The sequence below is a fragment of the Bacillus sp. FSL K6-1005 genome, assembly GCF_038000225.1.
Classification (GTDB): Bacteria; Bacillota; Bacilli; order Bacillales; family Bacillaceae; genus Bacillus; species Bacillus mojavensis.
Window position 1 is genome coordinate 2594530 of sequence record NZ_JBBOBP010000001.1, and the last position, 57671, is coordinate 2652200.

52 protein-coding genes and 2 pseudogenes (2 of these 54 only partly in view) are annotated in these 57671 nt (G+C 46.6%); 18 read left to right on the forward strand and 36 right to left on the reverse strand.

What is annotated here, in order from left to right:
- From NST16_RS13735 to NST16_RS13800, 14 genes and pseudogenes are all read right to left on the reverse strand, one after another.
- Positions 1 to 1353, reverse strand: the 5' portion of a protein-coding gene (locus NST16_RS13735) for a sigma-54-dependent Fis family transcriptional regulator (protein WP_268449463.1). It extends 465 nt beyond the left edge of the window; the window shows 1353 of its 1818 coding nt (coding positions 1-1353); the start codon lies at positions 1351 to 1353; its stop codon lies beyond the left edge, outside the window.
- A 102-nt stretch (positions 1354 to 1455) separates the two neighbouring features.
- On the reverse strand, positions 1456 to 2832 hold the full coding sequence (lpdA, locus tag NST16_RS13740) for a dihydrolipoyl dehydrogenase (RefSeq protein WP_268449461.1): 1377 nt from the start codon (positions 2830 to 2832) through the stop codon (positions 1456 to 1458).
- 20 nt (positions 2833 to 2852) lie between these two features.
- Positions 2853 to 4049: a dihydrolipoamide acetyltransferase family protein gene (locus tag NST16_RS13745; RefSeq protein ID WP_340887182.1), complete on the reverse strand. Its 1197-nt coding sequence runs from the start codon at positions 4047 to 4049 to the stop codon at positions 2853 to 2855.
- A gap of 13 nt (positions 4050 to 4062) precedes the next feature.
- Positions 4063 to 5091, reverse strand: coding sequence for an acetoin:2,6-dichlorophenolindophenol oxidoreductase subunit beta (acoB, locus tag NST16_RS13750; protein ID WP_340887183.1), 1029 nt, complete (start codon positions 5089 to 5091; stop codon positions 4063 to 4065).
- Between the two features lies 1 nt (position 5092).
- Complete coding sequence (acoA, locus tag NST16_RS13755; RefSeq protein ID WP_340887184.1) at positions 5093 to 6094, reverse strand: acetoin:2,6-dichlorophenolindophenol oxidoreductase subunit alpha; 1002 nt, start codon at positions 6092 to 6094, stop codon at positions 5093 to 5095.
- A gap of 290 nt (positions 6095 to 6384) precedes the next feature.
- A pseudogene (locus NST16_RS13760) lies at positions 6385 to 6756 on the reverse strand (YfjL-like protein); the annotation flags it as partial.
- A 29-nt stretch (positions 6757 to 6785) separates the two neighbouring features.
- A complete protein-coding gene (locus NST16_RS13765) occupies positions 6786 to 7238 on the reverse strand; it encodes a DUF6884 domain-containing protein (protein WP_010333412.1) in 453 nt (150 codons plus the stop codon).
- Positions 7235 to 7990: a hypothetical protein gene (locus NST16_RS13770; RefSeq protein ID WP_339192181.1), complete on the reverse strand. Its 756-nt coding sequence runs from the start codon at positions 7988 to 7990 to the stop codon at positions 7235 to 7237. The genes NST16_RS13765 and NST16_RS13770 overlap by 4 nt, the downstream gene beginning before the upstream one ends.
- A 109-nt stretch (positions 7991 to 8099) precedes the next feature.
- Positions 8100 to 9356, reverse strand: coding sequence for an amidohydrolase (locus NST16_RS13775; RefSeq protein WP_340887186.1), 1257 nt, complete (start codon positions 9354 to 9356; stop codon positions 8100 to 8102).
- 23 nt (positions 9357 to 9379) lie between these two features.
- Entirely contained in the window at positions 9380 to 10915 is a 1536-nt protein-coding gene (locus NST16_RS13780) for an AbgT family transporter (RefSeq protein ID WP_340887187.1), read from the reverse strand.
- A 21-nt stretch (positions 10916 to 10936) separates the two neighbouring features.
- Complete coding sequence (locus NST16_RS13785; RefSeq protein ID WP_340887188.1) at positions 10937 to 12121, reverse strand: M20 metallopeptidase family protein; 1185 nt, start codon at positions 12119 to 12121, stop codon at positions 10937 to 10939.
- Between the two features lie 256 nt (positions 12122 to 12377).
- Positions 12378 to 13364 carry a tRNA dihydrouridine synthase gene (locus tag NST16_RS13790; RefSeq protein WP_286058870.1) on the reverse strand — a complete coding sequence of 329 codons (987 nt, stop codon included), beginning with the start codon at positions 13362 to 13364 and terminating at the stop codon, positions 12378 to 12380.
- Positions 13365 to 13701: 337 nt separating this feature from the next.
- A complete protein-coding gene (gene rlmD, locus NST16_RS13795; protein WP_340887189.1) occupies positions 13702 to 15102 on the reverse strand; it encodes a 23S rRNA (uracil(1939)-C(5))-methyltransferase RlmD in 1401 nt (466 codons plus the stop codon).
- Between the two features lie 113 nt (positions 15103 to 15215).
- A complete protein-coding gene (locus NST16_RS13800; RefSeq protein WP_268472456.1) occupies positions 15216 to 16079 on the reverse strand; it encodes a DNA-3-methyladenine glycosylase family protein in 864 nt (287 codons plus the stop codon).
- 117 nt (positions 16080 to 16196) lie between these two features.
- Here NST16_RS13800 and corA point away from each other — a divergent pair, with 117 nt between their 5' ends.
- Both corA and NST16_RS13810 read left to right on the forward strand, forming a co-directional pair.
- A complete protein-coding gene (gene corA, locus NST16_RS13805) occupies positions 16197 to 17156 on the forward strand; it encodes a magnesium/cobalt transporter CorA (RefSeq protein ID WP_229148934.1) in 960 nt (319 codons plus the stop codon).
- Positions 17157 to 17255: 99 nt separating this feature from the next.
- Positions 17256 to 18119, forward strand: a complete 864-nt coding sequence (locus NST16_RS13810) for an NAD(P)-dependent oxidoreductase (protein ID WP_229148927.1) — start codon at positions 17256 to 17258, stop codon at positions 18117 to 18119.
- A 35-nt stretch (positions 18120 to 18154) separates the two neighbouring features.
- Here the strand turns inward: NST16_RS13810 and pdaA are convergent, their stop codons facing one another.
- Together pdaA and NST16_RS13820 are read right to left on the reverse strand one after the other, a co-directional pair.
- On the reverse strand, positions 18155 to 18946 hold the full coding sequence (gene pdaA, locus NST16_RS13815) for a delta-lactam-biosynthetic de-N-acetylase (protein ID WP_059291644.1): 792 nt from the start codon (positions 18944 to 18946) through the stop codon (positions 18155 to 18157).
- A 99-nt stretch (positions 18947 to 19045) separates the two neighbouring features.
- On the reverse strand, positions 19046 to 19231 hold the full coding sequence (locus tag NST16_RS13820; protein ID WP_010333401.1) for an SE1561 family protein: 186 nt from the start codon (positions 19229 to 19231) through the stop codon (positions 19046 to 19048).
- Between the two features lie 145 nt (positions 19232 to 19376).
- Between NST16_RS13820 and yfkAB the strand changes: the two genes are divergently transcribed.
- Both yfkAB and mscC read left to right on the forward strand, forming a co-directional pair.
- The gene (gene yfkAB, locus NST16_RS13825; RefSeq protein ID WP_168747210.1) at positions 19377 to 20498 is read left to right on the forward strand and encodes a radical SAM/CxCxxxxC motif protein YfkAB; all 1122 of its coding nucleotides are present in this window, start codon (positions 19377 to 19379) and stop codon (positions 20496 to 20498) included.
- Positions 20499 to 21341, forward strand: a complete 843-nt coding sequence (gene mscC / locus NST16_RS13830; RefSeq protein ID WP_268505975.1) for a mechanosensitive ion channel protein MscC — start codon at positions 20499 to 20501, stop codon at positions 21339 to 21341.
- Positions 21342 to 21376: 35 nt separating this feature from the next.
- On the opposite strand, the gene NST16_RS13835 is transcribed toward mscC, so the two are convergent.
- Both NST16_RS13835 and cax read right to left on the reverse strand, forming a co-directional pair.
- Entirely contained in the window at positions 21377 to 22171 is a 795-nt protein-coding gene (locus NST16_RS13835) for a YfkD famly protein (RefSeq protein WP_081720826.1), read from the reverse strand.
- Positions 22172 to 22241: 70 nt separating this feature from the next.
- Positions 22242 to 23297: a calcium/proton exchanger gene (cax, locus tag NST16_RS13840; protein WP_268450885.1), complete on the reverse strand. Its 1056-nt coding sequence runs from the start codon at positions 23295 to 23297 to the stop codon at positions 22242 to 22244.
- 167 nt (positions 23298 to 23464) lie between these two features.
- On the opposite strand from cax, the gene NST16_RS13845 reads away from it, so the two are divergent.
- Positions 23465 to 24640 carry an MFS transporter gene (locus NST16_RS13845; RefSeq protein WP_268450883.1) on the forward strand — a complete coding sequence of 392 codons (1176 nt, stop codon included), beginning with the start codon at positions 23465 to 23467 and terminating at the stop codon, positions 24638 to 24640.
- A gap of 198 nt (positions 24641 to 24838) precedes the next feature.
- Here the strand turns inward: NST16_RS13845 and NST16_RS13850 are convergent, their stop codons facing one another.
- The 3 genes from NST16_RS13850 to NST16_RS13860 are packed head-to-tail and all read right to left on the reverse strand — an operon-like array spanning position 24839 to position 26502.
- A complete protein-coding gene (locus tag NST16_RS13850; RefSeq protein WP_010333394.1) occupies positions 24839 to 25666 on the reverse strand; it encodes a YihY family inner membrane protein in 828 nt (275 codons plus the stop codon).
- Positions 25667 to 25689: 23 nt separating this feature from the next.
- Entirely contained in the window at positions 25690 to 26013 is a 324-nt protein-coding gene (locus tag NST16_RS13855; protein ID WP_010333393.1) for a hypothetical protein, read from the reverse strand.
- Positions 26014 to 26031: 18 nt separating this feature from the next.
- Positions 26032 to 26502 carry a low molecular weight protein-tyrosine-phosphatase gene (locus NST16_RS13860; RefSeq protein ID WP_010333392.1) on the reverse strand — a complete coding sequence of 157 codons (471 nt, stop codon included), beginning with the start codon at positions 26500 to 26502 and terminating at the stop codon, positions 26032 to 26034.
- A 201-nt stretch (positions 26503 to 26703) separates the two neighbouring features.
- Here NST16_RS13860 and NST16_RS13865 point away from each other — a divergent pair, with 201 nt between their 5' ends.
- Complete coding sequence (locus tag NST16_RS13865) at positions 26704 to 26919, forward strand: DUF1128 domain-containing protein (protein WP_010333391.1); 216 nt, start codon at positions 26704 to 26706, stop codon at positions 26917 to 26919.
- A 201-nt stretch (positions 26920 to 27120) separates the two neighbouring features.
- Positions 27121 to 28317, forward strand: a complete 1197-nt coding sequence (locus NST16_RS13870) for an MFS transporter (RefSeq protein ID WP_340887190.1) — start codon at positions 27121 to 27123, stop codon at positions 28315 to 28317.
- 34 nt (positions 28318 to 28351) lie between these two features.
- On the opposite strand, the gene NST16_RS13875 is transcribed toward NST16_RS13870, so the two are convergent.
- Positions 28352 to 28870 (reverse strand): type 1 glutamine amidotransferase domain-containing protein, encoded by a 519-nt coding sequence (locus tag NST16_RS13875; protein ID WP_340887191.1) that lies wholly within the window; start codon positions 28868 to 28870, stop codon positions 28352 to 28354.
- A gap of 242 nt (positions 28871 to 29112) precedes the next feature.
- Between NST16_RS13875 and NST16_RS13880 the strand changes: the two genes are divergently transcribed.
- Positions 29113 to 33495 (forward strand): multifunctional 2',3'-cyclic-nucleotide 2'-phosphodiesterase/3'-nucleotidase/5'-nucleotidase, encoded by a 4383-nt coding sequence (locus tag NST16_RS13880; RefSeq protein ID WP_340887192.1) that lies wholly within the window; start codon positions 29113 to 29115, stop codon positions 33493 to 33495.
- Positions 33496 to 33528: 33 nt separating this feature from the next.
- Here NST16_RS13880 and NST16_RS13885 read toward each other — a convergent pair whose 3' ends face one another.
- The 6 genes from NST16_RS13885 to NST16_RS13910 form a co-directional block, all read right to left on the reverse strand.
- On the reverse strand, positions 33529 to 34194 hold the full coding sequence (locus NST16_RS13885) for an NAD(P)H-dependent oxidoreductase (protein ID WP_168747203.1): 666 nt from the start codon (positions 34192 to 34194) through the stop codon (positions 33529 to 33531).
- A gap of 136 nt (positions 34195 to 34330) precedes the next feature.
- The gene (gene treR, locus NST16_RS13890; protein ID WP_168747202.1) at positions 34331 to 35047 is read right to left on the reverse strand and encodes a trehalose operon repressor; all 717 of its coding nucleotides are present in this window, start codon (positions 35045 to 35047) and stop codon (positions 34331 to 34333) included.
- Between the two features lie 20 nt (positions 35048 to 35067).
- Positions 35068 to 36756: an alpha,alpha-phosphotrehalase gene (treC, locus tag NST16_RS13895; RefSeq protein ID WP_340887193.1), complete on the reverse strand. Its 1689-nt coding sequence runs from the start codon at positions 36754 to 36756 to the stop codon at positions 35068 to 35070.
- Between the two features lie 73 nt (positions 36757 to 36829).
- Positions 36830 to 38242 (reverse strand): PTS system trehalose-specific EIIBC component, encoded by a 1413-nt coding sequence (gene treP / locus NST16_RS13900; RefSeq protein WP_340887194.1) that lies wholly within the window; start codon positions 38240 to 38242, stop codon positions 36830 to 36832.
- A gap of 649 nt (positions 38243 to 38891) precedes the next feature.
- Positions 38892 to 40307, reverse strand: coding sequence for an alanine/glycine:cation symporter family protein (locus tag NST16_RS13905; RefSeq protein WP_168747199.1), 1416 nt, complete (start codon positions 40305 to 40307; stop codon positions 38892 to 38894).
- Between the two features lie 137 nt (positions 40308 to 40444).
- Positions 40445 to 40837, reverse strand: coding sequence for a DnaJ family domain-containing protein (locus NST16_RS13910; protein WP_029441300.1), 393 nt, complete (start codon positions 40835 to 40837; stop codon positions 40445 to 40447).
- Positions 40838 to 41093: 256 nt separating this feature from the next.
- Between NST16_RS13910 and ltaS the strand changes: the two genes are divergently transcribed.
- Positions 41094 to 43043, forward strand: coding sequence for a lipoteichoic acid synthase (gene ltaS / locus NST16_RS13915; protein ID WP_340887195.1), 1950 nt, complete (start codon positions 41094 to 41096; stop codon positions 43041 to 43043).
- Positions 43044 to 43077: 34 nt separating this feature from the next.
- Here the strand turns inward: ltaS and nagE are convergent, their stop codons facing one another.
- Positions 43078 to 44436 (reverse strand): N-acetylglucosamine-specific PTS transporter subunit IIBC, encoded by a 1359-nt coding sequence (nagE, locus tag NST16_RS13920; RefSeq protein ID WP_229148918.1) that lies wholly within the window; start codon positions 44434 to 44436, stop codon positions 43078 to 43080.
- 170 nt (positions 44437 to 44606) lie between these two features.
- Between nagE and map the strand changes: the two genes are divergently transcribed.
- The 4 genes from map to NST16_RS13940 all read left to right on the forward strand — a co-directional run bounded on the left by map (position 44607) and on the right by NST16_RS13940 (position 46301).
- Positions 44607 to 45356 (forward strand): type I methionyl aminopeptidase, encoded by a 750-nt coding sequence (map, locus tag NST16_RS13925; protein WP_268450860.1) that lies wholly within the window; start codon positions 44607 to 44609, stop codon positions 45354 to 45356.
- Positions 45357 to 45428: 72 nt separating this feature from the next.
- A complete protein-coding gene (locus tag NST16_RS13930; RefSeq protein ID WP_010333378.1) occupies positions 45429 to 45743 on the forward strand; it encodes a DUF3243 domain-containing protein in 315 nt (104 codons plus the stop codon).
- A gap of 105 nt (positions 45744 to 45848) precedes the next feature.
- A complete protein-coding gene (locus NST16_RS13935; RefSeq protein ID WP_185848173.1) occupies positions 45849 to 46004 on the forward strand; it encodes a hypothetical protein in 156 nt (51 codons plus the stop codon).
- 159 nt (positions 46005 to 46163) lie between these two features.
- Entirely contained in the window at positions 46164 to 46301 is a 138-nt protein-coding gene (locus tag NST16_RS13940) for a YflJ family protein (protein WP_010333376.1), read from the forward strand.
- Between the two features lie 37 nt (positions 46302 to 46338).
- Here NST16_RS13940 and NST16_RS13945 read toward each other — a convergent pair whose 3' ends face one another.
- Positions 46339 to 47004 carry an MOSC domain-containing protein gene (locus tag NST16_RS13945; RefSeq protein WP_340887196.1) on the reverse strand — a complete coding sequence of 222 codons (666 nt, stop codon included), beginning with the start codon at positions 47002 to 47004 and terminating at the stop codon, positions 46339 to 46341.
- Positions 47005 to 47070: 66 nt separating this feature from the next.
- Here NST16_RS13945 and NST16_RS13950 point away from each other — a divergent pair, with 66 nt between their 5' ends.
- Complete coding sequence (locus NST16_RS13950; RefSeq protein ID WP_010333374.1) at positions 47071 to 47346, forward strand: acylphosphatase; 276 nt, start codon at positions 47071 to 47073, stop codon at positions 47344 to 47346.
- Here NST16_RS13950 and nosA read toward each other — a convergent pair.
- The 6 genes and pseudogenes from nosA to NST16_RS13980 form a co-directional block, all read right to left on the reverse strand.
- Positions 47337 to 48428, reverse strand: coding sequence for a nitric oxide synthase (gene nosA, locus NST16_RS13955; RefSeq protein ID WP_340887197.1), 1092 nt, complete (start codon positions 48426 to 48428; stop codon positions 47337 to 47339). The genes NST16_RS13950 and nosA overlap by 10 nt on opposite strands.
- 120 nt (positions 48429 to 48548) lie before the next feature.
- Positions 48549 to 49343 carry an MBL fold metallo-hydrolase gene (locus tag NST16_RS13960; protein WP_340887198.1) on the reverse strand — a complete coding sequence of 265 codons (795 nt, stop codon included), beginning with the start codon at positions 49341 to 49343 and terminating at the stop codon, positions 48549 to 48551.
- 55 nt (positions 49344 to 49398) lie between these two features.
- Entirely contained in the window at positions 49399 to 50700 is a 1302-nt protein-coding gene (gene citM / locus NST16_RS13965; RefSeq protein WP_340887199.1) for a citrate transporter CitM, read from the reverse strand.
- Between the two features lie 197 nt (positions 50701 to 50897).
- Positions 50898 to 51857 (reverse strand): tripartite tricarboxylate transporter substrate binding protein, encoded by a 960-nt coding sequence (locus NST16_RS13970; RefSeq protein WP_339180211.1) that lies wholly within the window; start codon positions 51855 to 51857, stop codon positions 50898 to 50900.
- A 2-nt stretch (positions 51858 to 51859) separates the two neighbouring features.
- The gene (locus NST16_RS13975; protein WP_340887200.1) at positions 51860 to 52540 is read right to left on the reverse strand and encodes a response regulator; all 681 of its coding nucleotides are present in this window, start codon (positions 52538 to 52540) and stop codon (positions 51860 to 51862) included.
- Positions 52512 to 54144: pseudogene (locus NST16_RS13980) on the reverse strand (ATP-binding protein). The gene NST16_RS13975 and the pseudogene NST16_RS13980 overlap by 29 nt, the downstream one beginning before the upstream one ends.
- Before the next feature lie 233 nt (positions 54145 to 54377).
- Here NST16_RS13980 and NST16_RS13985 point away from each other — a divergent pair.
- The 4 genes in view from NST16_RS13985 to NST16_RS14000 are tightly spaced (each overlapping or abutting the next) and all read left to right on the forward strand, a layout consistent with a single transcriptional unit that may run on beyond the window.
- Positions 54378 to 55754, forward strand: coding sequence for a glycosyltransferase (locus tag NST16_RS13985; RefSeq protein WP_340887201.1), 1377 nt, complete (start codon positions 54378 to 54380; stop codon positions 55752 to 55754).
- Positions 55751 to 56857 (forward strand): tetratricopeptide repeat-containing glycosyltransferase family 2 protein, encoded by a 1107-nt coding sequence (locus NST16_RS13990; RefSeq protein ID WP_340887202.1) that lies wholly within the window; start codon positions 55751 to 55753, stop codon positions 56855 to 56857. Before NST16_RS13985 ends, NST16_RS13990 begins: the two co-directional genes overlap by 4 nt.
- Positions 56844 to 57551, forward strand: coding sequence for a class I SAM-dependent methyltransferase (locus tag NST16_RS13995; protein WP_340887203.1), 708 nt, complete (start codon positions 56844 to 56846; stop codon positions 57549 to 57551). The genes NST16_RS13990 and NST16_RS13995 overlap by 14 nt, the downstream gene beginning before the upstream one ends.
- A protein-coding gene (locus NST16_RS14000) for a glycosyltransferase family protein (RefSeq protein ID WP_340887204.1) crosses the window boundary here: on the forward strand, positions 57548 to 57671 show its 5' portion. Its footprint extends 548 nt past the window's final position; only the first 124 of its 672 coding nucleotides appear in the window; its start codon is at positions 57548 to 57550; its stop codon lies off the right edge, out of view. Before NST16_RS13995 ends, NST16_RS14000 begins: the two co-directional genes overlap by 4 nt.

Here is a 57671-nt window from a genome sequence, read left to right on the forward strand (position 1 = left end):
CTCTCTGATTTTTCCGCTTTCTGCGAGTTCACGCAAATCACAATGTGTGGCAGCAATCACTCTGATATCAACTGGAATTTCCTTTGTCCCGCCAATCGGCGTAATCTTGCGTTCCTGAAGCACCCGTAAAAGCGCTACCTGCATCGAGTGGGAAATTTCTCCGATTTCATCTAGAAATAAGGTGCCATGATTCGCTTTTTGGAAGGCGCCTTTGTAGCCATTTCGTTTCGCTCCCGTAAAAGCGCCTTCTGCATAGCCGAACAGCTCGCTTTCGATTAAATCCGACGGGATCGCTCCGCAATTCACGGCTACAAACGGCCCGTGCTTACGGTCGCTGTTTTCATGAAGCGCGCGGGCGGCGACTTCCTTCCCCGTGCCGGTTTCGCCCGACAGACAAACTGTCGCATCTGCCGCGGCCGCTCGTTCGAGGCTTATGAGCATGGCTTGCGATTGCCTGCTTTGTCCGAGGACTCCATTAAATCGAAAGGCCGTTTTTTTCTTTTGTTCCGATAAATAAAAACAAGTGCCGCTGTCCCCCATGGTGACCGCTTTTTCGATCGTAAAGCCCTTTTCCTTCAACTCATAAAGATGCCGGCCTTGCCAATCCGGTATTGACGTTTGTATCGGTAGGCTTGCGCCGATGATGTGCTGTTTGGCATTGCAAAGCACGATCGGCACACGGGACGATGCCCTATCGGCAAAGCGGCTGAGCAGTTCAAGCTCTTTCTCCCTGCTTTTGGCTGCCAATTCTCGTTCCGCGGCATAGGCAATCGCCGTGGCAATGCCTAGCATATTTAGGGGTGTGTGCGCTGCTGGGCAAGAGATATCAATCACCCCCGCAAGACTGCCGTCCTCATAATGAATCGGTGCTGCTGAGCAATTCCAGTGATGGGAGGCGACAGAATAATGCTCTGAACCTTGAATGACAACCGGCTCGCTAATGTGTAGCGCCGTTCCGATTGCATTTGTGCCAACCGCCGTTTCCGTCCAGCACGCGCCTTCGATAAAGTTAATGCGTTTGGCTTCATGGAGCGCGCGGCGATGCCCGTCAAGCGCCAGCACCACGCCGTCCGCATCAATTAATAGCGCCATCATTTCCATTTCTTTTATTGCAGGCAGCAATTTTTCCAGGTAAGGCATTGCGGTCGACAGAAAGAATGAATGTTTGTTTGACTGCTGATCCAGCTCCGTTTGCTGCAAAACCTTCGGGCCTTTTTCCAAATAGGGGTTAACCTCAGCCTTTCTGCAGCGATGCCAGGACTCGGCTATCCTTTTTCTTATTCGGGCTTCGTCCAGCACGCCGTCCTTCACAAAACGTTTCCAGGTTTGCAAATCGTTCGGGATCGAATTCATTCCTTGATCGTTCCTCCCTTACACGCCGTTTTCATCTATTGTAGGGGAAAAGTAAAGCGCTTTCAACAATAAAAAAGCTGGCGCATTCACCAGCTTTTCTTGTTATGCATGCACCGCAAGCCCAATTGTGCTTAACAATGCTTCGTGCAGCGTTTCCGAGAGTGTCGGATGAGCCGCGATAAAATGCTCTGCCATATCCGCCGTCATTTCACCGTTCATGATGGCAGCCGCCTGGCCGATGAGCTCGGTCACATCCGGTCCGATCATTGAGACTCCGACGATTTCACTGAACTCTGGCTCAACCACAATTTTGACCTTTCCTTCTGCTTGGTGTTTGATGAGCGCCTTCCCGTTTGCGGAAAAAGGAAATTCACCAATCTGTACATCTCCGTAAACGTGTCTCGCCTGTTTTTCTGTCAATCCGATACAAGCAATTTCCGGGGATGTATAAATACATCGGGGCACATTTTTTTCGTTCATTTTGACGTTCCGTCCTGAAGCGTGTGAAGCTGCGATGATCCCTTCATGGAAAGCGGCATGAGCCAGTTGAATGCCACCGATCGCGTCCCCGCATGCGTAGATATGAGGCACATTGGTCTGCATCTGCTCATTTACAGAAATACCTTTATGGGAAAAATCAATTCCCGCCTGCTCAAGCTGTAATCCATCCAGACGAGGTTTTCTTCCAATCGCCACCAGCACATAATCGGCCTTCGTCTTAAACTCACGCTGTCCGCTTTTCCATATCGCCGTTTTGGCTGCTGGATCAACACGCTCTAACCGGGAGGAGGTATGAACTTCAACTCCGTCTTCCTCAAGCTTTTCCTGAAAGTGACGGGCGATATCCTCATCCTCTGCCGGAATCAGCTGGCCGGCTGTTTCAATGATCGTCACCTTCGTTCCAAGTCTGGCGAACAATCCGGCATACTCGCAGCCGATCACACCCCCGCCGACAATCACAAGCGAAGCGGGAATGTCTGAAAGGGCGAGTGCGTCTTTGCTGTCAATCATCCATTCGCCGTCAAACGAGGCAAAGGGCAGCTCGATCGGCTCTGATCCGGTTGCAATCAATATTTGTTCCGCCTCTCTGATTTCTTTTCCGTTCTCCCCTTTGATCAAGAGCTTCTTGTCAGAAAGAAAGGAAGCCTCTCCCTTTACGACCTGTATTTGATTTTTCTTCATTAAGTACTGTACGCCTTGGACAAGCTGGCTGACAACCTGCTGTTTCCTGCTCTGCATCTTGTTCCAATCAACCGAGATTGCACCAGGCGGAAGTTCAATTCCAAAGCGCCCGGCATGTTTGATTTTATCAAGTACGTTTGCGCTTTCTAACAAAGACTTCGTCGGAATGCAGCCTTCATTCAGACAGGTTCCTCCAAGCGAGCCTTTGTCAATGAGCAGCACGTTTCTGCCCTGCTGTGCCGCGGAGACTGCAGCGGCATAGCCTGCCGGTCCCCCTCCGATAATGGCTAGTGTCATGTCGTTTTCACCTGCTTTTCCTATAAAATTAATGCTGCCGGTTCTTCCAAATATGTTTTAATCGCCTTCAGAAAGGCAGCGGCCGGAGCGCCGTCACAGACTCTGTGATCAAATGTCAGGCTGAGCGGCAGGACCATGCTTCTGACAATTTCCTCCCCTAGATACACCGGCGTTTCATAGCTTGCTCCGATGCCGAGAATGCCTGTTTCCGGCGGATTTAATATCGGCGTGAAATGCTCCACTCCAAAAGCGCCAAGGTTTGTAATAGAGAAGGTTGAGCCTTGCAGTTCTTCGCTTCCCGCCCGTCCCTCGCGTGCTTTTTTGGCATTTTCCGAGATGGATTGAGCCAGTTCAATCAGCGATTTCTTTTCAGCATGGCGGATCACAGGCACAACCAACCCTTTTTCAAGAGCAACAGCCATTCCAAGATGAACATGAGGATGTGTGATAATGCGCTCATTTTTGTAGAAGCTGTTCAGCATAGGATGTGATTGGAGAGCGAGCACCGCAGCTCTTGAGACAAAATGAGTCATCGTTAATTTCGTACCGTGCCGTTCCTCTGCTGTCGGCGAAAGCTGTTTTTGAAGCGCTGCCAGCTTAGTGATATCAGCCTTCATTGTAATCGTCAGCTGGGCGCTGTTTGCCAAGCTTTCCTGCATTCTGGACGCGATCACTTTTCTCATGCCTGTAACCGGCGTTTCCTGCGCCTTTTGGTCGGAAACTGGCTCAGCCTGTTCTCTTTTTTGTTCAGAAAGCGCCTTTGTGACATCATCCTTCACGATTCGTCCGCCCGGTCCCGTGCCCTTCAGATTTTTCAGGTCTAACCCTGCTTTTTCCGCTATTTTTCTGGCGACTGGAGAGATTTTCAGTCTATCTTTTTTAGTGTTTGCGGGTTTGTTTTCATGTTTAGGAGGCTGGGGATCTGCTTGCCTGCTTGCTTCAGCGGCTGGCTCTTCCGTTTCTTCCTGCACCGATTCATCGGCATCCCCGATGTAGCAGATGGCCGTACCGGGCGGAACCTCTTCCCCTTCTTTCACCTTGATATCAATGAGCGTGCCCTTTTCTGGCGCTTCAATTTCCATTTCAATTTTCTCCGACTGAATGCTGGCGATGCTTTCTCCTTTTTCAACCGGATCTCCCACTTTTTTGTTCCAAATTGATACTTCTCCTTGTTTCATGGCCATTCCCAACTTTGGCATCACTACTTTGACCGCCATATGTGTCCCCCCTTTAATTCACTGCCGGCTCGCCAAGCAATTCAAGCGTGACGCTGACGATTTTATCTGGTGTCGGCAAATATTGATCTTCAAGCACTGGCGAAAACGGCACAGGTGTGTGCGGCGCTGTAATCCGCTTAATCGGCGCATCTAGCAGATCAAAGCCTTTGTCAGCCACAATCGCGGCAATATCTGTCGCTATGCTGCATCGCGGGTTGGCTTCGTCCACGATGATCAGCCGGTTTGTTTTTTCTAACGATGTGAAAATCGCGTCCTCATCCAGAGGAGACAGACTGCGGGGATCGAGTACCTCGGCTTCGATGCCTTTTTCTGATAATTGTGCTGCCGCTTCGAGTGCGGTATTGACCTGCTTGCCGATCGCAAACAGCGTGATGTCGCTGCCCTCGCGTTTGATGTCCGCTTTTCCAAGCGGGATTGTATAATACTCCTCCGGCACTTCGTCTTTCATGTTGTAGGACGTTTTGTCTTCAAAAAAGAATACCGGATCGTTGTCTTCGATTGCCGCAAGCAGCAGGCCTTTGGCGTCATACGGATTCGATGGAACAACCGTCTTCAGCCCCGGAATGCTTGTGAAAAGGCCGTACAGCGCCTGGGAGTGCTGTGCCGCAGCCCGGAAACCCGCTCCGTATGTGGTGCGGACGGTAATTGGCACTTGCGCTTTTCCGCCGAACATATAGCGGAATTTTGCCCCTTGGTTGATGACCTGGTCAAAGCACGTGCCGATGAAGTCGTTAAACATCAGCTCCGCAATCGGTCTCAGCCCTGTGGATGCCGCAGCCATAGCGGCGCCCATATAGCCCGCTTCAGAAATAGGCGTATCCAGCACCCTGCTCCGTCCAAATTCCTGAACGAGCCCTTTGGTGACGCCTAATACGCCGCCCCATGCTTCATCGTCCTGCAAATGATCGACTGCCGCTCCTCCGGCTACATCCTCACCGATCAACAGCACATTTTCGTCCCTTCTCATCGCAAGTTTCATCGCCTCATTGATCGCGTCTGACATGCTTATGACTCTTGCCATCTTACATTCCTCCTTTTTCATATGAGACATATACATCTGTCAGCAGCTCTGATTCTTTCGGATATGGGCTGTCTTGGCTGAAGGAGACTGCTTTTTCAATTGCTTCATTCACGCTTTGTTCAATGTCTGCCAGTTTTTTTTCATCCGTCTCTTTTAACAGATAGTTTTTAAAGCCTTGAATGGCGTCCTTTTCTTCAAGGTGCTCAGCTCTTTCATCCTTTGTTTTATAGGTTTGGGCATCTCCTTCGAAATGGCCGTAGTTTCGGTAGGTCATGCATTCAATTAAAGACGGACCTCCGCCGTTTCTTGCTCGTTCAATTGCTTCCTCCGCTGCCTGGTAAACTGCTAAAATATCTTTTCCGTCCACGGTTACTCCCGACATGTTATAGGCAGTTGCCCGATCAGCGATTGAATCACAGGCTGACGCGTACTCAAATGGCGTGGCTTCGCCGTAGCCATTGTTTTCAGCAATAAACACAACTGGAAGGTTCCATACAGCCGCTAAGTTGAGGCCTTCATGGAAGGTTCCTTGGTTATTTGCTCCGTCTCCAAAAAAGCAAACGCTTACATTTTTAGTCTGTTTATATTTAGCCGTGAGCGCTGACCCGCATGCGAGCGTAAACCCGCCCCCGACGATTCCATTTGCCCCCAACATGCCTTTATCGAGATCAGCAATGTGCATCGATCCGCCTTTGCCTTTACAAAGCCCGGTCGCTTTCCCGAAAATTTCAGCCATCATGCCGTTCAGATCACAGCCCTTGGCGATACAATGGCCATGCCCTCTGTGTGTGCTTGTAATGCTGTCGCCATCATCTAAGTGAGCGCACACGCCTACAGCTACTGCTTCTTCACCAGCATACAAATGGACGAATCCGGGAAGCACTCCCTCTGCGAACAGTTCATGCACTTTGTCCTCAAAGCCCCTGATTTCCAGCATCTTTTGGTACATCCACAGCGCTTTTTCCTCAGTTAATGACAAGCCTTCTCGTTTTAACAGTTCCATTGTGTGTGCCTCCTTCTATTTAGGGTTCACAATAATAAATGCAAGAAGTGTGCCAATCTTTGGAGCCCGTAAAATCAGTCTTCTCGTCTTCACCCTGGAGACAGTTTGAGACGGGTGTCTCGTTTTGTCTCATACTGATTCATTTGTATCATTTTACAGATGCAAAAAAGACCGGATATCACCCGGCCTTTGACAATGTTCGACGTATTTATTTCCTTGGAAATTTTTTAACTTCCCAGTTCCTCTGCATCGTTTGACTGAATCACTGCTTTTGAAAGAAAATCAATTGAATATTGCGGAACCGCTTTTTTCAGATCTGCTTCGATTGCCTTCGATGCTACTTCATTTACATGCTTTGCTACTGATTCGGTATATGCTTCTTCAATTCCATCGCACGTTACTTTAGGATGGAGAAATCCCTTCGTACACATTGGGTAGCGATGAGATTGGATGTTTGCTTGGAATACATATTCAGAGGTTTTAGCGTTATATACCCCATTCGTGATCTTCATTTCTTTTTTGGGATAGGTTTGTTTCGCATAGGATATAAGCTTCTGCTCTGCGGCATTTTTCGTAAATGGATCACCGAACCATACATGGTAGATATATAACCCGTATCCGAATACCGCAATAACAAGCAAGCCAAACACAAGTTTTTTCATGTTCACACACTTTTCTTGATATGTATGTGCTACAGTTCATGCTTTTCTTCAACAGCCCGATTCAATGCTTGAAGCATGTAGCCAATGCCTTTGTACGATGACAGTGGCCAGCTGATATGCTGGTGCTCACCGATAACGGCGATTAGAACGCTTCGATATTTTTTCCCGCCAAGCATGACTAGCTCTTCGATGTCGGAAAAGCCTTTTTCGCAAAATTGGTGGCGCAGCTCCTCCGCTGTCATGATTTCCGGATGACCGGTGCCAAAAGTCACATCGTAATTTCCTGATACGATATCATTAGGGCGAAGAAAGCCGTGCTTCGCCGACAAAATCACCCACTCATCGAAAAATGATTTCGCATACCGCTCGCACGCCTGATGAAACGGGCTGAGATAAGCGTCCTCTGCTCTTACCGGCCCGGCATCAGGCTGGACATCCCAGATTTTTTTCTTGCCGCAGGGGATGATGCATAGTCGTTTCATATTGATTTTCGAACTCCTTTTGTCTTCTGGACTATCACAATGATTAAAATCCCGATCACGATCGCACAACCAACAGCGAACGTAATCAACGGATACAAAAGAGGAATTATGACATTAGGGATCACTTCATACATATCAGAATGATACCCCATTGAATTTCCTCCAACATATGAAAAATTGAGCAGTTTCACACTCAATGGATCCTTGCTTCGATCAGAATAGCTTAGACGCTTCTCCTTTACAGTTCCATCCTGATTGATCTTGATTATTTTCCATTTGCTTTTTTCAAGACTTATTTGATCGTCAGTTATTCTCTGAACAATGTAAACCAGATTTTGATCAGTCTTTCGATCCTTTACCGTTAATATTTCAAGCCATGAAAAGTATCTCCCTCCTCTTTCTCGATTAGAAAGCCATACTTCAGAAGGTGAGGAGAGGTATCGGCCATCTAATTGATACTGTATGTTAACAATCTCTCCGGCAGGAACGTCTTCATCTTTATCCCAGCTTGTCAGGGGCGCATGTTTTCCTGTTTTGCCTTCAATAATCCTAATATGATGATTAAAAATGTTGATATGTTGAGTATCTATTGCAGATTCATAACCATGCTTGTCTTGATATGCATAATGAATGTCATAACGATTTGTTACGTTGTGATCTATTATATTCTCTCTCAATAGTACAAAGACAGGATAGGCTGACATCACGATCAGCAGCAGGCCTATACCTGTAAAAAAATGCATTCTCTTCATTTGAATCTCCTCTTTTTTTCATACCTATCAATGTACCATAAATCTAACAAATCGGCTCCTTTATTTGGAAATCGTTTTGAATGACATAAAAAAAGAGGGGACTCCCCCTCTACTTCAACAGCTTCAATGCCGCTTGCTTCAGCAGCTGAACGCTTCGCGGAAGAATATCTTCCTGAATATCGAACTTTTCATGATGATGCGGGGCGGCGATGTCGGTGCCAATGATCATATATGTCCCTTTTCCTCCCCGCTCCTGAACTCTTTTGATCATATAGCTTGCGTCTTCACTTCCTCTTGAGCCGGTCTGGATGCCTTGCAGTGAGGAAAATCCGTCAACCTCTCCAGCAGCTTCTAGCACGGTCGAAACCATTTCCTCGTCACATTTGATCGGAATCGCTCCGCCGATGATTTCGACCTCATGTTCAAGCTCATGCATGGCTGCGCTGTGGGCGATGATCTTTCTCACCCGCTCTTCCAGATCGCGGTTGACCTCTTCTGAATCTGACCGCGTTTCAATGATCATTTTCGCGTGCTGCGGGATGATATTGGCCGCTGTTCCGCCTTCAAGCACGCCGACATTGATCCGGGTATCGCCCGAGCTGAAACGCGGAATGGCATGTATATTTAAAAGCGCCGTCGCCGCCCCTAGCAAAGCATTTCTGCCATGCTCCGGAGCCGCTCCTGCATGTGAGGAGACGCCCCGGAAATGAGCAGCCATTTTCGTAGTGGCCAGAAATCCTTCTGCACCGCCGTATACTTCCCCAAGCGGCACATTAGTCCCCAGATGATGGCAGAGGAGATAATCAACATCGTCCAGCATGCCTTTCTCGGTAACGGCATACGCTCCGCGGACACCCTCCTCAGCAGGCTGGAAAATCAGCTTCAGAGTACCTGCAAAGGTTCGATGCGCCAGCGCTTCAGCAACACCCAGCCCAATCGCGGTATGTCCGTCATGGGCGCATGCATGCATAGTTCCTTCAAATTCAGAACGGAAGCCCTTGGCATGAGGAACATGGTCAGCATCAGCGCTTTCTGTAATTGGCAGTGCATCCATATCAAAACGAAGTGCAACGACGGGCCCCGGCGCATTTCCTTCAAGCGTTCCAATAACTGCGGTATATCCGCCTTTCATTGGCGCAATGGTACCAGGATCGGCTCCATTTTCTATTGCACGGTCAAACGCGCGCTCCAGCTCTTTTTCTGATGGGACGCCTCTGCGGGCTTCACCATCCATTGCGTCCTTGCCATATGTCACGTGATATCCGAGAGCTTGAAGGGTTTCCACAACCTTTCCGGCCGTGCGAAATTCTGTGAAGCCCAGTTCGGGATGCCGGTGTAAATCTCGTCTTATTTGTATAATATCCATATGTCTCCCACCCTTTGTCGTTTTTACTTTGCATAAACGCCCGGTCCGATCGGCCAGCCGAATATGTACCAAATGAACATCATGAGAAGCCACGCCAAGAAGAACAGAACCGTATACGGAATCATGGTTGAAATCACAGTTCCAAAGCCCGCATCGGATTTGTAGCGTTTATAATAAGCCATCAGCATTGGCAAATACGGATTCATCGGCGTAATGGTGTTGGTGGCGGAGTCCGCAATCCGATAGGCAATTTGAATAAACGCGGGATGAAAATCCAGCAGCATCAGCATCGGGATAAACACAGGGGCCAGCAGCGCCCATAAAGCAGAGCCGCTCGTAATAAACAGACTGACGATACAAGTCAGCAACGAAAATCCGATTATTACAGGAAAACCTGTTAAATGGATGGATTCCAGAAAGTCCGCTCCTTTTACTGCCATAAAAATTCCCATATTGCTCCACGTGAAAAAGGCGATAAACTGCGAAATAACAAATACGAGTACAATAAAGCCTGACATGCCTTTAATGGAATCTCCCATCAGCCTCGGGACGTCTGTCTGATTCTTAATGCGTCCGGCCACGATGCCATAAACAACCGATACAGTAATAAAGAACAGCAGAATGATGGGGATGATGCCTTTCAGAAAAGGCGAGGAAAGAATCGATCCGTTTTCAGGATCACGCAGAAGCGCTCCCTCTGGAACAACTAATAACGCAACGACTCCAGCATATAAAAGAGCCGCTCCCCCCGCCGCCTTCAGTGCTTTGATCTCTTTTCCCGTTAACGCCGCCATTTCAGGCTTGTATTCTCCGCGGTAGCTGCCAAGCCGGGGTTCAACGATTTTATCAGTAATCCATGCACCGATAAAGGCTAAAACAAATACGGAGGCCGCCATGAAAAACCAGTTGTCGACTGCCGATACCTGAGCATGTTTATCGACCGTTTGTGCGACCTGTGTGGTAATGCCGGATAGAAGCGCGTCTGTTCCTGCGATCATCAGATTGGCCGTAAATCCTGACCCTACTCCTGCCGCAGCGGCCGCAAAGCCGGCAAGAGGATGACGCCCGGCTGCCATGAAAATCAAGGCGCCCACCGGCGGGATAATAACCCATGCCGCATCAGACGCCAGATTTCCCAAAATCCCGACAAATACGACGGAATAGCTGATGATCGCTTTCGGAACATGCGCCATCATCTTTTGCAGCACAGCCTCGATCAAACCGACGCGTTCCGCTAGGCCGATGCCGAGCACCATCGTAAGCACAAGTCCGAGAGGCGGAAATTGAACGAAGTTGTTCACAGCTTCCGTCAGCATCCAGTGAATGCCTTCGATGCTGAGCAAACTCTTAACGGCTACCTCTTTCCCATCACCCGGATGTGTCACTGCGTTTCCTGCTAGCAAAACAGACATGGCAATGATGATCATCGATAAATAGATAAATAACATAAAAGGATCAGGCAATTTGTTTCCGACCGTTTCAACCCACTTTAATAGTCCTTTATGCTCGATTTTTTGTAAAGAATCAGCGGTCGTGACTTCCGGCAGATGTTTAGCCATAGCGCCCTCCTATAATTGGTTTTAGTTGATCTTCATTGAAATCGATTCACGGGAATGCAGGATATAATAGACTGAATTTACAAATAATTTAACACCTGCTGATAACGCTTTTTCATCGAACGTGAATTTAGGATGGTGATGCGGATAGATCATCTCCCCGGTTCCCGCTCCCAGAGCGATATAACAGCTCGGCACTCGTTCAGAAAACGACGAGAAATCCTCTCCGCCCATCATTGGCGCTAACGGAAATATCTGATCCTCCCCCCACAGATCCACCGCTGCTTTTCTGACCAGTTCGGTTACGTTCGGATCGTTCACAACAGACTTGTATCCATGGCGATAATCCAATTCATACGAGGCGCCATGGGCTTCAGTTACGCCTTTTATGATGGTTTCCATAAACGCTTCCGTATTTGCCCTGACTTCCTTTCGAAATGTCCTTACCGTCCCACCAAGCGTCACAGTGTCGGGGATCACATTGTAGGCGGAACCGGCATGACACATGGTAACAGAGAGCACCAGTCTTTCGGCAGAATCTGTATGTCTTGAGGCAATGCTTTGCAAATGAGTAATGACCTGTGAGGCGATCACAAGCGGGTCAATGCACTGTTCAGGCTGAGAGGCATGCCCGCCTTTTCCTTTAATCGTGATATCAAAGCGGTCAGAGTTAGCGGTGACAGGACCTGATGCCAGTCCGATTTTTCCTAAAGGCATAGCAGAAAACAGATGAATGGCTATGCATACGTCAAGATGGTTCGCAATACCAGCCTTCACCATTTCCTGCGCCCCGCCGGGATGAACCTCCTCGGCATGCTGAAAAATAAAGTAGACTTCGCCGCTGAGCTCATCCTTTTTCTGAGACAAAATCTCAGCCGCCCCAAGCAGCATGGCAGTATGCCCGTCATGCCCGCACGCATGCATTACACCTGGATGGCGGGAGCAAAAATGACTGTCATGCTCCTCTTGAATCGGCAGCGCATCCATATCAGCGCGCAGCCCAATTCGTTTGCCCGGCCGCGCACCGTCCAGCCGGGCAACGACACTTGTCCTTGTCGGGCGGCTGATCACAAGATATTCAAAAGAAGAGAGCGTATCATATACAAATTGAGCTGTTTTTTCTTCTTGAAAGGACAGCTCTGGGTATTGATGAAGATGTCTCCTCCATTCAATCACGTTCTTATACATACTGGCGTATTCATCCATCATGCTTCCAGCCCCCATTCTGTTTTAGAAACTCTTGCATTTACTTTATTGATTATATGGAGCTAGTTCAATTGGAATGTCAGACAATCTGACTTATTGAATCAAAAAAAGAAGAGGAAATCTGACAGATTCCTCTTCGTCTGATGTTATTTTGGACAGTGGAAATAAATAACTAACCTATCAAGCAATAATTGGCTGGTATAGTGCGGTTCCATACCGCTTTCCCACCTGCCAATGTACTGCTTATCATAAACTCTATCTACTGTTGCTCCACCCCATCAAGATACTTTCTCTCAAAGTCATCGAGCAATGCCCGCACTTCATCCGTTGACTTTGTGTTCATGCATTGATTTCTTAATTCACTCGCCCCTCGGAATCCGCGGAGATAAATCTTGAAAAAGCGAGGAAGAGGCTTGTACGGACGCGCTTCTAATGCTGAATATTTATCATGAAGATCCAGGTGCAGCCTTAAGAGATCAAGCAATTCCTTGCTGCTATGCTCTTTCGGCTCCTTTTCAAAGGCAAATGGATTTGTAAAAATACCACGCCCAATCATAATTCCATCGACACCGTATTCTTGAGCGAGTTTCAAGCCAGTTTGACGGTCAGGGATATCCCCATTGATCGTCAATAGCGTATCTGGCGCCACCTCGTCACGAAGTTTCTTAATCTCCGGGATGAGTTCCCAATGCGCATCCACTTTACTCATTTCCGCTCTTGTACGAAGATGAATAGAGAGATTAGCAATGTCCTGCTTCAATACGTGTGTCAGCCAATCGCGCCATTCATCCACATTCGTGTAACCAAGCCTTGTCTTCACACTTACAGGCAATCCCCCTGCTTTTGCAGCTTGTATTAATTCTGCCGCAACTTCAGGACGGCAAATAAGGCCGCTTCCCTTCCCATTGCCTGCCACATTAGGCACAGGACAGCCCATATTGATATCTAGACCCTTAAATCCTAGCTCCGCCATACCAATACTCATTTGGCGAAAATTCTCAGGCTTGTCTCCCCATATATGAGCCACCATTGGCTGTTCATCCTCCGTGAAGGTCAAACGGCCGCGGACACTATCCTTCCCATCCGGGTGACAATAGCTCTCCGAGTTTGTAAACTCTGTAAAAAATACATCCGGCCTGCCTGCTTCACTTACTACATGACGGAAAACAACATCCGTCACATCTTCCATTGGGGCCAGTACAAAAAAAGGCCGTGGTAATTCACGCCAGAAATTATCTATCGTCATTCCATTCAAATCCTTTCATTATGGGATACCAACGCAAACCTTTATCCCAAAATTAAAAAGCTGACCATACTTCTTTTACACTTATAGCATGCTTAAGCACTTCTTATCAAACGAAAGTAAATTTTGAACATTTAAATCTTTACTAATAACAAATAAAAAGCGACAAAGCAAACCGACTAGAAAAGCAGTTTGAGTCATAGAGTTAGGTACATAATCAAAGTTTCAGTGTATGTTCCTGCAAATTTTCTTTCAATAGCTTGGGCTGCGCATGAAAAAGACCCGGAAATCGGAATTGTTTATTTTACCGAAATCCAGATCTGATTAGGAATTGTTTATTTTAGTTAGATGATTTCAATACAAGCTTCGCCACCGCTTCCACATGCGCCGTCTGCGGAAACATATCCACAGGCCGAATATATTCCACGCGATAGTCTTTCGACAGCGCCTGCAAATCCTTCGCAAGCGTGGATGGATTGCAGGAAACGTAGACAAAGCGTTTCGGTTTGACTTTTTTAATCGTATCCAAGAACGTGCTGTCACAGCCGGTTCTTGGCGGGTCAACGATGACGACGTCCGGGCGGAAGCCTTCTTTCGTCCATTTCGGGAGCCAGTGCTCGGCTGTTCCTGTTACGTACGTGGCATTTGTCATACCGTGTTTTTTGGCATTTTTCTTGGCATCGTCAATTGATTCTTTGATGACGTCCATGCCGCGGACTTCCTTCGCTCCGTCCGCCACCCACATGCCGATGGTGCCGACGCCGCAATACGCGTCAACGACTTTTTCTTTCCCGGTCAGCTGTGCCGCTTTTTTCACTTCATCATACAGCTTGACGGTTTGCTCCGGATTGAGCTGGAAGAAGGCGCGGGCGCTCAATTCAAAAGATACGTCGCCGAGCACTTCTTGAATCACGGTATGTCCGGCGAGGGGTTTTGATTTTTCACCGAAAATAACTGAGGTTTTCGCTCCGTTTACATTTTGAATAATGGATTTCACCTCAGGCAGGCGCTTTTGGATCGCTTTGACGATTTCTTCCTTGTGCGGAAGCGTTTCTTTTGCTGTGACAAGCACGACCTGCACTTCGCCTGTTTCAAAGCCGACTCTCGTCACTATCGTGCGGACGTCGCCTTTTCGTTTTCTTTCATTATAAACAGACACATTGAAGTCCTCTAAAATGCGGCGGACGATGCCTGTTGTTTTGTTGGTTGCCGGATGCTGGACGATGCAATCTTTAATTGGCACGATATCATGAGAATCAAGGCCGTATAAGCCGGCAATGATGCTGCCGCTTTGTGAGCGTCCGATCTGGAATTGGCTTTTGTTACGGTAGTTCCATGGGTTGTCCATGCCGACCGTTTCTCTAATATCCATGTTTTCGACTTTGAACTTCGTATGGCGCTCCAGAGACTGGATGACGATGTCGCGCTTTTCCCGAAGCTGCTGGCTGTATGCAAGATGCTGAAGCTGACAGCCGCCGCACTGCTCGTAGACAGGGCAAGGCGGTGCTACCCGATGCTCCGAAGCCTTGCGAATCTTCTTGATCCGTCCCTCCGAAAACTTCGGCTGCACTTTCGTCGCTTGGACGACAACCTCTTCACCTGGAAGCGCGCCGGGCACGAATACGACTTTTTTCTTGAAATAGCCGACGCCTTCCCCGTTAATCCCGAGACGTTTAATCGTCAGCGGAAAGGTCTGTCCGACTTTCAGTTCGACGGGCGCCTTTTTGTTTTGTTGGTTCACGTTGTTCTCTCCGTTTCTATATGAAGCTTTCTGCGGATGGCAGAAAGTGAAATGGTTTTTTCACATCTTTCTAGTATAACACGTTTACACGATTTCCTTCATTGTGAGACGAATTATTCTATACTTCTCCACAAATACAAAGACGCATAGCTTAAATAAGGCTCCCACTCCCTGCTCATCGCCAGCATGACGTCCTTTGCCGGCTTATCGTCCAGTTGAAAATGGCGTTTTATCGCGTTCTGGAGTCCGATATCGGCCAGCGGGAATAAATTAGGGCGTCCAAGTCCGAACATGAGGACGTTTTGCACGGTCCATGGGCCGATGCCTCTAATTTTGATCAGTTTCTTCATGATGTCTTCATCTGTCATTTGGGGCAGCTCTGACAAGTCGAGCGTGCCTTCGGCGATCATTCGCGACGTATCAATAGCGTATTCCGCTTTTCGCATGCTGAATTGCAAATCGCGCAGATCTTGATAATCCAGCGCCGCAATCGTTTCCGGCTTCGGATAGCACCACACGCCGTCCTTCTGCTCGCCGAACGTATGGACAAACCGTTCTGTCAAGGTGTACGCAAAAGATAAATTCAGCTGCTGGTGCACAATGCATTTCATGATACAGTTGTACACGCTGTAGTCCAATACAAGCGGCGTGCCTGCATGCTCTTCAAATATCGCGGAAAGATTCGTTTTAGAGAAATGCTCAAGGACATGCCGCAAATTATGTTCCCATTGAAAAATCCGTTTGATTTCCTTCATCATGTCTTCCTGCTCTGTTTCCCCGCTGACGAGAAACTCGGGCTCGTCCGCATCGCCTAAGGCCTGCACCTTCACAATACATACGTCACCGGTCTTATTTCTGATCGGCACTCTTATGTCCCGCGCTTTCAGATCAACTGCATTCAAAGGGTCTAACGCCAGCCTGTCGAGCACACGGTCAAAATGGTACGGCGGTGTGACCGATACTTTTTCTTTCCACATATGATCAGCCCTTTTTCCGTTTTTGTTCAGTATACCACGCCGCTGAAAACCGGCAGAAAACACTGTATACTTTTCTGAAAAAGGCCGCATGATATAATGGCAGGTGGAGGGTTGTTTATGATCAACATTACCGCTATCACAACACAGCATCAGCTTTTAAAAAATATACCGATTGAACGGGTTGAACAGCCGGATATTGCGTGGTACTGGGTTGATTTTTACGGCCCGGAGGAAACAGAAACCGCGTTATTGAGAGATTTTTTTCATTTTCATCCGCTTGCGATTGAAGATTGTTTTCAGCATATGCAGCGCCCGAAGCTTGACCATTACGACGGCTATCGCTTTTACGTGCTTCATGCGCTGAATCAGGAAACGCTTGAGACCGAAGAAGTCGATATCTTTCAGGGCGAAAAATTTGTCGTCACCTTTCATTTACACGAAACACCCGGTATCGCCAAAGTCCGGGAGCGTTTATATGCTTCACCGGATCTGTTTAGAAAAGGGCCGGGACATATTGCTTATATGATCATGGATCAGCTTGTTGATGAATATTTTCCTCTGGTGTACAAAATAGAAGACCGGCTGAATGAGATTGAAGACAGCCGCAGCCACAAAACATACGGGACGCTGATGAGCGAGGTGTTTGAGCTCAGAACAGACCTATTGCATCTCAGGCGGACCATTATTCCGATGCGTGATTTGCTGTATCGGATTTTAAGTCTTGACCATCTCAAAGACCAGCGTGAAACAAAGGCATACTTCAGCGATATTTACGATCATTTATTAAAGCTTTCAGAAATTGTGGAATCTAACCGTGACATGACGTCCGATTTGCGTGACAGCTACGTGACACTGAATTCCAACCGGATGAATGCGATTATGATGACATTGACCATCGTGTCTACGATATTTATCCCGCTCACGTTTATCGCCGGTGTTTACGGCATGAACTTCGACAACATGCCGGAGCTTCACTGGGAATACGGATATTACGCCGTGCTTGGCCTGATGGCCGCCCTTGTGATCGGCATGCTGATATGGTTTGTACATAAAGGATGGTTCAACATCTTTAAATGAGGACAGCGTGAAGCTGTTCTTTTTATTTTGGCAAGCCGATTTCCAGCATATCCTGTTCGTTTTGTATATAATGAAAAAAATGTTCAGGGAGTGATCAGATTGAAAATCGCTGTGATCGGACTTGGCAATATGGGACAGCCCATTGCCCAAAACGTGCTACAAGCAGGCTATCGTTTGACAGTATATAATCGGACGAAAGAAAAGACGGAGGAATTTGGATCCCAAGGCGCCCAAGTGGCAGAAACGCCTCGCCAGGCGGCTGAGACCGCTGATATCGTCGTGACAATGCTTTCTGATGACAATTCTGTCAGCGCTGTGACATTCGGCAAAGATGGATTGATTGAAGGATTATCAGAGAATGGGATTCACATTTCGATGAGCACGATTAGTGTTGAGTTCTCAGAAAAGCTCGCGGCCGCCCATGCGGAAAAAGGACAATCCTTCCTCGCCGCTCCTGTGCTGGGAAGACCAGATGCCGCAGCAAACGCCGCGCTTCGGATAATTGCGGCAGGACCCGCGGAAGCAAAAAAAACAGCAAAACCTCTGCTCGAAAGCTTGAGTCAGCAAGTGTTTGACGTCGGCGAAGAAAGCAAAACAGCAAACGCAGCGAAAATTAGCATCAATTTCCTGCTCGTATCCATGCTGGAGGCGTTATCTGAATCATTCCTGATGATGGAGAAATACGGTTTAGAGCAAAAGCAATTTTTAGCCATCGCCAACGCGCTTTTCAGCTCCCCTGTATATCAAAATTACGGAACGATCATGGCCGAGCAAACATTTGAGCCGGCGGGCTTTAAAATGTCATTAGGGTTGAAGGACACCAATCTGGCGCTCGCCGCCGCGGAGCAGGTCTCCGCCAAGCTCCCTCTTGCCGAGCTGGCGAAAAGCCATTTTGAAAATGGTATTGAAAAAGGGCTTGGAGACCTAGATTGGGCCGCTTTAATAACATGCATAGAAAAATAGAAAGAAGCCTCTCCATTGCGGAGAGGCTTTCTTGTTTACAAAGACGGCAGCTTCATTTCTTTCTCAAACATCAAGTCATCAATGCTTTTAAAGGTATAGCCTTGTTTTTTCAGATCGGTAATCGCATCGTCCAGCGCCTCGGCATTGTCCTTGGAGACAGTGTGGAGCAGGTAAATCGCTCCCGGATGCGCCTGTTTGATCATGTGATCGTAGGCGTATTTTTTCCCTTTTTGATGATTGATTTTCCAGTCGACAAAAGCGACGGACCAGAAAACGGTTTGATAGCCCATGCGTTTCGTTTCTTTCAGCACGTATTCACTGAACACGCCGCGCGGCGGCCGTAAGTACAGATTGTCCTGCTTTCCCGTGATCTTATAAACCTCTTCGTTGACTGAATCGAGCTCGTCCTGAATTTGGTCAGCGGTTTTTGTCGTCAGATCTGGATGGTGAAAGGAGTGGTTGCCGATGATATGCCCTTCATCCGACATCCGTTTGATCAGCTCGGGCTGATCTTTCACGAAATGCCCGGTGACAAAAAACGTTCCTGTCACGTGATGTTTTTTTAAGACATCAAGCACCTTTGGCGTATATCCATTTTCATAGCCGTTATCAAATGTTAAATAAATTGTTTTTTCTTTAGTATTGCCTAAATAAAACGCGTCGTATTTTTTGATCAGGCTGTTCAGCTGTTTTCCCGCATCTGGCGGCTGATGGTTAACGCTTCGCTTAAAGCCCCAATTAATCGGCTCATTCGGTACCGCATCTGCCTGTTTTGCTCCTGCCGCAAGCAGGACGGCGGCGCAGCATATTGCACACATCCACTTCATGGCCAGCGCTCCTTCTGCATTTTTTCTTATTTTACAGAAAGGCGCTCCATTTTATACTGACGCTTTATGCCAATATAAAAAACCGCGGCAAGCGCGGTTTTATTCCCAGTCTTTTTTAAATCGTTCATATTTGGCTTCCAGGTCATCCAGCATGCCGATGAGCCTGTCTATATCTTCTACGTCTGTTGCTTCAGGGTCTAATGAATCAATGACGTTCATAAACATGTCTAGTCTGTTCTTTAAATAATCAAGCTGCTGATCTTTATTGTTTACTGCGTTCCCCATTCTGCGCCTCCATTCATTTTTTATCATGGTAGCTCATTTTTTGCCGTTTTTCAATCGCCCCGCTACTTGCGATCTTGGCAAATCAGGTCTAAAATTAACTGTTGGCAGCGTTAGTATGCCTCATTTATAAAGGAGTTAGATAGTCATGACACAAAACACGAAGCTGCGTCCGATTACACCTGAGTTCGACCCTTGGGAAGCCTATATGGATGTCGACCAGTATGGAGATATGCAGCTGACGAACGTTGAATTCACAACGACGACACTGTGCAATATGAGATGCGAGCATTGCGCTGTCGGCTATACATTGCAGCCCAAAGACCCGAATGCTCTCCCAATAGATCTTCTGTTAAAACGGCTGGAGGAAATTCCCCTCCTTAGATCCATCAGTATTACAGGCGGAGAGCCGATGCTTTCATTAAAATCCGTAAAGGAATATGTCGTGCCGTTATTGAAATACGCCCACGAACGCGGGGTGCGGACCCAAATCAATTCAAACCTGACTCTCGATATCGAGCGATACGAATGGATTATTCCGTATCTTGATGTGTTACATATTTCTCATAACTGGGGAACGGTTGAAGAGTTTGCGGAAATCGGTTTCGCTATGATGGACAGAAAACCGACCTTCGAGCAGCGCGCGCGCTATTTTGATAAAATGATTGAAAACAGCCGCAAGCTAGTGGATGCCGGAGTGATGGTATCAGCGGAAACGATGCTGAACAAACGCACACTTCCGCATATTGAGCATATTCACCGCCAAATCACAGAAGATATGAAATGTCAGCGCCATGAAGTCCATCCGATGTATCCGAGTGATTTTGCGAGCGCCCTTGAATCTCTCAGCCTGAAGGACATGAGACAGGCCATTCACCGCTTGCTGGATATTCGTGATGAAAATACATGGATGCTGTTCGGAACACTGCCGTTTTACGCATGCAGTCCCAATGAAGAGGATCAAGAGCTGCTGCGCCGGCTTCGCACGGCGAAAAACGTGACAGTGAGAAATGACCCTGACGGCCGGTCGCGCCTGAATGTCAATATTTTTGACGGGAATATTATCGTGACAGACTTCGGGGATACACCGCCGCTCGGCAATATACAAACGGACAGCCTGCCTTCCGCCTACCAAAAGTGGAGAGAAACAAAGCTGGCCAAAGAGCTGAACTGCCACTGCCCGAATGTCCGGTGCCTCGGACCAAACGTACTCGTCAAAAACAGCTACTACCAGGATACAGATTTTTCAAAACGTCAAGCCAGGAGTTAGATGCGGATGGAAGAAACACTTACGGAGATTTTTCAGAATAAAATCGTTGATATTCTCCTCGTCGCCGTTATTTTGTGGATCGGTGTTTTTATCATTAACCGATTGGTGCAGTTATTTTTCAAACGGACGGACTTTATTGAAGAGAGAAAAGAGAAGACCATCGAAAGCCTTGTCCGTTCTATCACCCAATATACGGCGACAATTGGTTTTATCTTTTATGTTATTTCTTTATTTGTGCATGATTTCGGCAAAATTTTAGCCGGGGCGGGTGTAGCCGGTATCGTCATCGGTTTTGGCGCCCAATCGCTGATTAAGGATGTGCTGGCGGGTGTGTTTTTAATTTATGAACGCCAGCTGCACAAAGGCGATTATGTGACGGTAAACAATTTATTTAACGGCACCGTCGAAGAAATTGGCCTGCGCTCGCTGCAAATCCGCGAGTGGAGCGGAAAATTGCTCACCATCAGCAATGGTGAAGTCAGACAGATAGAAAATTATAATATCGATTTTATGCGGATTACCGAATCCTTTCTCATCAGCTTTAAAGAAGATCCAGACCGTGTATACAGTGTGCTGGAGGAAGCTTGCGACATGTTGAATGAAGAGCTTCGCGATTCACTGAAGCGGGATGAATTCGGAAACCCGACAGAGCCTTTTCAAATACACGGCATTACCGCTTTGAATAAAATTAACCGCGGGGTTGAATTTACCGTGAAGGGTATGGTACGGGATGAAGATTATTTCAGCGCCAGCCTTGCCGCCAGACGGGTTCTCGTTCGCCAGCTGTACCAAAACAATGTTCAAATGCTTGAGGAAGCGGTAAGAATCGAAAGATCCCAATAAAAAAAACTGATTCCATAATGGAATCAGTTTTTTATTTATCTTGGCTGTGAGGAAAGCTGGAAGCTAAACGTGACATGGTCTTGAACCGGAATCCACGCGCCGATTCCCTGTGACGTGACATTTTTCACAACAAGTTTTCGTTTATTGCCTTTGAGCACTAAATAGACTTCTCCGTAAGTCACTTTCCCTTTTTCATTCACAGCCGGAGCATATGCGTTTAAATAACCAAGCTTTTTCGGAGCGACTTTATAAATTTGATCTCGTTTTGTTCCCGCTCCGATGACCGTTTCAAATGCAAGCGGAAGATTTGTTTTTTCCATCGCCTTCAGCATCATCATGCTTTTGACATCTTCCGAGTTTGGAACTTTTGCTGTCAGGCCGCCCGTTACTTTATATTGCTGCTCTTGAGCGTAATGCATTTCAGCCGTTTGTTTTCCGCCGCGGTTATCCGAACGGTTTGTATTGATTTTTTTATATTCCCAGTTGGCGACCGTTTCATTCGATTCATATCCGAGCGCCCATTTCCCAAGAAATATTGTGGCCCGGTAGCCGACCGCAAGCGGTGTGCCAGAGACCGTAGACTCGTTCAGCATTTTGATGAGGTGCGGATTTTGGATCTGTACTTCTGATGAATTCAGCAGTTCCTTAGCCAGCTTGCTCGGCTGAAGCATCGGCTGATCCTGTGAAGCATTCGGATATGTGTTTTCCTTCGAGATGCTTGCTACAGAATTAGGCACCTTAAACTGCTTTTTCGCGTGGATGGGCTGAACGCCGAAAAAACTAAAGAATAATAACACAATAAGTGTGGAATGAAATAGCTTTTTCATCATATCACTCTTTCTATGGCATTTTCCCTTAGTCTTTTCTTCCCGCTTTGTTGTTATCCATCATTTTTTCAGGTTAAAGAAGGAAAAAGCCGATCGCCATAATAACATAAGCCGCTAGCAGCGTGGCACCTTCAAACCAGTTGGAATCACCATCATTCGAAATGGCAATCATCAAGAGAACGGAAGATACCATCGCGACAAGCTCCGGCAGTGTAAAGACAAGCGGCATGCTTACCGGGAAAAAGATGGAACAGATCACGAGCACTGGCGCGACAAACATGGCAATCTGCAAAGTGGAGCCGACAGCGATCTCCACCGCAATGTCCATTTTGTTTTTATAAGCCATGATAATCGCTGAAGCGTGTTCCGCCGCATTACCGACAATCGCAACGATGATGACCCCGATAAACAGCTCACTCCAGCCAAACTGTTCAGCAACCGAGTGGAATGTGTGCACCAGGTTTTCGGATATGTACGCCACGACAATTGTAGCCGCAAACAAGACGAGCGTGGCAACCTTCCCTGACCATTCCGGCTGCTCCTCTTCCTCTGGCTTGACAGCATTATTTGGCTGATATACACCGCGGTGCGTTACAAGTTTAAAGTACAGAGCCGCCACATATAACAGAATCAAAATGATGCTGATGCCGATGCTTAAATTAAGCTTGCTTGTATCCCCCATACCAACCGAAAACACCTCTGGAATTACGAAAGCCACAATAATGGCGAAAATCAAAAGCCCGGAATTATGGCGCGCGTCATGGATATTAAACTCCTGCCGCTTGTATTTTAAACCGCCGACAAAAAACGATAAGCCCGCAACCAGCAGGAGATTTCCAAGCACCGAACCGGTTAAAGAAGCAAGCACGATTCCGGTGAGGCCTTCCTTTAATGCAAATAGTGAGATAATCAGCTCAACCGCATTCCCGAAGGTGGCGTTCAACAGACCGCCGATCCGCGGCCCTGCAATAATGGACAGCGATTCTGTCGCTCTTCCCATATAGCTTGCCAAAGCAATAATCGTTACACAATAGACTGCAAAGAGAACGGCAGAAGGCCAATGCATCAAACTGCCGATAACAGACAGCGGGACACCCGCCGCCACTAATATAAAAAAGATACGATTCATAGTGAATTGACTCCTTTTGTATGACTTGTTTTATTTTTATTCTTCACAAAAATCATCATGATTACACGAGGTCAAATGTTTACGGGCGATTTAGGCTTTTTTCAGGTTGCCGGCTTTTGGAAATCGGTGTACGATCATCATAGATCTCACAAAGGAGAACAGACACGATGTCACGAAAGCATTTTTTTATTCTGGTTTTGCTTGTTTCCATATCCGGGTTTTCACAAGGCATGCTGCTGCCCGTCATCTCGATTATTTTTGAAACAAATGGTGAATCAGCGGCGATTAACGGCCTGCATGCGACCGGACTGTACATCGGAGTGCTATTGGCTTCTCCGTTTATGGAGGCTCCGCTTAGAAAACTGGGCTTCAAACCGCTGATTGTCATGGGCGGAAGCATCGTCATTTTAAGCTTGTTCGGGTTCATTTGGCTTCAGTCGGTTTGGGTGTGGTTTCTGCTTCGTCTTTTCATCGGGATCGGCGACCATATGCTTCATTTTTCGACGCAAACGTGGGTGACCTCCATGTCGTCAAAGCAAAACCGCGGGAGAAATCTTTCCATTTACGGACTCTCCTTTGGCCTTGGTTTTGCTGCGGGTCCGTTTATGGTTCCGCTTGTAAAGCTGAGTCCGGCACTGCCTTTTATCGTGTCAGGCTGCATCAGTTTGCTTGCGTGGCTGTTTGTTTTCTTGCTACAAAATGCATACCCGGAAACCAGCCCTCATGAAACCCAATCAGACAATAGTTTCAGACGCTTTTACCAGGCTATGCTGTTTGCATGGGTTGCGTTTATGCCTACGTTCGGGTACGGATTTCTGGAGACAGCATTAAACGGCAGCTTTCCTGTATATGCGCTGCGTCTGGGTTTATCTGTGGACGCCGTCGCTTTGATTCTTCCTGCATTTGCGATCGGGAGCATTATTTTTCAATTCCCGCTCGGCATTCTCAGCGATAAATACGGAAGACGGAATGTGCTGCTTGTGATTTTGCTGGCGGGAGCCTTTTGCTTTCTCATCGCAGGCGTGTTCCCGTTTCCTTATGTGATCGGCTGCTGCTTCTTTATTGCGGGCATGGCAGTCGGGTCAACCTTTACACTCGGCATCAGCTTTATGACAGACCTTCTTCCGTCCCACCTGCTTCCGGCGGGGAATTTGCTTTGCGGCATTTCATTCAGTCTCGGCAGCATTTTCGGACCGATGGCGGGCGGCTGGTATATGCAAACCTTCGAAAGCGCTAACTTGTTTTATTTGATTACCCTCATTCTGGCCGCTGTCTGGCTCGCTATTGCTTTAGGCAAACCGAAAAGCTGGCCCGCGGCTGAGACCTATTCTTCCTCTTCATAAGAAAAAGCCTCCTGACATCATGTCAGGAGGCTTTTGTTCTAATGATAGCCGTTTTGTCCGTTGGCACTTCCGCTAGTTTTTTGACTCGATTTGCTCTTTGAGTTCTGTTTGTTATGGCTTCCGCCTTTTTTCGTATGCTTTGTCATCACGTATAGCCCCCCGGATCATTTTTGAACTGAAGTTCCTTTATAGGGTGCGCTAATTGTAGGGATTTTCATCAGGAAGCTTTTTACGTTTATGTAAAAGCGCATTGATTTCTCCTCCTAAAATGATTAAAATCCCGCTTAAGTAAAACCAGATCATCAGGACGATGATCCCCCCAATGCTTCCATATGTGGCACTATAGTTCGCAAATGTACTGACATAAAACGAAAACAAGGTGCTGACGACAATCCAGCCGATGGCCGCAAACAGTGCACCCGGCATCACAAAGCGAAGCGACAGCTTTTTGTTAGGGGCGATGATGTACAAAGCAGAAAAAACAATCAGCAGCACAAGCGGGCTGACTCCCCAGCGAATCGCAGTCCAGATGGATAAAAACAGGTCCGACGCGCCGACAAAATCCGCAGCAAGCAGTCCGATCTGCCGGCCGAATACCGGCAGAAGGAGGGCAACTAAAATGGTAAACACCATGGCAATCGTCAGAAAAATTGAGGTCAGACGAACAATGATAAAAGAGCGGTTTTCCTCCACTTCATACGCGTGGTTTAACGATCTGACGATGGAATTCATTCCATTAGACGCAGACCATAACGCCGCGATGATCCCGAATGACAGCAATCCGCCGTTTCGGTCATTTAATGTTTGGTGGGTAATGGATTCAATGAGGGACATCGCACTCCCGGGAGCGTATTGTTTTACAACCCCCAGCACGTCATCTGTAGAAATCGGAAGATACGCGGTGAGCGTCAGCATAAAAATCAAAAACGGAAACAGCGATAATAGAAAAAAATACGCCAGCTCCGCAGATTTGCTTTGCCCCTCATGAAGGGTGTATCTGCCGAACAGCTCTTTCAGAAAGTTCATGTCGTCTCACCTCGAATGTTTGATCATTTATCTTTTGAAAAGTGGTCCTTCGTTTCCTGTACCAGCTCCATCACTTTTGGCGTTGTTTTTTTCAGCTCTTTAACTTGCTGATTAACGAAGCCGACTTCATCTGACAGCGTCTGGGCCAGCTGTTTTGCTTGATCAATTTTTGTAATGACATTGTTTTTCAATAGTTCAGGATTGTTTTTGTACAGAGACATTTTATGCTTGCACGTCATCCATCTCATGCCGCATGCCTGTCTCGTCGGCTTATGGAATAAGGATAGCGCAGCGCCTGCCGCGGCTCCGAGAATGACCCCTTTCAGCAACCAGCGTTCATTATTCATGATGAACTCTCCTTTCCCTTACAATAGTTTTTCTTCTTGAATGGATGCAAGCAGATGCTCACAGCCTGATCTGATCAATTGATAGACCTCGTCAAAGTTCCCAGTGTAGTAAGGGTCGGGAACATCCGCAAGATCTGAATCATCAACGTAGTCAAGCAGCCTCTTGATCTGTGCGGCTTTTTTAAAACCCGCCATGCTTCTCAGGCTTCCGATATTTTCTGCATCCATCGCAATGATGTAATCAAAATCGGTTAAATCCTGTTCGCGCACCTGGCGCGCCAGCATGCCTTCAAAGCTGATTCCTTCTCTGCGCAATATCTCCTGCGTTCCTTCATGCGGAGGATTGCCGATGTGCCAGCCGCCGATGCCGGCTGAGTCTGTTCTGATTTTCCCCTCTAAACCTTTTGTTGCTGCCAAGTCCCGAAATATCGCTTCCGCCATTGGAGACCGGCAAATGTTTCCCAAGCAAACAAATAATACGCTGATCATGTTGTGCAACCTCCCTATTCTTTGCCCATATTTCTCTAAAAAGAAACCTTTACCGCTATCTTAGTAGGATGTTCAATCACATTTCAACTGATGTCACCACTTTTTTGAAATAAATGGACGAAATGAGAATAGGGTTTTTTTCTGATGGAATTCTGTTAGAATAAAACATACCAAATGACGCGAAAGAAAGGATGTAATCATTTGTCCAGCCAAAATACTGAAACATTAACTCAAATGATTGAAGAGATTTCACAAAAACTGAACATGCTGAATGTCGGGGTTATCAAAGCGGAAGACTTCAGCGACGAAAAAATAGAGGATCTCACCTACCTTCATAAAATGGTGATGAAAAAAGAAGCATTCAGCCCGAGCGAAATGCAGGCGATCGCTCAAGAACTTGCATCACTTCGAAAATAATGGGGCTTGCCGGCATTCGGCAAGTCTTTTTTTATTATGGATAAAGATGATTCTTTTTGCTTTCGTTCGTTGGGAGCCGGAAAGACGCGGCAGCAGACATGCCCGCAAACATCTACCCGATGACATCAGCATGATGACAGCAAGGGGCCGGTCTTGGCGAACACAGCAAATGGTCGAATAAGATTTTGAAGGAGTACTAGAATGAAAACGAAATACGTCAAAACAGCAACCGGAATGTACATCAACTACTTCTTGCTCGGAATGGTCAATATTATTCTCGCATCCAACATGTCCTCCTTAACAAAGCAGTGGAATACCGACCCGACAGGCATCAGTTATGTGATTGCGGCTATCGGATTCGGCAAGCTGCTGACGTACGGAATATCTGGCGTTTTATCAGATAAAGTAGGCAGAAAACCGCTCATTGTGGCTTCCGCCGGAATGATGGCTGTCTTTTTAGTCGGTATTCCCTTATCACCGAGTTATGAACTTGCGTTTGTGTTTGCTTTATTAGCCGGAGTCGCAAATTCAGCCATGGACGCAGGAACATATCCGGCTTTAACGGAGCTCTTTCCAACTGCCCCCAGCTCGGCGAATGTCTTGGTAAAAGCTTTTATGTCTCTCGGGGCCGCTCTTTTGCCGCTCCTGATTACAGTTTTGGCAGATCATAGCCTATTCTACGGATTTGCATTTTATTTGCCGGCAGCCGTCTATGCGCTGAACATCCTCTATTTATCAGCAGTTTCGCTGCCAAAAAAACAGAAACAACCAATCAGCTCCGGACAACAGGGATCTCCAGCTTTCTTATCAGAACCCGACATGAAGAAAGAAGGCGCCGCCCTGATTATTATTGGCTTTACTTCAACAGCTTTATTTACAGTATCTCAAATTTGGCTCCCAAGCTATGCCCAAAAGGCTGCAGGGTTAGCTGAATCAGCATCCGTACAATTGCTGAGCTACTATAGTATAGGATCTTTGATATCGGTTTTATTATTAGCTCTTTTGCTGAACAGATGGGTAAAACCGGTGATGATTACGCTGCTGTACCCCGTTATTACATTATGTACGCTTGCGGTTATGCTGACAATTCACGATCCAGTTGTGCTGGATATCACAGCCTTTTTCTTAGGATTTTCAACCGCTGGTGTGTTTCAAATTACCGTTACATTAATGACAGAGCTTTTCTGGAAACGCAAAGGCACCGTCACCGGAATTGTTGCGACAGCTTCAAGTCTTGCGTCGATTCTGCTGCCGATTGCTACAGGACTCATTGCAAAAGCGGGAGGCATAGCCCATATCTTTATGTTCGACTTCGGCATTGCTGTCATCGGGACAGCCTCCGCTGCCTTTTTGTATTACAGATACAATAAACTAACCGCAGGCACCAAGCGATCATGAAAAAACGGACGTCCCCGCAGGGCGTCCGTTTTTGTTATTTTTCAAGCAGTGCCAAAGACTCGCGGTTAAATGCAGGAATGTCATCCGGCGTTCGGCTGGTGACCAATTGATTTTGGCAAACCACTACCTCTTGGTCGACGACATCAGCCCCCGCGTATTCCATATCTACACGAATAGACGTATAGCCTGTCGCTTTTCTGCCTTCCAGCGCTTTAGCAGTAATCAGCAGCTGCGGGCCGTGGCAGATCGCAAATACTGGCTTTTTGTCCGTCATAAACGCTTTTGTAAACTGGACGAACCGTTCATCGGCACGAAGCTGGTCGGGTGAAAACCCTCCCGGAATTAACAGCGCGTCAAAGTCGGAAGGGTTTACGTCATCAATGGACGCATCAATTGTGACTTGCGCATTCCCCTGCTTGCCTTTTACGGTTTTCCCTTTTTCATTTTCGATAACGGTCAGCTCATGCCCCGCTTCTTTAAATGCTTTGGCTGGTTCAGTATACTCGCTGTCTTCGAAATAATCTGTCAGCACAACGGCGATTTTTTTACCCATGATTGATAACCTCCCCCTTAATATGTCTACATAAAACACTCTACCCCAGCCACAATATAATAAACATTTTGCAGATCTGACACACGATAAGCACAATGACCCAATTCACATCACCCAAAGATGATACATAATACTTATTTTTCTCCCTTTTACAATAATCATAAAGAAACATCTACAAATGCTTACAAAATATTCTTACAATAGAACCTGTAACATAAATTTCGTTGAAAGGTGGAGAACTGGTGAGAATACAGAAAAGACGAAAAGACGTCAGTAACATTCTCCGTATTCTGCTGCCCCTCATTATGATACTTAGCCTAATCCTCCCAACACCGCCCGTTTACGCAGAAGAAAACACGGCTCCTCAAGTGAATCTCAGTATTTTGGCTACAACTGATATTCATGCCAACATGATGGATTACGATTACTACAGCGACAAAGAAACGACAGAATTCGGGCTTGCCAGAACGGCTCAGCTGATCCAAAAGCACCGTGAGCAAAACCCAAACACCCTGCTCGTCGATAACGGCGACTTGATTCAAGGGAATCCGCTGGGCGAATACGCGGTGAAATATGAAAAAGAAGACATTATCTCCGGCGCGAAAACCCACCCGATCATCAGCGTCATGAATGCGCTGAAATACGACGCCGGCACATTGGGGAATCATGAATTTAATTACGGGCTCGACTTTCTCGACGGCACGATCAAAGGAGCCGATTTCCCGATTGTAAATGCCAATGTCAAAACAACTGGCGGCGAACACCGTTATACGCCGTATGTTATTAACGAAAAAACAGTCACAGATGAAAACGGAAACGAACAGAAGATCAAAATAGGCTACATAGGCTTTGTCCCGCCGCAGATCATGACCTGGGACAAAAAGAATCTCGAAGGACAGGTTCAGGTACAGGATATTGTCGAATCTGCCAATGAAACGATACCGAAAATGAAGGCAGAAGGCGCGGATGTCATTATTGCCCTTGCCCATACCGGTATTGAAAAGCAGGCGCAATCGTCAGGTGCAGAAAACGTCGTTTTTGACCTGGCCACGAAAACAAAGGGCATTGATGCAATTGTCTCGGGCCATCAGCACGGACTCTTCCCTTCCGCAGAATATGCGGGTGCCGCTCAGTTTGATGTTGAAAAAGGAACAATAAACGGCATTCCGGTCGTCATGCCAAGCAGTTGGGGCAAATATTTAGGCGTCATTGACCTCAAGCTTGAAAAAACAGAAGGCTCGTGGAAGGTCGCAGATTCCAAGGGCAGCATCGAATCAATTGCCGGCAGTGTCACTTCCAGAAACGAAGCCGTCACAAACACCATTCAGCAAACACATCAAAACACGCTGGAATATGTCAGAAAGCCTGTCGGCAAAACAGAAGCCGACATTAACAGCTTCTTTGCACAGGTCAAGGACGACCCTTCTATTCAAATTGTGACAGATGCGCAAAAATGGTACGCGGAAAACGAAATGAAGGATACCGAGTATAAGGATCTCCCGATTTTGTCAGCCGGCGCACCGTTTAAAGCCGGCGGCAGAAACGGAGCCAATTACTATACCAACATTCCGGCCGGGGATCTTGCGATTAAAAACGTCGGTGACTTGTATCTTTACGATAATACCCTCCAGATCGTGAAACTGACCGGCAGCGAAGTGAAGGACTGGCTCGACATGTCAGCGGGCCAATTTAATCAAATCGATCCGTCAAAAGGCGGCGATCAAGCCTTGCTGAATGAGAATTTCCGCTCCTACAACTTTGATGTGATTGACGGCGTCACCTATCAGGTCGATGTCACAAAACCGGCCAAATACAACGAAAACGGAAAAGTGATCAACGGGAATTCAAGCCGGATCATCAATCTTTCCTATGAAGGCAAACCGATCAGCCCGAGCCAGGAATTTCTCGTAGTGACAAATAATTACCGCGCATCCGGCGGAGGTGGTTTCCCTCATCTGACGAGTGATAAGATTGTCCACGGCTCCGCAGTTGAAAACAGACAGGTGCTGATGGATTACATTATTGAACAGGAAACATTAAATCCAAAAGCCGACAACAACTGGTCGATTGCACCGGTTTCCGGCACGAATTTGACGTTTGAATCTTCACTTTTAGCCAAGCCTTTTGCGGACAAAGCCGATGATGTCGCTTATGTAAAACATTCTTCAAATGAAGGCTATGGCGTGTACAAGCTTCAATTTGACGACGATTCAGATACCGATCCTCCTAAAGGCGGATTATGGGATCTTACCGTCATGCATACGAATGATACGCACGCGCACCTGGATGACGCAGCCAGACGAATGACGAAAATCAACGAAGTAAGAAACGAAACAGACCACAACATCCTGCTTGACGCGGGAGATGTGTTTTCCGGCGACCTGTATTTCACGAAATGGAACGGTTTAGCTGACCTGAAGCTGATGAACATGATGGGTTATGACGCCATGACCTTCGGAAACCACGAATTTGATAAAGGTCCGTCCGTGCTTTCTGATTTTCTCAGCGGGAACAGCACAACTGTCGATCCGGCAAATCGGTATCACTTTGAAGCGCCCGATTTTCCGATCGTCAGCGCGAACGTGGATGTATCAAATGAACCTAAGCTGAAATCATATGTCAAAAAGCCGCAGACCTTTACTGCGGGAGAAAAGAAAGAGCCGGGCATCCATCCGTACATTCTGTTAGACGTTGACGGTGAAAAAGTCGCTGTTTTCGGACTGACAACAGAAGACACAGCCACAACATCCAGCCCGGGCAAAAGCATTGTATTTAACGACGCATTTCAAACTGCGCAGAACACCGTGAAAACGATTCAGGAAGATGAAAAAGTAAACAAAATTATCGCTCTCACCCACATTGGGCATAACCGCGATCTTGAGCTAGCCAAAAAAGTGAAAGGCATTGACTTGATCATCGGAGGACACACCCACACCCTCGTGGACAAAATGGAGGTCGTGGAAAACGACGAACCGACTATCGTGGCGCAGGCAAAAGAATATGGCCAATTCTTAGGGCGTGTCGATGTCGTGTTTGATGAAAACGGCGTTGTACAAACAGACAAATCAAATCTGAGCGTGCTGCCAATTGATGAACATACAGAAGAAAACGCAGAAGCAAAAAAAGAGCTTGATCAGTTCAAAAATGAATTAGAGGACGTTAAAAATGAAAAAGTCGGCTACACGGATGTGGCGCTTGACGGCCAGCGTGAGCATGTGCGAACGAAGGAAACGAACCTCGGAAACTTCATCGCGGACGGCATGCTGGCAAAAGCGAAAGCATCAGCAGGAGCCGACATTGCGATCACAAATGGCGGCGGCATCAGAGCCGGCATTGACAAAGGCGATATCACTCTCGGCGAAGTACTGAACGTTATGCCGTTCGGCAACACACTTTACGTCGCTGATTTAACCGGAAAACAAATCAAAGAAGCTCTTGAACAAGGCTTAAGCAATGTGGAAAACGGAGGCGGCGCTTTCCCTCAGGTGGCTGGAATCGAATATACCTTTACATTAAACAACGAACCTGGACACCGTGTTGTAGACGTGAAATTCGAATCGCCTAACGGAGAAAAAGTTGATTTGAATTCAGATGATACCTATCGCGTCGCAACAAATCATTTTGTCGGCAGCGGTGGAGACGGATACTCTGTCTTTACGGAGGCATCCCATGGTGAAGACCTTGGTTACGTAGATTATGAGATTTTCACCGAACAGCTGAAAAAACTAGGAAACAAGGTCTCTCCTAAAATCGAAGGACGCATTAAAGAAGTATTCCTGCCGACTAAGCAGAAGGATGGCAGCTGGACACTCGATGAAGACAAATTTGCGATTTATGCTAAAAATGCCAACACGCCATTTGTCTATTATGAAATGTCTGAAGGATCTCAAGAGAAGCCTATCAATCTAAAAATGAAAAAAGATCAGGTCAAGCTATTGAAAGATAGAGATTTAGATCCTTCCCTGACGGTGTTCAACTATTGGTACAGCATGAAGCTTCCAATGGCGAACATTAAAACCGCGGATACTGAGATCGGAATCAAATCTAAAGGAGAATTAAACGTCTCCTTATCAAATGTATATGACTTTACAGTGAAGCAAAAAGGAAAAGAAGTGAAATCATTTAAAGAACCCGTTCAGCTTTCGCTTCGGATGTTTGATATTGAAGAAGCTCACAACCCTGCCATTTACCATGTCGACCGGAAAAAGAAAGCTTTCACAAAGACAGAAAACGGATCAGTTGACAATGATATGGTAACAGGATACACAAACCACTTCAGCGAATACACGATCTTAAATTCCGGTGAGAACAACAAACCGCCTGCATTCCCGTCCGATCAGCCGACAGGCGGTGATGACGGCAGCAATGGCGGAGGCTCCGATAAACCAGGCGGAAAACAGCCAACTGACGGCAAAGGCGGCGGAGGCGGGGATCAAACACCTCCCGGCACTGAACCAACAAATGGATCGGGCGGTTCGGGAACCGATGGCCCAGCCGGCGGCTTGCTTCCTGACACAGCCACATCCATGTATTCCATCCTGCTGGCCGGATTTCTGATCAGCGCACTCGGAACAGCGTTATATTTGCATCAGCGAAGAAAACAGAACAGAGCGAATCAGGCATAAAAAAAGCTGCTCGTTATCGAGCAGCTTTCTTTTTTATACCCACTTCACAACATCTTCAACAGCAGATCTTGTTTTCGGACGAGGGTCTCGCACACGGTAGCCGAACGCCACCATGACAGAAATATCAAAGCTTCCGTTTTCCAGAAGGCCTTCTTCTTCAAGAATACGATGAATTTCATCATATTGGAAGCCTTCCACAGGGCAGGAATCAACGCCGATTTGCGCAGCGGCTGTCATCATGTTGCCAAGCGCAATATAGGTTTGTTTGGATGCCCAGTCAAACAATGTTCTGTCACTTTCAAGCAAATGCAGATCGTTTTTCTGGAATTCTTCGGTTTTGCTCAGGTAGCCTTCGTACACGTCCTGAGGCATTTGTTTCACTTCTTTTAAATGGCGTTTGATATAGTCAGCGTCATATCTGATATCCTTCGCCGTACGTGCCAGAATCAGCACAAAGTGGCTTGCAGTCGGCAGCTGCTTTTGCGCGCCCCATGTGAATTCACGAAGCTTCTCGCGGAATTCCGGATTCTGCACGACAACGAATTTCCAAGGCTCTAGGCCGAGTGAACTCGGAGACAGTCTTCCTGTTTCTAAAATAAATTCAAAATCGCTGTCTGATACTTTTTTATTCGGGTCAAATTCTTTCGTCGCATGTCTGAAATGGTACGCATCCAGAATTTGTTTTTTTAATTCTGCCATGTTAAACACCTCTCCTTTTGGTTACTCTCACTTCTATTGTAGCCATTCTCATAAAAAGTAAAAGTACGCACATTTTTGTATGATAGTATCAATTTTGATACCAAGAGAAAAAGCGCTCTGCCGCAGGCAGGCGCTCTTATTTTCCCCGTCGCGCAAAATCGACAAACCTGAATTTGTCCAGACGGTGTCTGCTTTCCGTATATTGAAAGAGACTTGTATCCTCTAAAAAGACATAGTTTCTCACAACCACCATATGGTCATAGCCGCGTAAATCAAGCAATTCCCTGTCTTCATCCGTACAAGGCTCGGCCACAATTTCTTTCTGTGCGTAACTGATCGAAAGACCAAGCTCTCCTTCAATATATTCATAAATGGAGTTTTCGCAAATTTCTTTCGTCAGGTGAGGCACATGCTTTCTGAAAAAGTAGTCCTTGTCCAAAATGACATGCTCCCCGTCAATCTTTCTTGACCTGATCACTTCCCATATGTCATCATTCGGCTGTGCTCGAAGCTGTTTTTGGATCAGATCTGACGGGGGCACCAGCCCGAATTTGTGAACGGCTGTTTTCGTTTCTTTCCCCAAAGTTTGCGCCAGTTCCTTGAAGCTGACAAGCCCTGAGACCGGAAACTGCATTTTTTCACGGTTGAGAATCACAGAGCCTTTCCCTCTGATTTTCTGGATATATCCATTTTGAGCCAGCATGTGAAGCGCCTTTCGGACCGTTTCTCTTGATGTGCCGTACTGTGCGGTCAATTCATGTTCAGACGGAAGAATCTCCTCCGCCTTCCATTGGCCGTCTTCAATTTGCTGTGCGATGTCTTTATAGATTGTGATAAATTTATTCACCTTCATTTATGACCACCCAGCTTAGTTTAGCACGGTTTTGTTAAATGATAAACAATGGACTCATACGGGCGGAGCGTCATATTCTTCAGTTCCTCTCTCTCTTCATCGTTTGTCAGAAGCACCTCTGCCTCCCACTCGTCGGGCTTAAGCGTGTCCGGCAGTGTAAAGGCTGCCTCCGTCCCGTAAAAATTATTGATGACGAGCAGCTTCTCATTTTCACCATGTCTCATATACGCAAACACGTTTGGATCGTCCTTTGCGATCAGTTCATACGTTCCGTCTGTGACAATGTCATACGCTTTGCGAATCTGAATCAGCTTCTGGTAGTGATAAAAGACCGAATGTTTGTCCTTCAGCGCCGCCTCTGCATTGATCTCCCGGTAATTGCCGGCGACAGGTATCCATGGCGTGCCTGATGTGAATCCGGCATTCGGCGTATCATCCCACTGGACGGGTGTTCTGGAATTGTCACGGGATTTTTCCTGTAAAATGGCTAAAATCTCTTTCTCCGCCATGCCTTTTTTCTTGAAGGCGTGATACATGTTCAGCGACTCAACATCCCGATAGGAGCTGATGCCGGTAAATCTCGGATTCGTCATGCCGAGCTCTTCACCCTGATAAATATAAGGTGTGCCCTGCATCATATGAATGGCCGTCGCAAGCATTTTTGCCGATTTCACCCGATATGGACCGTCATTTCCATATCTCGATACAATGCGCGGCTGATCGTGATTGCACCAGAATAAAGCGTTCCAGCCCCCTCCCGCCTGCATCTCCGTCTGCCACACGGATAAGATCTCCTTCAGCTTCAGAAAATTGAACGGAGCCAAGGCCCATTTTTCTCCGTTTGGATAATCGACCTTGAGATGATGGAAGTTAAACGTCATATCAAGCTCTTCGTTGCCCGGATTTGTATAACGGATGCAATGGTCAATCGATGTAGAAGACATCTCACCGACTGTCATGCTGTCATATTTCGCGAATACCTCCCTGTTCATCTCATGCAAAAACTCGTGTACACGCGGTCCGTCTGTATAAAAGGAACGGCCGTCACTGCCGTCTTTGGCATTCGGAAAGCGCTGGTCTTTTGAAATCAGATTGATAACATCAAGCCTGAAGCCATCGATTCCTTTTTCAAACCAAAAATGCATCATCTCGTAAACATGCTTTCTGACCTCTTCATTTTCCCAATTCAAATCAGCCTGTGTGACATCAAACAGGTGCAGATAATATTGGTCTGAGGCTTCGTCAAGCTTCCATGCCGAGCCGCCGAATTTCGATTCCCAGTTTGTCGGGGCTGTGCCGTCTTCGTTCGGGTTTTTCCATATATAAAAATCACGGTATGGACTGTCTTTTGAAGAAATCGCCTCTCTAAACCATTTGTGCTCAGTTGACGTATGATTGACCACAAGATCCATGACGACTTTTAAGCCTCTTTTGTGCGCTTCCGCTAATAAGCGTTCAAAATCTTCCATTGTGCCGTACTCTTGATAAATCGTGTAGTAATCCCGAATATCATACCCGTTATCATGCTGCGGCGAGTCGTAAATCGGCGTTAGCCAAAGAACATCAACCTGAAGCGTTTGTAAGTAATCAAGCTTTTCAATAATTCCATTCAAATCGCCAATGCCGTTTCCCGTCGTATCTTTAAAGCTTTTCGGATAAATTTGATAAACCACGGCTTTTTTCCACCATGGTGTTTGTTCTGTTGTCATCTGTCTCCACCACCGTCTTTTTTAATGAAAAAGGGAAAAAGGGACCGTCAATCACACGTCCCGCTCCCCTTTGTTATTTACGTTTCAGTCGCGCATAAGCGTATGTTCCGGCAAACGGAACAATTAAGACAATCGCCATTCCAATTGCGAATGCGCCCCAGTACTGGCTCATAATCGAGAAAATGCCGGGCACGCCGCCGACACCGACGGAGCTTGCCAAAACGCCTTGAGATGAGATATACATCCCGGCCAGCCCTGAGCTGATCATCGCAATGATAAAAGGAAATCTGTAGCGAAGGTTCACCCCGAATATGGCAGGCTCTGTAATGCCCAGATAAGCGGAAATGCCTGATGTTAAGGAAAGACCTTTTTGTTTCTCATCCTTTACGATAAACATCATCGCCAGTGCCGCTGATCCTTGGGCGATATTTGACAGCGCCAGCATCGGCCATAAAAATGTGCCTCCGAGCTTAGAGCCGATCAGCTGCAGATCAACTGCCAAAAACGTATGATGCATTCCGGTAATCACCAGCGCTGAGTATAAGCCGCCGTACAGCAGCCCGCCCAGCGCGGCAAATGAGCCGAACACCGAGATAAGCCCCGAAGTTAACACATTCCCGATCGCAAATGTGACCGGACCGATAATGATAAAGGACGCAAAACCCGTCACGAGCAGGGTAATCGGCGCGACGACTAAAAGCTGTATTCCCTCGGGCGTCCGTTTCGTCAAAAACAATTCAATCTTGGCAAGCAAATACGAAGCGAGCAAAATCGGGAGCACCTGCCCTTGGTAGCCGACCTTTTGCACCTCTAGACCGAAAAGATTCCATACGGGGATCTCTCCGCTTTGTTCCGCGGCTCCATAGCCCCACGCATTCAGTAAATCTGGATGCACGAGCATAACGCCGAGTACAATGCCAAGGAGCGGATTTCCGCCAAACCGCTTCACCGCCGACCAGCCGATCAGCGCTGGCAGGAACGTAAAGGCCGTGCCTGCGATTAAATTGATCATATTGGCGAGATCCGCCCACTGCGGATACACATGCACAATCGACTTCGTATTGAAGAAAATCCCCTGCGCCGTTAAGATATTGTTGATCCCCATTAAGAGACCTGCCGTGACAATCGCCGGCAAAATTGGAATAAAGATATCTGGAAGCGTTTTCACAGCACGCTGCAAAGGATTCATATTTTTTTCTGAGGCTTTCTTCACATCGTCCTTTGTTGACTCGCCAATCCCCGTTTCCTTGACCAGTTCCGCATATACTTTGTTGACTGTTCCCTGGCCGATTACAACCTGAAACTGTCCGTTTGTCGAAAACGATCCCTTTACAACATCGATTTGATCCAGCGCCTCTTGGTCAACCTTGCTTTCATCTATTAACGCGAAGCGTAAACGTGTTACACAATGAGTTGCCGCTGCAATATTTTCAGCACCGCCGACTGCTTCAACAATTTGCCGTGCTGATCTGTTCAGTTCCCCCATGCCAACCCCTCCGTTTGATAACTTGTATATACAACTTATGTTTATATTGTAGTCCTGTATATACATGTAGTCAACAACTTTTTGTAGCGCTTTCATACTATTCGTAAAGTCATAGAATGGCTTAACAGAAAGGTTGCTCTAAAAAGCTAGCAACTGTTTTGAGAGGTGAGCCCTATGAATAAACACGAGAATGCCCTGCAAGTTCCTCCGTGAGCTCGAGGCCAACAAGGAAGGGCCGATTTCTCCTATCTCAAGGAAAACACTATTAACAGAAGGCTGGGGTTTGACTTCGGAAATGGTCTGTGCGGATTTGTTGTATATATCGAAGGAATCGTAAAATCTGAATCTATTCAGGATCACGCCCTCCTTCCTTTTTGCGGCATCTGAAGGATGAAATAGAGAAAGACGAGGAATCTCTGCCGATACGCTGTCTATTTCCAGTGTATTGGCAGAGACGAGTTTGAAACTATTATTTTGTCGACGTCAAAATGCCTGATTGTAAAAATAAAAGGCGGCTAAAGGAGGTTCAAGAGAGGCTTTACAGAAAGCCTCAGAGTCACTAACGCTCGTTAATGGGGTGATGCGATTGTGCTGCCTTTGTTCATCTATTTGATCATCAAGAGTTAGACGATGTTGAATTCCAAAAACACTACGAATTTTTAGCTTCTTTTGTTTGGTAAACAGGGCCCTGTTTCGTTTTTCTTCTATCTTTCAGGTAATACTGTTCAGATGTGAAAAATTCGGTATAGAGCGCTTTTACCTTCTTGCTCAATAATAACAGCGCAATCACATTCGGAACGAGAATGAAAGCTAACGCTAAGTCCAGAAAGCCCCAGATGGCTTTTGCTCCGCCTGCGGCACCTATGATAATAGCCGCTAAATAAACGAATTTAATGACATGTCCCGACAGCCGTCCGAATAGAAATTCAGCTTGTTTTACGCCGTAAAATATGACAACCATAATGGTCGAGACAACAAAAAAGACGAGAGAAATCGAAACGAAGTACCCTCCGCCAGCTCCGAAATAATGCTGAAATGCAGCCGTAGTCAATGCTGCTGGGTCATTTGAGGCGTCCTTCCCTGTCCAGACACCGGATGCAAGGACGACAAATGCCGTGGTGGTGCAGATAATCAAGGTGTCAATGACAATTCCGATCACAGACCAGAAGCCTTGTCTTACGGGGTGGTCAGTCATTGCCGCCGCATGTGCAATCGGGGCTGTTCCCATCCCGGCTTCATTAGAATACAGGCCGCGGGCAAACCCCCAGCGGATGGTTTCAGCCAAGGCAGCGCCTGCGAATCCTCCTGCTGCCGAAGAAGAAGTAAACGCATTCGAAAAAATAAGAGAGAAAAACACCGGCACAGATGAAAGATTCATTAGAACAATCAGGAGACCGGCTCCCGCGTATGCCCCTGCCATGAGAGGCACGACAAACTCAGTTACTTTTCCGATCCGCTTCACCCCGCCAATTACAACTAAACCAATCAAAAACGCGATGCCGATTCCGGCGTATATTTTATTGAAAGAAAACGTTTCGGCAAGAGAAACTGAAACTGAATTCCCCTGAACCATTATGCTTGGAATCAGCTCTACGATCAGTGCAACAGAAAAAAACACGCCGAGCCATTTCATGCGCAGTCCTTTTGTTATGTAATACATCGGTCCCCCGACAAATTCACCCTGCTCATTTTTTTCCCTGTAATGAACAGCAAGCACACTTTCTGAAAACTTAATCGCCATAGCAAATAAGGCAACCAGCCACATCCAAAAAACAGCCCCGGGACCGCCAAACATGATAGCCGCAGGCACCCCGACAATGTTCGCCGCCCCAATCGTCGAACTGAGGGCTGACGTCAATGCCTGAAGCGGCGTAACTGTCCCTTCTCCCTTCGGCTTTTTTCCTACGCTGCCGATCGTCTGCTTCAAAATGTATAGAGGATAGCGAAATTGAAAAAACTTCAGCAAAATGGTGAAGTACAATCCCGTCCCCGTCAGTAAGATGATTAGCGGCGGTCCCCACAGCCAATCAGATATACGCTCTACCCATTCCAATAGTCGTTCCATCCCATCACCCTTTACCCGTTTATGGGTCATTTCCCCACAGATGGAAAAACATAAACCTTTTAGAACAGACAGAACTGAGTCAAATTGAGGAAGAAAGGAAATTGGATGGCTAAAAAACAGCCGTCTGACAAGGAAAATTAAGTGGAAGAAGGTCTGTTTCGCCCAAGGCGATCATATACTTGATTCTTATAAAACGATGACGCTGGTTTGGAAAACATGCCTTTTTTGTCGGCAAGCTTATCGAGCATCAGCTGCTTCTCTGATTTTTTTCTTACTAATTGCTCACGTTCCTTTTCGTCATAGCACTTGGAGATTAAATGGTTGAGGGTCATAAGCTCTTTTTTAAGTGCACCCTCATCCTCAGCCATCCCTGCATTTTTTAACATACGATATCCCATCCGCAGAGATTCCGGCAAGTGGGCCGCATCATCCTTTGGCAGCGGTTTTCCCATTCCCGGCAGGTTGTCAAATTCTCCGTCTTTGATGGCGCGTTTAATCTTATCTTCAGACACAATATGAGAAAAATCCATCGTCCCACCTCTATTCATGTAATGAACATATTTTATCATACAGCTGTCACAAACCATATTATTCCTTTATTGACAGAAAGAAACCTGTTTTTACATCTGGCGATTTCCTAGGAAAACGTTGATTCGACGGCGTTTTTCGCCACATTTTCCATCGGACGATTTTCACTTTTCTAATCAGCCGATTCGTGTTATATTGGATACGTTCGTTTTTTCTATCGTTTCGCTCGAACTGTGATCGGAAAAAAGGAGTGTAACAATGAAAACATTTATAAAAGAAAGAGGACTGGCCTTCTTCTTAATTGCGGTCGTCCTGTTATGGGTAAAGACGTATGTCGGTTATGTCCTGAACTTTAACTTAGGAATAGACAACACGATCCAGAAAATATTGCTTTTTGTGAATCCGCTCAGCTCAAGCTTATTCTTTCTTGGATTTGGACTTTTGTTCAAGAAAAAATTACAGCAGACAGCCATCATAGTGATTCATTTTTTAATGTCTTTTTTACTGTACGCAAACATTGTGTATTATCGATTCTTCAATGATTTTATTACGATTCCGGTCATTATGCAGGCTAAAACAAACGGCGGCCAACTCGGTGACAGCGCATTTTCGCTGATGAGACCGACTGACGCCTTTTACTTTATTGATACGATCATTCTGATTATCTTAGCGATTAAAGTGAACAAGCCTGCCGAGGCGTCGTCTAACAAAAAATCATTCCGAATCGTTCTTGCGTCTTCGATTCTCGTTTTCTTAATCAACCTGGCAGTTGCGGAATCAGACCGTCCTGAATTGCTGACTAGATCATTTGACCGAAACTACCTTGTCAAATATTTAGGAACATACAATTTCACGATTTATGATGCTGTGCAGAATGTCAAATCCAACAGCCAGCGCGCACTCGCCGATTCAAGCGACGTGACGGAAGTTGAGAACTACATGAAAGCCAATTACGATGTGCCGAACAATGTGTATTTCGGCAAAGCGGAAGGAAAAAACGTCATTTACGTTTCACTTGAATCTTTGCAGTCCTTCATCATCGACTATAAGATTGACGGCAAAGAAGTTACACCGTTCTTAAATAAACTGGCACACGATAACGAAACGTTCTACTTTGATAACTTTTTCCACCAAACAGGACAAGGTAAAACATCGGATGCGGAATTTATGATGGAAAACTCTCTGTATCCGCTGGCTCAAGGTTCCGTTTTCGTTAACAAAGCGCAAAACACGCTTCAATCCGTTCCGGCGATTTTGAAGTCTAAAGATTACACATCTGCTACGTTCCACGGGAATACGCAGACGTTCTGGAACCGAAACGAAATGTACAAAGCGGAAGGCATCGATAAGTTCTTCGACTCTGCCTACTATGACATGAACGAAGAAAACACGAAAAACTACGGCATGAAAGACAAACCGTTCTTCAAAGAATCAATGCCGCTGTTAGAAAGCTTGCCGCAGCCGTTCTATACGAAGTTCATTACCCTGTCGAACCACTTCCCATTCGGAATGGATGAGGGGGATACGGACTTCCCGGCTGGAGACTTTGGTGACTCTGTCGTCAACAACTACTTCCAGTCAGCCCATTACCTTGATCAGTCCATTGAACAATTTTTCAATGACCTGAAAAAAGACGGGTTATATGATAAATCGGTTATCGTGATGTACGGAGACCACTACGGCATCTCTGAAAACCACAATAACGCGATGGCCAAAGTGCTTGGCAAAGATGAAATTACCGATTATGACAACGTCCAGCTTCAGCGGGTGCCGCTCTTTATCCACGCAGCCGGCGTGAAGGGCGAAAAAGTTCATAAATATGCCGGAGACGTCGATGTGGCTCCAACCCTTCTGCATTTGCTCGGAGTGGATACAAAAGACTATCTGATGTCCGGTTCTGATATTTTATCTAAAGAACACCGTGAAGTGATTCCGTTCCGTAACGGAGACTTTATATCACCGAAGTACACGAAAATATCCGGCAAGTACTATGACACAAAAACCGGTAAACAGCTTGATGAATCTGAGATCGACAAGTCAGAAGACTCACTCGTCAAGAAGGAACTCGAAATGTCCGATAAAATCATAAACGGAGACCTGCTGCGTTTCTACAACCCGAAAGGTTTTACAAAGGTGAACCCTTCCGATTATGATTACACAAAACACGGCGAAGATTCAGAGACGTCAACAGAAGACGAAGATAAATAAGAAAAAAGCAGAGAGGCCAGCCTCTCTGCTTTTTCTATTTCACCGCAGCACGTAATTCCTCTGCCGCAAACTCGACATTCGGGCCAATAATGACTTGTACTGATTGCCCGCCCGATTTGACGACTCCTTTTGCGCCTGCTTTCTTTAATAACGCTTCATCCACTAAAGAAGTATCTTTCACTGTCAGTCTCAGCCTTGTCGCACAGTGATCAATCGTCTGCAGGTTTTCTTTTCCGCCAAGCCCCTTCAGCATGATGTTTTCATTGACAGACTGTGCTGTGTTCTCATCCAGCACCTCATCCAAGTCATCATCTTCCCGTCCCGGCGTTTTCAAATTCAACGTCTTAATTAAAACGTAAAACACGACAAAGTATACAGCCGCATAGCATATACCTACCAGAAGCAGAAGCAGCGGCTTTTCTGCAATTCCGTAGCTCAAAAGATAATCGATGGCACCGGCTGAAAAAGAAAATCCAGAGCGTATGCCGAGCAAATTAACGATGAATAACGACAGTCCGGTTAAAACTGCATGCACAGCGTATAACAGCGGAGATAAAAACATAAATGCAAACTCAATCGGCTCCGTAATTCCTGTAATAAAGGCAGTCAAAGCAAAACCAATCATCATTCCGGCCGTTGCTTTTCGCTTTGACGGCTTGGCAGTCACAATCATTGCCAGACATGCGGCCGGAAGACCGAACATCATAATCGGGAAGAAGCCCGTCATGTATGTGCCCGCTGTCGGGTCTTTAGCGAAAAAGCGCGCCAAATCGCCTGTCACTCCGTTATATTCGCCGAATTGGAACCAGAAAATATTATTCAGCACGTGGTGAAGACCAAGCGGAATTAACAGCCTGTTGAATAAACCGAATATGCCCGCGCCGATCCCGCCAAGCCCAAGCATCCACTCCCCAAACGCGTTAATTCCCGATTGAATTGGCGGCCATATCGCACCGAATATCCCTGCTAAAATGATTGTGAAAATAGCGGTGACAATCGGCACAAGCCGTCTACCGCTAAAGAATCCGAGATATTCCGGCAGTTTTGTATCCTTGAAGCGGTTATAGGTGTAACCCGCTATTAAACCGGCAATAATTCCCCCAAATACCGCCATGTTGTTTGCTTCATTAATTGATTTTGTTGCCGCGTCGAGCATCAGATACGAAATCGCCCCTGATAAACCCGCAGCCCCATTGCTGTCCTTTGAAATGCCGATGGCAATCCCAATCGCAAAAATAAGCGGCAGGTGATCAAAAACAGCAGTTCCCGCTTGATAAACAAACGGGATATCGAATAAATCCTCCCTGCCAAGTGCAAGGATAATCCCGACTGCAGGCAAAACCGCAATCGGGAGCATAAATGACTTTCCAAGCTTTTGTAAAAATGAAAGCATACCCATCCCCCTCTTACCCTTTTTTAAAAATATACCATACAAGATATCTAGTGATCTATACCAATTTTCCCGGCCTATTTCTTTTTTCTCAGGTTCGCGTGTTTCCTATTCTAGAGCCAATTGTGGTAAGCTTAAACTAGATTATTTAAAAAAGAAAGCGGGAATGACAGATGATTGTAACAAACGATCAAGAATTAGAAGGCCTGAAAAAAATCGGCAGAATCGTAGCGCTGGCGCGTGAAGAAATGAAACAAAAAGCAGAGCCCGGCATGAGTACAAAAGACCTTGACCTTATCGGAAAAGCAGTGCTTGACGAGCATGGCGCTGTTTCGGCTCCGGAAAAAGAATACGACTTTCCCGGTGTTACATGCATCAGTGTAAATGATGAGGTGGCGCACGGTATTCCAAGCACATCCACTATTTTAAAAGCCGGAGATCTTGTGAATATTGATATCTCTGCTGAATTCGGTGGGTTCTACTCCGATACAGGCATCTCATTTGTGCTCGGTGAAGGAGAAGAACGCCTTCATAAGCTATGCCAATGCGCGGAGGATGCTTTCCAAAAAGGCCTGCAGCAGGCAAAAGCCGGCAAGCGCCAAAATCAGATCGGGAGAGCCGTTTATCATGAAGCACGTTCTCAAGGATTTACCGTCATTAAAACCTTGACCGGCCACGGAATCGGCAGAAGCCTTCACGAAGCGCCGAACCACATCATGAACTATTATGATCCATTTGATAACGCACTCTTCAAAAACGGCACAGTGATTGCACTTGAACCATTCATTTCAACAAAAGCGGAAACCATCGTCGAAGCTGGAGACGGCTGGACTTTTAAGACGCCGGATAAAAGCATGGTCGCCCAAGTTGAGCACACCATCGTCATCACCAAAGACGAGCCGATAATCCTGACAAAGCTGTAAAAACACATTTCGTATGTTTAACCTCCTCCTTTTACAGGTAAATCATCACTATTCACAGGAGGAGGCACTGTAATGAACAGAGATCAAGAAAAAATTCAAATTGAAAACGAAATGAATGCAATGCACGGAACGATAAAAGAAGAAATTTTAAAAGACTTTGAAGAATTTAAAGACTACCTGAAAAAACAAGTTAACCGGGGCAAGAAATTAGGATTAGATGACGGCAAGCTTGTCAAAAGCGCTGCGATCCTGGGAGACTACCTCGCGAAACATGAAGAGCCGCAAAACGGCGAAGAAATGCTGCTTCAGGAACTTTGGAGCGTTGCGGATGATGATGAGAAAAATCATTTGGCACAGCTATTAGTCAAATTGGTTGAGAAACAATAAAACACCTAAGCCGGGCGTATGCCCGGCTTCTTTATATTGTCACAGCCCGGCCCATCCAGATATGCTACACTAGGATTAATGTCTGTGAAAGGAGCCTTTGTCCGCATGTGGTTTATTATTTTTGGAATCGTCTTTTTCATTGAAGGCATCATCATGACCGTTTTCGGCATGAAGAAAAAAAACGGGATGCTTACATATATCGGTATTGTGTTCAGCATCATGACACTTGGCATTGTCGTGCTGAAACTCACCGGGCATTAAAATCATATTCAGCGTTTACTCCGCATATACATACAGGAAGAACGTTCGCATCACTAGTGCGAAAGACTCAGTTTCCCCCGCATCTCTTTTCAGCATCTTTTGATAGATGTTACAATGCCAATCGTTTGGTCAATCAGATAGGGAAAGGAGTTTTCTGACATGCATTACGGCAGTAAAGGCTGGTATGTAGCAGAATTAAAAAAGCAGGGCATCACGAAATATGAAGGAAGAAAGCTTCAAAGCTATAAAACCTATTTTCTTGCCAACCTGCTTGAAACAAAGAAAAAACAATCCTGACATGGTGAAGCCGCGCACGTTTAGATGCGCGGCTTTTTTATTGAATCGAAAGCAGCCTGTCCCGTTTTTTGATAAAGGAAGATCTCCAGCTTTCAGACAATGCTTCTTCACTTAACATCCGTTCAATGGCAGTGAGATTTTTTGTGTCATGGTATTTGATATGGTTTGCGAATTGGACGGATATGCCTTTTTCGCCTCTGGTCAGCAGTTCGAGCTTTGCATCCGGAGCGACCCTGCCCTCTTCCAGCACGCGAAAATAAAATCCTGTATATCCGGTTTGCTGAACTTTCAGCACCATATCCTTCACACCAAACTTTTTGGCCAGTTTTATACACGGCTGACGTGGCTGGCTGACCTGAACAACGGCATCATCCAGCTGAAAGACATCCCCTACGCAAACGTCCTCCTCAGTCAGGCCTTGCACCGTGAGATTTTCACCAAACGCGGCGTCCGGGAGCGATCTTGAGAGAAACTCCATCCAAAACGGATAGTGCTCCGCGGGATAGACACAGACAGCCTTATCAGGGCCGCCATGATTGACGAGGTCTGCCTGTCCGTCTCCTTCAAAATTCTCCCGATACAGCATAACCGCGGAAGCAGCCGGCCGCTTCATGATGCCGGTCTCTATTTTCTTTCCATCGTATTCAAGCGTCTGCGGCTTTCCCAGGTTAAGAGAAAGAATGGAATAATGCGCTGATGTCATACGAACACATCCCCTTTACAGTATATAAAATGATTGATTATCATAAAAAGAAAAGGTGGTTTTTACATGCTTCAATATCGAATCGTTGCAGACGGCCGGGTTCAAGGAGTCGGTTTCCGCTACTTTGTTCAAGCGGAAGCCGATAAGCATAAACTCACCGGCTGGGTCAAAAACCGTGATGACGGGCGTGTCGAGATTTTGGCCGAAGGGCCGGAAAACGCCTTGCAATCATTTCTTGAGGCCGTGAAGAAAGGCAGCCCCTTTTCAAAAGTTACCGGCATCTCTGTCACTGAATCCAGCAGCCTTGAAGGCCATCATCGGTTTTCAATAGTCTATTCGTAAGGCTTATCCTGATAAAAGTAATTCGGCTTGACGATTGAATTGTCATAGGACCTGTGAAAAATATGTGTGGAAGCTGGTGAAATCGGCGGAATCAGCCAGGTCCAGTCACCCGTCAGCTTTCTGCCCGCTTCTTCCTCCTGCTCTTCAAACCGTTTAAACTGGCTTGCAGCCGTGTGATGATCGACGATGCTGACGCCGTGCTTTTTATATGAATGCAAAACAGCTTTATTCAATTCAACAAGCGCCTGATCCTTCCATAAATCCGCATTGTAATCAGTGGCAATACCGATAACGGATGCCACTTTTTTGAGCTTATCATACCGCTTTTCATCAGCCAGGTTTCTCGCACCGATCTCCGTTCCCATATACCAGCCGTTAAATGGTGCGGCATTATAATGAACGCCGCCGATCTCAAGCCTCATATCCGCAATAATCGGCACGCCATACCATTGCAGCTTCAGGTCAGAAAACGCTTCGAATTCCGGGTGGATCAGCGGAACTTCTATCACCAGTGACCGGGGCAGCTCATACCAGACCGGCTGTTGGTCACCCTTCATGCGGAAAATAAGCGGCAGCAAATCAAAATCAGTCCGCTCTCCGCGCCAGCCAAGCTGCTCACAGGCTGCGGTAAGAGAACGGGAAGCAGGATCGCCGATTCTTTCTCCGTCGGAATCGTATCCCGCATACCGGATCAGCTGATGGTTCCAGATCTCTATCTGCTTTTCGCCCTTCTCTTCCGGAGGGAAAATCGTAATCGTCGGCCTGATTTTCCCGTTATTTGTTGCGGTTTCAATGTGATGCAATAAAGCGTCCCGTACTTCTTCTTTTGTCCGGACGTCACGTCTGTCAATGACATTCAGCGAATTCCAGAATAGTCTCCCGATGCAGCGGTTGCTGTTTCTCCAAGCCATTTTCGCCCCGTGCGCCAGCTCTTCCTTTGTATGTACATAGCTTCCAGTCCGGTCAATCTCACTTTTAATGTCATCGAGACGGTCTTGCACTTCATCCTCCTTTCCGAGTTCCTGATAGCAATTGGCAATAAACGCTTTCGCTTCATTCCATAGTATTTCTTTATCTTCCAACAAACTCTCCTCCAAATCGCATTCATGCTTCTCATTGTATCGTTTTTGAGCGGGAAGACAAATGATTTTTCTGCATCTTCTTGGAAAAACAAATAAAAAAAACACCCGCGTTTGCGAGTGTCAAAGGGATGATAAATGATTGGCCAATTCCATTAAATCACTGCGAAAGTTTCTGCCTGTCATTGGGATGCCGTGCCCGGTCAGCAGCACTTCCGGTTCTAGTTCGGCAAGTCTTTGAATGGACTCGGCGGCCGTCTCTGTGTCAGGTGTGAAATAAGCCGGCGGGCCGTGAAGCTCCTGTTTTTGAATGAAGACGTCCGCCATTTTTTCCTGTTCAGCTGTAATCACCGCATCACCTGCGACAAGCACATGGCCGTCCTCGCGGAATAACGAAATATGGCCGGGTGTATGGCCAGGTGTGGCGATCCAGATCCACTCGTCCAGAAACGGAACAGTGCCGTCTTCAGGCAGTGCTTGAACATGAGCGGAAATATCGATCGAGTGGCGCGGAAACAGCGGCGACAGCTTGGCGACCAGCCCGCTTTTGCTGTCTGGCCGCGCCGGCGGATAATCCTCTTTTCCGGTTACAAAAGGCATCTCCCGCGAATGAATATAAACAGGAACATCCCAATGCTCAAGGATTTCTTCAATGGCCCCGATATGATCAAAGTGCCCGTGTGTCAGAATAATGGCTTTCAAGTGATAGTCATCGCCGAATCTTTGTTTTGCTTCGTGTAGAATCATGCCGGCTGATTGAGGCATGCCGGCATCTATTAAAATAAATGAATGAGGTTCAGAAGGATACTGAATAAAATAGACATTCGCAATTTGCACGGTCAGACCATGTACACCCTTTGCGGCTTCGAACCCAGTCCCGCTTCTGACTGAAGTCAGCGGCATATAAGGATCACTCATGTAGACACCTCCGGTACGTTGTATGCCGTTAGTGTATGTCATTCCGCCCGAATTATCATGCAGAAATCGAAATGGCACCGATCAATAAAGCGGTAACCGTCATGACAATCACGGCGAGAACCGCCCATTTCAAAGCGAATTTTTGATGATCGTCAATGGAGACTCCGACAAGCCCGACAAGCAAATGTGTTGATGGCACAAGCGGGCTCAGCATATGAATCGGCTGGCCGATAATCGAAGCCCTGGCAATTTCCACTTTATCCACGCCGTATGCGACAGCCGTTTCTGATAAAATCGGCAGCACTCCGTAAAAATACGCGTCATTTGGCATGAGATATGTGAAAATGCCGCTAGTTAAGGCTACAATCGCCGGGATAAACCCACCCATTTGTTCGGGAATCATCGACACAAGCGAAATCGCCATTTCGTCAACCATTTTGGTGCCTGTTAAAATTCCCGTAAAAACGCCTGCTGCAAAGATCATGGAGCCAATGGCCAGCACGTTGCTTGAATGTGCTGAAATACGCTGTCTCTGATGATCGAGGTTCGGATAATTCACAATAAGTGCAATACAGAATGCGATGACAAACAGCACCGTTAAACTGACTTTGCCTGATACTAAAAACCCTATCAATGAAAGCGTTAACAACAAATTGAACCACCAAAGCTTCGGCCGCTTCCACTCATCTTCAACCGCAGCGGCTGGTTCGTTGACATCGGCCGGCTGTTTCAGCTCAATCACACCGAGCCGTTTGCGCTCCGCTTTACCCAGAACATACGAAACTGCGACCATACAAAGCATTCCGCTTGCGATCACAGGGATCATCGGCCCGGTCAGCTCAGCCGGATCAACCCCGAGCGCGCTCGCCGCCCGCGGCGTCGCGCCTCCCCATGGAATCGTATTCATAATTCCCATGCCGACTCCGGCGATTCCTGCCAATATAATCGGCCGGATGCCGAGCAGCAGATAGAGCGGAAGCATCGCACTTGTTGTAATCATATAGGTTGTTGAACCGTCTCCATCCAAAGCAACGAGCATCGTAAGAACCGCTGTCCCGACAACGATTTTTAACGGATCGCCTTTGACCATATTTAATATTTTTGCAACCATCGGATCAAAAAGCCCCGTGTCAATCATAATTCCAAAATATAAAATCGCAAACATAATCATAACAGCGGTCGGCGCCACCTGCTGAATCCCCGAGATCATCATATCGCCAACTTCAGTGAACCCGAAACCAGCTATCAGCGCAAACACAATCGGCGTCAAAACCAATGCTGTCAGGACAGAAAGCCGTTTTGTCATGATCAGTATCATAAACACAAGCATCATAAGAAATCCTAAGATTGCTAACACATTCATTCCCCCTTTAAATGAATCCGCTTACATTTTATCCCCTATTCCCCTTTTACCTTTTTGTCATCGTATGAGAAAAACGTTCTCAAGTAAATAATTTGGTTTTTATGTATTTTTAATTTTTTAAAACCGTTTTGTTCTTTTTGGTCATTTCTCCAACACAAAAAGCATTCCGCATACGGCAGAATGCTTTTTGCTTAATTGCCTGTCATGATGGTTTGATAAAACGCTGATTGTTCTTCAAGAAACCGTGTCGTTTCCTTGCTGTTTAAATAAAAGCTTTCCCAGTCCTGCTCATTTATCTTCTTTTTCCATTCGGGCGAGGATGTCACCTTTTTTAATGCTTGGTCCCAGTAAGAGATCTCTTCCTCAGACATGTTTTTCGGTCCCAGCACCCCTCTCCAGTGAGAGAAGACAAACGGAATGCCCTGTTCTTTCCACGTCGGCACTTTTGGAAAACCGGGCAGCCTTTTCTCTGACGTGACGGCGGCTAATGTAATCTCGCCGTTTCGCTCGTACGGCTTGGCTTCTGAAACGGTCATGGAAGCTGCTTCAATCTCATGCCTGATAAGCGCCTGAATCAATTCTTCACTGCTGTCAAACTGTAAAAACTCAATGTCAAAGGGATCAATCCCGTACATATCAGCGGCTCTGACGAATGAGAGCTGATCGTCATTGCCAAGCCCCGGAGAAAAACCGATTTTGACTTTGCCTGGATGCATCTTGATTTCCTTCAGCACATCCTTCCCGCTTTTCATAGACGATCCTTTCGGAAGAGCGACAGTCTGCCATTCCTTAGCGAGAATCGCCAGAGGCGTAAAATCATCTGTTTTTAATTTACTTTGTCCGAGCAGGTAATTGCTCAGGATTAAACTGGACATCATACTGATGGTCTGCTTACCGCTTTGGTTGACATATTTCCAGCCTTTGTCGCCTCCGCTCCCGGGTTTATACACAAGATGAATACTGCCTTTCATCAGCTGTTTTTGCCTGAGCACGGATTGGATGGCCTGCGCCGTTACATCCCAGCCCCCGGAAGGCTCGGCAGGCACAACGATCTCAACCGGCCCGTCCGGCAGTCGGGGAGCGGCCGCCTGCCGGATATCACCTTGTGTGAAGACTAAAAGACAAATGAATATGATCACAAGTTTTTTCATGACTATTCAGCCGCCAAATAATATTTTCTCTCCGGTCTGCCGATAATCCCGTACTCCAGCTCGGCTCGCGCTTCTTCCTTAGACACAAGATACTCGGCATAACGGCGGGCTGTTGTTCGTGACGCGCCGATTGTTTCTCCGAGTTCTTCCGCTGTCATCCCTCCGGCCGCAGTACGCAGCGCCTCTTTGATTTTTTTCAGTGTGATCGGATTGATGCCTGTTGGCAAATTCTCCGCAGTGACAGCTTCCTTAGGGGCGCCCCCGAAAATATGGTCAATCATGGATTGGCTGACCTCCGGCTGAGACAGCAGCACCTGCCTTTTTTCTTTATACTGGAGCAGCACCTGCTTGAACTTATCAGCCGTTACGGGCTTAATCAAATAGTTTGCGATTCCCGCCCGCAGCGCTTCCTGTAAATGGCAGGTTTCCGTTGCGGCTGTAATGATCATAATATCAACGTCCGGAAACCGTCTCCGTATCTCTGGAATCAATGCTGTTCCGAGCTCGTCCGGCATATAAATATCCAATAACAGCAAATCCGTTTTGTGTGTCTTCAAAAGCAACATTGTCTCTTTGGCATTGCCCGCTTTGCCGATAATGCTGAATCCATCTAGCTGCTGAATCAATCTCTCATGGATTTGCGCAACCCGAAAATCATCCTCCGCAATCACGATGTGAATCAAATGGATTCCCCCTTTGTCTGTTTCTCCTTCGGTATAAAAACAGTAAATACCGCTCCCCCGCTTTTTTGATTTGTCAGTTCGATCCAGCCTCCCAGCTCACGCACTGACTCTTTTACGTTGGCGAGCCCGTAGCCTCTCTTCATCCCCTTTGAAGAGTAGCCTCTTTCAAACACCGCTTCCATCTTATCGGGCGGCACTCCCGCCCCTGTATCAGATACTTCGATAACAACATCCCGTCCGATATCTGTAATAAAACATGAGACCTCCTGTACGCTTTGATCCGCTACAGCTTCGAAAGCGTTATCAATTAAGTTGCCGATAATCGTAATGAGATGAGACAAGCCGACATGAGGAGGAAGAGGTCCTAGTGTGCTGTTGTCATCGATCGACAGCTTCACCTTTTTTTCCGATGCTTTGCTCATCTTTCCTAACAAAATCGCCTGCACCTGCTGCGAATGAATGTTTTGGAATAAAATATCATGCTGTTCATTTTGGATGGCGTATTCCTCTTTAATCAGTTCAATCGCTTCCTCGTATTCGCCAAGCTCAAGCAGCCCTAAAATCGCGTAGAGCTTATTGGAAAATTCATGAGTCTGGGCGCGCAGGTCCTCTGAGTATTTCCGCACCTCTGTCAGCGTGTCAATCAGCTTTTTCAGTTCTGTTTTTTCTCTGAAGCTGATAACGATTCCGTACCTCTGTCCGCCTTGTGTCATGACTTTTGTATTGATAATAAAGACTTGGTCGTTGACACATACCTCCTGATTCGATTGCATTTCTTCCTGCTCAAGCACAGACATCAGTTCTGCTCCCGGCATTACGTCATCAATAGGCACGTTCATCACAGGCTCGGAAAGCTTAAGCATCTCAGCCGCTGATACGTTCATCATCGTCACAATGCCTTCACGGTTGGTGGCGATGATCCCTTCCTTAATCGCCCGCAGCATCGCATTCCGCTCCCGATAAAGAGATGCAATTTCGTGCGGCTCAAGGCCAAGCGTATCCTTTCTGATGCTTTTGGCAAGCGCGGCGGCACCGGCAAATCCAAGCAGCAGCACGAGTACAGCCATGAAGCTTAAGTCTCGCAGATGTCTCTTAATGCCTTGCTCTGTCTTCGTTTGCAGAAAATCAACGGACACGCTGCCGATCACTTGGCTGCGCCCCTTTTGTTCCTCGATAATCGGTGCGCTGCCTCGAATCACCCTTTGTCCATCCGCTTTTGTCTCTGAGACGTGAGAGCCTCCAAACAGGATTTCTCTGCTTCTCGTCAGATGCTTATTTTCGCTATTGTCCGAGGCGGTTCGGACCATTCCTTTTTCATCAAGCACATAAATGGCATAAGCGCCGGTCTGTTCTTTCATTTGTTCAATGACCTCCTGCGCCTCGGCAGCTTGCCCGTCTTTCGTCACGATGAGTCCCTTTGCCGGCGGCATATAGGAAATCGTTCTCGCCGTCTGCACCGCCAGCTGCTCTGCCTGTTTTCGCCCTTCTTTTGTTTGCTGAACGGCAAACGTGACCGTCAGCACGCCAATCACAAAGATCAGCAGCGCCGCAATCAACCCCATTATTTTCGTTTGCAGAGAAAAATGGAAACGCTTTTTCACCACAGCACCAGCCGTCCTTTCTACCTAGATCATACCATTTTTCTCCCGCAAATTTTCTTATTTTTCAAAATCCATTTCACTGATGATCAGAGTTTATGATTCAGATCATGATTTTTCCTCTCCAGATTTCCAGCGGCCTGTTTTGCTGAACACTCCTTTTTTCAGGAAGGAATCATTCCATCTGAACATTTCGATATATATATAGTATCTGATTGATTTGGTGAAGGGCGGTGGTTATGGTGAAAACGAGTATTATTGTGCTGACTTATAATCAATTGGCGCTGACAAAACAATGCTTGGAGAGCATATGGACGCATACCGATGATGACTGTATTGAAGTGATTGTTGTAGATAACGGCTCTCATGACGGAACACAGGACTACCTCAAACAGATTCCTTCAATCAAAACGATTTTTAATGAAACAAACAAGGGGTTCGCGAAAGCCTGCAATCAAGGCCTTGAGGCCGCTTCTGGAGACAATGTTCTTTTTTTAAACAATGATACTGTTGTGACGAATCATTGGCTGGAGCCGATGATCAAGCTGCTTTATCATAATGATAAAATCGGCATGGTCGGGCCTGTCAGCAATTATGTCAGCGGGCCTCAGCAAATTTCAGTTGATTACACCAGTTTAGAAGGAATTGAAGATTTTTCTCAGCGCCATTGCATGCGGCACCGGGGCAAATCAAGAAGCGTTTTAAGGCTGGTCGGATTTTGCCTTCTTGTCAAAAAAGAGGTGCTGGACAAAATCGGCTGCTTTGACGAGCGTTTTGGAGGCGGTTCATTTGAGGACGATGATTTGTGCCTTCGCGCTCTGCAGGCCGGTTATCAGCTGAAAATCGCCCTTGATTCGTTCGTGCATCATCACGGGCATGCCACGTTTTCCGGCAATCCGGATATAAGTATCAGCCGACTATATCAGGTCAACCGCCAAGCTTTCGTAGATAAATGGAAGCAGGATGTGACGGCTTTTATTGATCCCCAGCCAGAGCTGACAGCCCTTGTGCCTTCAAAAGCCCGCTCCATCCTGCATATCGGCTGCGGCGCAGGAGCTGCGGGTGTAGAGCTGTTGAACCGGCAAACCTGTACATTGCACGGCATTGAAGAGGATACATTGCTACGTACAATAGCAAGCGCCTATTATGAACAAGTCACTTCTGCCGATACCGCAACATGCCGCCTTCCTTATCCTGAAGCTTTTTTTGATGCCATTTTGATAGGAGACCTTTTGAACTGCGCGATGTATCCCCAGCGAACGATTGAGGCTCTTGCCCTTTATCTAAAGCCTTCAGGCTCATTAATTTGCAGCATCCCGAATACAGCTTATGCAGACACGCTTTTCTCATTATTATGCGGAACACCGGCACACACACATTTCATCACGCCTCAAAACGTAAACACACTATTTCCCGAACACCTTTATGACATAAAATCAACCACCTCTCATTCAGCCGTTCCTGAATCGAACATACAGCTATTTTTACAAGAAGCCGAATATCTTGCCGGGCAATTTGGTTTGTCTTTAGATCACTTGTCAGAACATGCTCAGATTGATTACATGTTTGTCCATGCAATGAAAAAAAAACAGCCTGAAGCGGAGGTGGCGATTTGATTTCTATCAGTCTATGTATGATCGTGAAAAATGAGGAAGCCGTCATCGGCCGCTGCTTAGATTCTGTGCGCGGGATTGCTGATGAAATTAACATCGTGGATACCGGCTCAGTTGATCAGACGAAAGACATCGCTGCCCGTTATACAGACCGTATCTTTGATTTTGAATGGATAGACGATTTTGCGGCCGCTCGAAATTTTTCGTTTCAGCAGGCAACAGCTGACTATATTTTATGGCTTGATGCCGATGATGTGTTTACCGAGAAGGATCAAGAACTGTTCTTGGATGTAAAAAGAACGCTTGATCCGCATATTGACGCGGTATCAATGAACTATCACCTGGCGTTTGATGAAGAAGGCAACGTCACATCCAGCTTACGAAGATACCGGCTCGTAAAACGGGAAAGGGGCTTTAAGTGGATTGGCGCGGTCCATGAATATTTAGAGGTGTACGGAAATCTCCAACACAGTGACGCAGCGGTTTCTCATATGCCGCTTAGCCATGACGCTGACCGAAATCTGCGAATTTATGAAAACATGGCCTCGTCAGGGAAGGATTTTTCACCAAGAGATTTATTTTACTATGCAAACGAGCTGTGTGATCACGGAAAAATAGAAAAAGCGATAGAATACTATTTGCGTTTTTTAAAAACCAAGCAGGGGTGGGTCGAGGATAATATCAGAGCATGCAATAAAGTAGCAGATTGCTATCATTCATTGGGATTGAAGGAAAAAGAATTAAGCTGGGTGCTCCACACGCTCGTCTACGGGCCTCCCAGAGCGGAAACGTGCTGCAGATTGGGGTTCTCTTTTTTAGAAAAAAACGATGTCCAAAGCGCGGTCTATTGGTATAAAAAAGCAATTGAAAATAGAGGCTCAGAAAGCTTGGCTTTTCAAAACCGCGCCTGCGCCACCTGGCTGCCTCACTTACAATTAGCTGTCTGCTACGATAAGCTTGGCCAGCATCAGCTTGCCTATCAGCATAATGAATCGGCTTTACAATACCGTCCTCATGATTCAAGAATGCTTGCCAACAAAACATACTTTGAAGAGGTCCTGCAGCAGCAGGTTGGCTCCGGAGGTGAACATCATGGAAATCAATAAAAGGTCACTTGCTGATTCTATGAAAGAATATGAGCGAAAAGATAAAGAATATTACAAAGGCATCAACCGGCAGCTGTTTGACCTGGTAGACCCCCATGCGAAAACCATTCTTGAAGTCGGTTGTGCTGAAGGCCTGTTTGGCGCAGCTGTTAAGAAAAAAACGAAATGCTCCTATTATGGGATTGAATCATATCCGCCTGCTGCCGAAAAAGCCGCTCATCACATTGACGAAGTGATAACAGGAGACATCGAAACACTGAAGCTGCCTTTTGAAAAAAACACATTTGATCACGTCATCTTCGGGGATGTATTGGAGCACTTAATAGACCCTTGGGCAGTGTTAGCTAACATGAAGCCTTACGTAAACGAAACAGGGAGCATTTTGGCAAGCATTCCGAATATCGGGCATATCTCAATTTTTGAAAGTCTGCTGTCCGGCAAATGGACGTATACACAGGCTGGGCTGCTCGATAAAACACACTTCCGTTTCTTCACCTTGCAGGAAATGAAGAAGATGTTTCATGAAACGGGTTACAAGGTCAGCCAAATTGAGCCTATTTCCTTTACGACTCACTATTACGAAAAAATGATCAGCAAACTGGCACATGTCAGAGCAAACATGGGGATTCACCATACAAATTTTGAGAAGGAAGCCAGGGCTTATCAATATGTCATAAAGGCGCAAAAAAGATGAAACAGCATGTAAATGAAAATTCCATTTGCTTCATTACATGTGTCAATGATGACACCCTTTATGACCTCTGCCTGAGACATATCCAGTCTCTTTCAGTGCCGCCTCATATGGAGGTTGAGT

Bases quoted from the DNA above. Each gene is read 5' to 3' on its own strand.
- lpdA (WP_268449461.1), bottom strand. From the start codon at position 2,832: ATGACACTAGCCATTATCGGAGGGGGACCGGCAGGCTATGCCGCTGCA.
- NST16_RS13745 (WP_340887182.1), bottom strand. From the start codon at position 4,049: ATGGCGGTCAAAGTAGTGATGCCAAAGTTGGGAATGGCCATGAAACAA.
- acoB (WP_340887183.1), bottom strand. From the start codon at position 5,091: ATGGCAAGAGTCATAAGCATGTCAGACGCGATCAATGAGGCGATGAAA.
- acoA (WP_340887184.1), bottom strand. From the start codon at position 6,094: ATGGAACTGTTAAAACGAGAAGGCTTGTCATTAACTGAGGAAAAAGCG.
- NST16_RS13765 (WP_010333412.1), bottom strand. From the start codon at position 7,238: ATGAAACGACTATGCATCATCCCCTGCGGCAAGAAAAAAATCTGGGAT.
- NST16_RS13770 (WP_339192181.1), bottom strand. From the start codon at position 7,990: ATGAAGAGAATGCATTTTTTTACAGGTATAGGCCTGCTGCTGATCGTG.
- NST16_RS13775 (WP_340887186.1), bottom strand. From the start codon at position 9,356: ATGGATATTATACAAATAAGACGAGATTTACACCGGCATCCCGAACTG.
- NST16_RS13780 (WP_340887187.1), bottom strand. From the start codon at position 10,915: ATGGCTAAACATCTGCCGGAAGTCACGACCGCTGATTCTTTACAAAAA.
- NST16_RS13785 (WP_340887188.1), bottom strand. From the start codon at position 12,121: ATGATGGATGAATACGCCAGTATGTATAAGAACGTGATTGAATGGAGG.
- NST16_RS13790 (WP_286058870.1), bottom strand. From the start codon at position 13,364: ATGACGATAGATAATTTCTGGCGTGAATTACCACGGCCTTTTTTTGTA.
- NST16_RS13800 (WP_268472456.1), bottom strand. From the start codon at position 16,079: ATGTGGAAAGAAAAAGTATCGGTCACACCGCCGTACCATTTTGACCGT.
- corA (WP_229148934.1), top strand. From the start codon at position 16,197: ATGATCAACATTACCGCTATCACAACACAGCATCAGCTTTTAAAAAAT.
- pdaA (WP_059291644.1), bottom strand. From the start codon at position 18,946: ATGAAGTGGATGTGTGCAATATGCTGCGCCGCCGTCCTGCTTGCGGCA.
- NST16_RS13820 (WP_010333401.1), bottom strand. From the start codon at position 19,231: ATGGGGAACGCAGTAAACAATAAAGATCAGCAGCTTGATTATTTAAAG.
- yfkAB (WP_168747210.1), top strand. From the start codon at position 19,377: ATGACACAAAACACGAAGCTGCGTCCGATTACACCTGAGTTCGACCCT.
- mscC (WP_268505975.1), top strand. From the start codon at position 20,499: ATGCGGATGGAAGAAACACTTACGGAGATTTTTCAGAATAAAATCGTT.
- NST16_RS13835 (WP_081720826.1), bottom strand. From the start codon at position 22,171: ATGATGAAAAAGCTATTTCATTCCACACTTATTGTGTTATTATTCTTT.
- cax (WP_268450885.1), bottom strand. From the start codon at position 23,297: ATGAATCGTATCTTTTTTATATTAGTGGCGGCGGGTGTCCCGCTGTCT.
- NST16_RS13845 (WP_268450883.1), top strand. From the start codon at position 23,465: ATGTCACGAAAGCATTTTTTTATTCTGGTTTTGCTTGTTTCCATATCC.
- NST16_RS13850 (WP_010333394.1), bottom strand. From the start codon at position 25,666: ATGAACTTTCTGAAAGAGCTGTTCGGCAGATACACCCTTCATGAGGGG.
- NST16_RS13855 (WP_010333393.1), bottom strand. From the start codon at position 26,013: ATGAATAATGAACGCTGGTTGCTGAAAGGGGTCATTCTCGGAGCCGCG.
- NST16_RS13860 (WP_010333392.1), bottom strand. From the start codon at position 26,502: ATGATCAGCGTATTATTTGTTTGCTTGGGAAACATTTGCCGGTCTCCA.
- NST16_RS13870 (WP_340887190.1), top strand. From the start codon at position 27,121: ATGAAAACGAAATACGTCAAAACAGCAACCGGAATGTACATCAACTAC.
- NST16_RS13875 (WP_340887191.1), bottom strand. From the start codon at position 28,870: ATGGGTAAAAAAATCGCCGTTGTGCTGACAGATTATTTCGAAGACAGC.
- NST16_RS13885 (WP_168747203.1), bottom strand. From the start codon at position 34,194: ATGGCAGAATTAAAAAAACAAATTCTGGATGCGTACCATTTCAGACAT.
- treR (WP_168747202.1), bottom strand. From the start codon at position 35,047: ATGAAGGTGAATAAATTTATCACAATCTATAAAGACATCGCACAGCAA.
- treC (WP_340887193.1), bottom strand. From the start codon at position 36,756: ATGACAACAGAACAAACACCATGGTGGAAAAAAGCCGTGGTTTATCAA.
- treP (WP_340887194.1), bottom strand. From the start codon at position 38,242: ATGGGGGAACTGAACAGATCAGCACGGCAAATTGTTGAAGCAGTCGGC.
- NST16_RS13905 (WP_168747199.1), bottom strand. From the start codon at position 40,307: ATGGAACGACTATTGGAATGGGTAGAGCGTATATCTGATTGGCTGTGG.
- NST16_RS13910 (WP_029441300.1), bottom strand. From the start codon at position 40,837: ATGGATTTTTCTCATATTGTGTCTGAAGATAAGATTAAACGCGCCATC.
- ltaS (WP_340887195.1), top strand. From the start codon at position 41,094: ATGAAAACATTTATAAAAGAAAGAGGACTGGCCTTCTTCTTAATTGCG.
- nagE (WP_229148918.1), bottom strand. From the start codon at position 44,436: ATGCTTTCATTTTTACAAAAGCTTGGAAAGTCATTTATGCTCCCGATT.
- map (WP_268450860.1), top strand. From the start codon at position 44,607: ATGATTGTAACAAACGATCAAGAATTAGAAGGCCTGAAAAAAATCGGC.
- NST16_RS13930 (WP_010333378.1), top strand. From the start codon at position 45,429: ATGAACAGAGATCAAGAAAAAATTCAAATTGAAAACGAAATGAATGCA.
- NST16_RS13935 (WP_185848173.1), top strand. From the start codon at position 45,849: ATGTGGTTTATTATTTTTGGAATCGTCTTTTTCATTGAAGGCATCATC.
- NST16_RS13940 (WP_010333376.1), top strand. From the start codon at position 46,164: ATGCATTACGGCAGTAAAGGCTGGTATGTAGCAGAATTAAAAAAGCAG.
- NST16_RS13945 (WP_340887196.1), bottom strand. From the start codon at position 47,004: ATGACATCAGCGCATTATTCCATTCTTTCTCTTAACCTGGGAAAGCCG.
- NST16_RS13950 (WP_010333374.1), top strand. From the start codon at position 47,071: ATGCTTCAATATCGAATCGTTGCAGACGGCCGGGTTCAAGGAGTCGGT.
- NST16_RS13960 (WP_340887198.1), bottom strand. From the start codon at position 49,343: ATGAGTGATCCTTATATGCCGCTGACTTCAGTCAGAAGCGGGACTGGG.
- NST16_RS13970 (WP_339180211.1), bottom strand. From the start codon at position 51,857: ATGAAAAAACTTGTGATCATATTCATTTGTCTTTTAGTCTTCACACAA.
- NST16_RS13985 (WP_340887201.1), top strand. From the start codon at position 54,378: ATGGTGAAAACGAGTATTATTGTGCTGACTTATAATCAATTGGCGCTG.
- NST16_RS13995 (WP_340887203.1), top strand. From the start codon at position 56,844: ATGGAAATCAATAAAAGGTCACTTGCTGATTCTATGAAAGAATATGAG.